The organism is Candidatus Rubrimentiphilum sp. (assembly GCA_035710515.1).
Classification (GTDB): Bacteria; Vulcanimicrobiota; Vulcanimicrobiia; order Vulcanimicrobiales; family Vulcanimicrobiaceae; genus Rubrimentiphilum.
In genome coordinates this window covers 229,024-286,694 of record DASTDE010000004.1, presented here as the reverse complement: position 1 = coordinate 286,694, position 57,671 = coordinate 229,024, and the positions used below count along the sequence as shown (strand labels likewise).

Below are 57,671 nucleotides of genomic sequence, written 5' to 3'. Positions count from 1 at the left end.
GCGGAATGCGAAGGCGTTCCTGCGCGTGCAGAAAGAGTTCGGCAGTTTCGACGCCTACGTATGGGCGTTCGTCGACGGCAAGCCGATCCAAAACCACCGGCCGCGCGCCTCACAGGTACCCGCGCGCACGGAACGTTCGGATGTGCTCAGCAACGATCTGCGGCGGCGCGGCTTCACGTTCGTCGGCTCGACGATCTGCTACGCTTTCATGCAGGCCGTCGGTATGGTCAACGATCATTGGACGAAATGCTTCCGGTATTCGGCATGCCGTTGAACGCCGCCGGCACGCCGGCGAAGTCGTATGACGAAGCCAAACGCCGCATCGAGGCGTATCAGGCGCTCGACGACGCGAGCATCATTCCCGATGCGTATACGAAATTTTACGACTGCGGGCAGCGAACGAAGCTCGCGGTCGTGCTGCTTCACGGTTTGACCAATCATCCGGGACAGTACGTGCAATTTGCGCCGCTCGTCCGCGACCTGGGCGCGAATGTGTTCGTGCCGCGCCTTCCGGAGCAAGGCGACCGCGACCGCATGACCACGCGTCTGGCGAAACTCACCGCCGAAATGCTGCTCGCCGCGGCCACCGAAGCCGTCGACATCGCCTGCGGTTTGGGCGAACGCGTCTGCGTGCTGGGGATCTCCACAAGCGGACTGCTGTGCGCATTCTTTGCGCAGCATCGCGCGGATGTGGCCCATTCTATCGTCGTGAGCCCCGTCTTCGCGCTGCTCAATCTCGCCTACTGGGAGAGCCGCATCGTGGCGGGCGGCATGCGCACGTTGCCGAATTTCTTCGTCTGGTGGGATCCGCGCAACAAACTGAAAGAGTTGCCGCTCACGGGTTACCCGCGCTTTTCGACGCATGCGTTGGGCCAGTGTCTGCGCATCGGCGACGACGTCTATGCGGCATCGCGGCGTTCGCCGGTCGCCTCGCGGGTGACGGTCGTCACGAACATGCGCGATCCGGCGGTCAACAACCGGGTCACCGCAGCGGTCGTCGAGGCATGGCGCAAGCGCGATCCAAAAGCGATCGCTGACTATCAGTTCACGGACTTGCCGGTGAACCACGACATCATCGATCCGCAGAACGCCGTACCGCGAACGGACATCGTCTATCCCGTCCTGCTGCAGCACGTGCGCGGCACGATGGAGGTTCCGTGACCCCAATCCGGTACTCTCGCTCCATGTTTTCGAAGACCGTTATGCTTTTGGCGGCGCTCGCAATTGCGGGCTGTTCAGCCCAGACGAACACCAGCTCAATCGTCATCGCCGGTTCGACCGCGTTGTTGCCGCTGGTCAAACAGGCCGCGGTTGACTATCAAAACGCCCGGCCGGACGTGAAAATCAGCGTCGCGGGCGGCGGCTCGCGCGTCGGCATCACGCAGGTGACGCAGCGAGCGGTCGATATCGGCGATTCGGATATTGCCGCGCCCGATCAGCCGAGTCTGGTCGATCATCAGGTCGCCGTCGTTACGTTCGGGATCGTCGTGAATCCGCAGACCGGAGTGAAGAATCTCACCAGCGCGCAGATTCGCGCGATCTTCAGCGGCAAGATGACGAATTGGCGTCAGGCCGGCGGCCGCGACGCCGCGATCACGATCATCAACCGGCCGCGCAGTTCGGGAACGCGGGCAGTCCTTGTGCAAAAAGTTCTTGGGGGCCGGGAGCCGTCGGAGAGCGGCATGACGCAAGATTCGTCGGGCACGGTCGCGACGATGGTTGCGCAAACGCCGGGCGCTATCTCCTACGTTGGAACGGCTTATGTTACGCCGGGCAGGCAGATAGCCGTGTCAATTGACGGGGTCGCACCCACCGACGCAAACGTCGAGAGCAACAAGTACCCGTACTGGTCGTACGAGCACATGTTCACGAACGGACAGCCGGGCGCGAAGGTGGCTGGATTCATCGATTACGTGAAGAACGACCGCGCGCTCTTGCGGCGGCTAAAGTTCATCCCGGTCGGGGACGTGTCATCCTGAGCCTAGCGTTTCGCCTTTAGCGAAACGCCATGTCATCCTGAGCCTGTCGAAGGACGAAGGGCGGCCGAGCTTGCCGAGGCCCGCACGCTATCGAGCTAAGGCGAAACGCCTAATACAAGCGATGCGTTGTTGAGCGCGGCTTTATAGTGCGCGGCTTGTCCGAGGAAACCGCTGAACTCCGGTGAGTCGGCTTGGATCCACTCGTCGGGATAGAGCTCGAAGACTTGGATGTTGTTGTCGAGCGCGTACGGCAAGAGATCCGCGATATCGAATGTCGCGTCGTTGTGGTTGCTCGTTGCGGTGATCGGCTGCATGTTCAGCGGAACGACGCCCGCGTACGCATGGTACGCCTGGCACCAGTGCAGGTCGATGATGTTGGCGGCCGGATTGCACGGCGCCGGCGGCGATACGGGCTTCAGGCCGAGGTTTTCAAACGAGAAGCCGATGTGTTTGGACGCAGCGACCGCTGCGACCGCGTTTGACATGTCGTAAACGTCCACGGTCGTGGTTCCCGGCTTATTTGGTCCGCCCGAAAGGTTGGGCAGTGAAACGATCAGCTGTTTGTCGGTTGACTGCGCGGCCATCGTATTGACGATGTTGATTTCGTGCTGCTTCCAAACCGGATACGTCATGCCTTGCGCAGACCACAGCGCCTGACATGCCCCGCCGTCGTTGTAACCCGGAGGCGGCAGCGCTTCCGCGCCGCCGGCAGTAGCGAAACGCATGTAGCCGACGCTCGGCGCGAGCGCCGAGTTGTTAAAACTGTACTCGTGGATAACCGCGGCGATGAACGCTTCCCAATCGCTCTCGAAAATTTGGTTGAAAAACACCGGAATGGTCGGCTGGCCGGCGCATGTGACGGTCGGCGCTCCATCGCCTCCGGCGCTTACCGGATCGGTCACCCACGACGGCGTGATATTGTTGACCGGGCCTTCAGTTGAATCGGAAAAGAGTAGATTGACCGTCAAGCCTTTGTCCGTATACGGCTTAGCTTCGTCGGCCACGAACTGCCATTGAAAATTCCCCTTCGTCGGCTCCAAGTCGGCCCACGAAATCACCAAGCTCGCCCCGCACAGCGTGTGGTCGATCCCGATGACGTCATTGGCGAGCGGCGTGAGATATTTTGGAAACGCGTTCGGATTCCAGACGTACATGCCGTGCGGCGCGCCGGGTACCGCGACGAAGGGATCGTTACCTTTACATGACGGCGCGGATGCTGTCGTAATCGCCGGTGGCGGCGCAGCGGCCAGAGTACCGTCGACCTGAACGTTGACCGTTTGCTCCGGTGAGCGGCCATCGGTCACGACGACCCGCGAACATCCGAGCGTTGCGGTCGGCAACAATCCATCGAATGAAACCGTCGCCGACGGTCCGGGGACGGTGTTGGTGGGCGCGCCTGCCGGCGTGGTGACCATTTTGAGCGGACCGTTGAACGAGTTCGCGCACGTATGTATGAGCGCGGGTTTATCGGCAATCGCGAAGCTCGTAGCGCCGGTCTCTTGCATCGTAATCGTTTGAATCGTTTGACAGTGTTTGGGCAGTGTGCTCCCGGCACACGCAAATTGGAGCTTGCCCGATTGCGTGACCGTGAACTTGTTCAGCGCTCCGATCTCAACCGTTATCGGAACGGTGACGCTGTTATTGGCGGTGTCGGTAATAATCGCGTTGCACGCGAACGACACGTTGCCTTGTCCGAACGCGACGACGAGAAACGTCCCGCTGCCGCCGGTGATTTGCTTCGGGCTGACCTGAAGGCCGCTTCCCGATGCGGGACAGCCGCTCGTCGTAGCCGTCATCGTTCCGGTGAATCCGCTGGCGACAAGCGAGATGCTCTGCGTGAGTTTCGTGATCTTGCTCGCACTGGGGTTGACGCCCGGCGAGACCGTCATGGTAATCGCTTCGGATCGAACGCCGACCGATTGCACCGTCATCACTTGATACGTCACGTCCACCGCCGCCGACTCTCCGGTTGACGAGCGCACGGTGATCGTGCACGTCGCCGGCGGTGTTCCGGCGCCAAACACGGCGAACATGAGCGGCGAGCCCGCCACGTCAACCTGCGCCTGGCCGTCGCCCGCGACGAAGATGCCGCCGCCTGAGTTCTGGCAGCTCGGGTCCGCGCTCGGCGTGTATGAAACACCGGGAACGTCGTTTTGTGCCGTGAACGACGAGACCGGCGCGTCGTTCGTAAGCTCCACGGGAGAGGGTGAGAGCTCCAGTGCTGCAGCACCGCTGCCCGGGTTGAGGACATGCGGCAAGCTCGAAGAGCACGCCGTTAGAAAGCCCAGCGACAAGAATAAAGACGCCACCGATGTACGCATGCTGCCCTTCCCGAAGCATCGCCAGCCGCTAGGCGGCTGTCAGCTTAGTATGCCAGAGGAACGCGCGGCCGTATACGGAGATTCTTAGAGTTTGCTTAAGGTAAGCTCGGCAACGGGAGTGACGGCCTGGTTGCCAGGTCCGGGTACTCTTCGTGAAAGTTCTCCGCGGCCGAGAGCACCAGCCGGATGGCAAAATCCATCTGCGGATCTTTTCCTTCGCGATAGTGGTGCGGAGCGATATCGACGTCGTAGTCGGGATCGGTTCCGTAGTTTTCGACGCGCCAGCCGACATCTTTGAACCAAAAAGAAAACTCGGGCTGCGTCGTGATCGTGCCGTCAACCAGCCGGTGATACGGATTGATCCCGACGACGCCGCCCCACGTGCGCTTGCCGACCAGCGGTCCGAGTTTGTAGAGCTTGAAACAGTGGCTGAAGATGTCGCCGTCAGAACCGGCAAACTGATTGGTAAGCGCCACCATCGGGCCGCCGACTGATTCGGGCGGATACGGAAACGGCTTCTGACTGTAGCGCGCGATATCGTATCCCACGCGCTTGCGCGCGAGTTTCTCGAGTAGCAGCGGCGACACGTGACCACCGCGGTTGTACCGGACGTCTACGATCAGCCCGCCGCGATCGAACTCGGAGAGATACCCGCGGTGAAACTCGGCGAACCCCCACGGACCCATGTCGGGAATGTGCACGTAGCCCACTTTCCCGCCGGTGGCTTCGTGCACGTAGCGGCGCTGCGCGTCGACCCACGCGCGATAGCGCAGGCTTTGCTCGCTGCCGAGCGCCTTAACCGTGATGCGGCGCTCGCGTCCGCCCGAATTCACGACCACGCTGACTTCGCGGCCGGCCGCGTTCACGAGCGCTTGATTCGGTCCGAACTCGCGCGAGAGCGTCTTGCCGCCGATGGCGACGAGCATGTCGCCCGCGCGCACGCCCAATCCCGGCTCCGCCAGAGGCGAGTCGCCGTCGCGATTCCATGAATCTCCGCGAAAGATCTCGGCGATGCGCCAACCGGCGGCCGATTCGTCGTAGGCGTAATCCGCGCCCAAAAAGCCGCGCCGGTATTGCGGCGGTTCGCGCAGATCGCCGCCGTATTCGTACGCGTGCGACGTTCCCAGTTCGCCGTGCATCTCCCAGATGAGATCGGACAACTCGTTGCGCGTGCGAATGCGCGGCAGCAACGCTTCGTAGCGATCGCGTACGCGATCCCAGTCGATGTCCGCCATGTCTTCCAGCCAATAGTGCTCGGTTTGCAGGCGCCAGGCTTCCCGGTACATCTGCTTCCACTCGTCGCGCGGTTCGATCTCGACGCTGATGCGATCGAGATCGATCCAGCCGCTCTTGCGGCCGGGATCGGCCGGCGGTTTCGGATCGTCGTGTTCTTCCGGGAGCTCGGCGAGCGCGTCGATGGCGCGCAGGCGCTCGTGCGACCGGTACAACAGCGTGTGGCAGTCGGCTGCCAGTGCGATTTCGTTCACTTCGGTTGCGACCACCGCGCTGCGCTGTAGTTCGAAGTCGTAGGCGAGCAGCGTCCCGGTCGTGTCCTCTTCGTCCCAGGATCGCGCCTGCGGCTTGATGCCGCGCACGTCGAACTTCGTGAAAAGCACGCGATTGCGCACGGCCACGATCTCGCCGTATTCGCCTTCGTCCACCGGGAAAGCTAAGATGCGGCCTTGGATTCCTTCGAAGTCGATCTCGATGCGCGGCGGGCCCGGATCTTTCTTCTTGTCTTGCGCGTCGCGATCGTGATCGTGGTCGCGATGCACCGGTTTGGGTTTGGGCGTGAACGGATTCGGCACGTCCTCGCGCAAGGTCGCAAGAAACGGCCGCTGCGCTTGCGGAAAACTTAAGTCGAATTGCAGTGCGTCGTACACGGGATCGAAGTCCCGCGTCCCGATGAAGTAGAGATAGCGCCCTTGTGGGTCCCAAGCCGGACTCTGATCGACGCGGAGCTGCGGCGTGACGTCGTGGATCTCGCCCGACTTGAGTTTGACGATACGAACGACGGAGACGCCGTCGCCCACCGGCCACCACACGTATGCCAAGTAGCGTCCGTCGGGCGAAAACGCCAGGTCGGTAATGCGGAAGCCCACGCTCTTGTCGAGCACTTGCGGCGTACCGTTCCGCGGATCGACGACCACAAGTTCGTAGCGGTGATTGGCAAATGCGATCAGGTCTTTGACCGGCGAACAGACCAGCTCGGTGACCCGGCCGATGTCGCTTGTCGTTACCAGCACCGGTTCTTTCGAACCGTCGCTTTGATGTATCGCCAGCTGTTCGTAGCCGTTGACGTCGGTGGTTGTAACGAAACGCGATCCGTCGTGCATCCAGGCGATGGCGCGATAGCGCACGGTGCTGCCGGTTCCGTGGTGTACGGGCGCCTCTTCCCAAAACGGCATCGTGTACGGCTGGCCGCGGACGATGGCCGCGACCGTCGTTCCGTCGGGCGAAGGCGCGAACTCGTCGAGCGTGTGCGAGCCGGGTAAGAATTTGCGCACGGTTTGCGCAGCTGCCGAGACGGCGCTGACGTTCAGCTCGCGCGATTCGTCCGCGCTCAGATCGTAGCAGTGCAGCGAACCGCCGGCCGTATAGACGATGCGCGATCCGTCGGTTGAAGGAAAGCGCACGTAATAGTCGCTGTGATTCGTGTGCCGCCGCAGGCCGCTGCCGTCAAGCGCGCATGAGTAGAGATTGCCGATGCCTTCATGGTCGGCGGCAAAAAAGATGCGGTTGCCGATCCACATCGGCCAAACCGGGTTGCCGTCGGGAAGCTGCAGGCGGTCAAATTCGCCTTCGCCCTCGGCGTCGATCCATATTTCACCCGACGTTCCGCCGTGATAGCGTTTCCAGCGCGCGGGATCGTCCGCGTTGCGCCCGATTGCCAAACGTTTGCCCGGGCCGGGAGCGATCGCGCGCATGTGTCCGAGTCCGAGCGCGCGTGGAACGCCGCCGGCCGGTGAGATCGCGAACCCGCGCGTGTCGCGCTCGTACCAAGCGCTCGGATTCGAAATGAAAAGAATCTCGGATCCGTCTGCGGTCCAGCCGCTGACGGTCGCAATCGTTCCGCCCAGGAAAGTGAGCCGCCGCGGTTTTCCGCCCGCCGCCGGCACGACGTAGACTTCGGCGTTGCCCTCGTCGGTGGCGACGAACGCGATCAGCGAGCCGTCGGGCGAGAAGCGCGGGGTGCTGCAGGTTCCGGGCGTGGCCGTGAGGCGCACGGCGTCTCCGCCGGACAGCGGCGCAACCCAGACGTCGTCCTCGCAGACGAAGGCCACGCGGTCCCCGGAAACGGCCGCGAAGCGGTAGTAGCCAAGCTTCATGAGGGCGGTATGGTTGGCGTCCGGAGCGCGCGGTCCCCGCGGCCGCCCTTGCCGCGATGTTAACTTTGTGATACAAAGTAACGGTGCACGTTGCAATTATCATGGACGGCAACCGGCGCTGGGCCAAGAGTCGTGGGTTGCCCGTGGCCGAGGGGTACCGGCGCGGCGTCGGCTCGTTGCGGGCGGCGGTGCGCGGCGCGATCGCCGCGGGCGTAGACGTTTTGACGGTCTTCGGATTCTCAACCGAAAACTGGCAGCGCGATCCCTCCGAAGTGAGCGTCTTGATGCAGCTCTGTGCGATCTTCGCGCGCACCGAGTTGGCTGAATTGCGGCGGCAGGACGTGTCGGTGGGCGTGGTCGGCGATCTCGCGCAGTTTGCTCCGCCGGCTCGCGGCGCCATACGCGAGCTCGTGCGCGAAACCGCGCACAACAGCGGTTTGCGATTGAACCTCGCGTTGAATTACAGCGGCCGCGCCGAGATACTGCGCGCCGTCCGGCAAATCGCAGCCAAGATCGAGACCGGCAATTTGCGCGCGAGCGAGGTTGATGAATCGGCGCTGCGCGGCAATCTGTACGCGCCGCAGCTGCCGGATCCCGATCTTCTTATACGCACCGGCGGAGATTTTCGCGTTTCAAACTTTTTGCTGTACCAACTTGCCTACACCGAACTGCTGATGCTGCCGGTCATGTGGCCCGACTTTACCGAAAATGACTTCGCGGATGCGATCAGCGTTTATGCCGAACGCTGCCGGCGCTTTGGTTCATGACGATGCCCGGCGCTCCCGGAAGAATCGTCCGGCCGTTTGCCTCGATCAACAGCTGATTTAGCGCTCCATACAATAAGCTCGCGTTGTAGATCTGAACCATCGGCGAGACCAGCGTGGGCGTGGGGCTGAGGTGTTCGAACGGCGAGATAATCGTGCCGTCCGTCGTGAACGGCGTCGCCGAAAAACCCGCTAAACTGCGAAAGAGCAGCTCGGCGCCAAGTGCGTTTGCCCAGCCGAACTCCGCGCGCGTAAAAACCCAATACGCGTTTGCGTCGAAACTTTCGTGAATCAGCCCGTCGCGACTGTCCGTTTCGGCCAGCGTCGTGATGCTGGCCGACGTTTCTCGCGACGACGTCGCCGTTAAAGCGCGCGCGATAATTCCAAGCGGCCAGACGTAGCCCGCCGGCGTGTGCTCGCTGCCCAGCCCGGAAGCGTAGGTTCCGCGATAGTACCACGGGTTGGCGGAGGAGAGCGCAAGACCGCGCGTGTTCAAATAGACCGGATCCGTCGCCGACGACCAGCCGAGATACGGCAGCGACGTGAGATTCGGAAGGTTCGCATCGTCGGCCAGCAGTTGATTGCCGAGTCCGTCGGTTTCATACGCATAGACCCAACCGCCCAGCTCGGGACGCCAGACACGTCCGTAGAGTTGGATGCCGCGCTCGATCTCGCCGGCCATCGAGCGCGCTTCGTTGGCCAGGTTGTGGTCGCCGTAGCCGTCGATGGCCAGCGCTGCGACGGCTTGCAGGGCGATTGCGACTATCGCTTCTTGCGGAATATTAAAATGATAGCGGACTTCGTCGTCGGACGGACGATACGCGGTCCAGACCATCCCCGTGTCGCGATTGAACGGCTCGTCTTGCAGGTGCAGGTGATAGCGGCTGCAAGTCGCGTGCAGCTGCTCGCAGCGCCACGTGTCGACGCTAGTGCGCAACGCGTGATGGAACGCTTGCGTGAAGAGCGCGCGCGTCGAGCTTTGGCGGCGGAAGATCCACGCCAGCAGCACCGGCCAAGCCGGCGAGTCGGCCTCCCACTTGCGCTCCCAAATATGGTAATCGGCTGTGAACGCATTGGCGTACGGATCGGTGGCGATGTTTCGCGCGTTGCGTTCGATAACGCCTAAGAATCGTACGGACAAGATCGGATACGCCGAAATGAAGCGGACGTAGGGAATTGTTTGCGCGGAAGAATCGCGCAGCCACATCGCCGGAATGTCGCCGGTTTGGACATACGTCGTGCCGTCGCGCTCGCTGAAGAAATCCGAAAAAAGCGTGTGGAAGAGCGAGGCGGGGGCGATGGTTCGGGAGCGGTTGCCCGTCAGCGGAACGATCAGGCTTTGCGCGCGCGCGGGCGTGCTCTGCAGGGCAAGGACAACCGCCAAGGCTGCCGCAATCCTTCTGATACTTTGAGTTCCGGCGATCACTCGACCCTTTTGCGGCAATTTCGCGCCCATTCCCCGCGCGCGCTGGCTCGCGCGATCAGCCGCGCCGAGTCGGGACGCGGCGCGGAGCTGATTCGCCATCTCTTTCCGCAGACCGGACGCGCAATGACGATCGGGCTCACCGGACCGCCCGGCGTCGGCAAGTCAACCCTCGGCAACGCATTGGTTCGCAAGGCACGCTCGCTCGGAAAAAGCGTCGGCGTCATTTCCGTCGATCCGAGCTCGCCGTTTTCGCACGGAGCGCTGTTAGGCGATCGCATTCGATTGACTGAACACTTCACCGACAGTTCGGTTTTCATCCGGTCGATGGCGAGCCGCGGACACTTGGGCGGACTTGCCGGCGCGACGGCCGATGCGGTGCTGCTGATGGACGCTTTCGGGATGGACGTGATCGTGATCGAGACCGTCGGCGTCGGCCAGTCGGAGATCGAGATCGCAGAGCTCGCGCAGACGACGATCGTTGCGCTCCAGCCGGGCAGTGGCGATAGCATTCAAGTACTTAAAGCGGGAATACTCGAAATCGCCGACATTTTCGTGGTGAACAAAAAGGATCACCCGATGGCGAATCAACTCAAGCACGAGATTCGTTCGATGATGGAGATGCTCGACTTCAGCGGGTGGGTTCCGGAGTTGATAATGACGCAGGCGACCAGCGGAGAGGGCGTCGACGAGCTCTGGGCCGGAATCGAGCGCCACGTTGCGTACCTGCGCAGCTCGGGCGAGCTCGCCGAGAAGCAGCGCGAGGCGTTCACGCACCAAGTGCGGCAGCTGGCCCTCGGACAGCTGCAGCGGAAGCTCGAACGGCAGCTGAGCAGCGATCTGGCGGCCGGAGTCGATCCTTATGCCGCTGCCGAAAGGGTACTGCATGCATTTGGCATGGCCTCGGAGGTTTCCGACGAGCCGGGTCGCGTTCCGCACGTGCGCGCCTCGGTGAAAGGTCTTTAAGCTATGACCGCATGGCTGTTGAGCGTCGTTATTGCAGCTGCCACGCCGTCGCCGCTGCCGCCCACCATTCTCCACGAGCGCGTGAGCCCGGTCTGTTCGACGCTGCACCAGCTGGTGATTCCGCTCGCCCAAATGAACATCAAGAACCGCGCGCTGACCGACCAGATCAAGAGCAATTACTTAGAGATTCAAAAGTACCGGAACACGAAATTAGGTGACGGAGTTTTCTTGCGGTTAGCGCAGAGCGACATGATTGCGACGAATATGCTGGCCAACATCGCCGACATGGAAACGCAACTCGTAAAATCGTACCGCGCGTATCCGCAGGGAAAAAACGCGAAAGTCGACGCCTTGCGCCAGCGGGTTCAGAACGTCGTCGACATCGAGCGCCTGATCGCCAACAACTACTCGGCCGCTTATGGAGCGGCGGTCGACAACGACGGCGTCACCGGCATTGAGAACAGTTTGAATAAAATGGTTGGCGCGCCGAATCTTAATCCGCAGGCCAGCCCAACACCATTCCCCACGGATTTGACGCCGCCGTCACTGCCGGAGATTCCGAACGACGCGCAGCCGAAGCCCGCGTCGGTCGCCGACAACGATCCGAAACTCGCGAGCTCCGCGCCTGCCAATCTGAGAATGCGCACCTTAAAATGGTCCGCGCTGTGGGAACTCAAAGATTTGCTTCACCACGAAGGGCCCGCGCTCGAAGCGCAAGCGCTGATCGCCGCGCATGATTGCGACGGAGTATGAGTACGCTTCCGATAGTGCTTGCCGTGGTCATCGCGGCCACGCCGACGCCCGCGCCGCTGCCGGTCTTTCAGCCGCCGCCGACCATCATTCACGAGAAGGTCAGCCCGGTATGCAGCACGCTGCACAACGTCGTCCTGCCGCTCGCGCGCATGCAAGCGCAATACCGAACGCTCACGGCACAGATTCAAGATGACGAACGGCAACTCGCAAAATATTCGAAAACGAAACTGCAGGACGGCGTCCAGCTCTACGCGTCGAAAATCGATCAGGCCAGCACCAATCTCATCGCCGCCATCAATCAAGTAGAGATCCTGCTGCAGCAATCGTACGCGGCCTATCCCGTCGGCAAAGTGCCGAAGGTGGACGCCATGCGGCAGCGCGTGCAGAACGTCATCGATCTCGAACGCGCGACGGCGGATCGCTACAACGAGATATACGGCACGATCGTGGACAACTACGGAACGGACGTCTTGCAAACCGTGAACAGCGCTTTTGGCTCCGGCAACGCCGGCGGCAGCAGTCAGAGTCAACTCGGGCCTCCATCCGGATACGACACGATGCCAACGGCCCCGACACCCGCGCCGGCGCCGCAGTTCTACACGCCGCTGCCGGCCGTGGCCGACTACGATCCGAAGCTCGTCAGCACGCCGCCCGCGCCGATCAGCGCGGCCGCGCTAAAATTCTACCGGTTGAGCCAATTGAATGCCGCGCTCCGCAACCAGGGAAGGCCCCTCATCCAGCAGGCGCTTATCGCCGCCCGGGATTGTGACGGCTCCTGAGGAAGCCCAAAACAGTGGCTAAAATGATCGACCGCTCGAACGGGTCGGGCGCGCAGACTCCGGATGACGAGTTCGCCCAACAGAAAGAACGCTGGCAGGCCGCTTCCGCCAAAGGCAGGGGCCGGTCCGGCCCTGGTTCGGGCGCAGTCGACCGGACGATCTCGGATCTTCCTTTAAAGGCCGTCTACGGTCCGGACGACGTCGATCTCGATCTCGCCCGCGATCTCAGCTGGCCGTCGGGATATCCGTACACGCGCGGCATCCATCCCAACATGTATCGCGATCGTCTTTGGACGATGCGCCAGTTTGCGGGATTCGGCAACGCCAAGCAGACCAACGAGCGCTATCACTTTTTGCTGTCGCACGGTCAGCACGGGCTTTCCGTTGCGTTCGACATGCCCACGCTCATGGGATTCGACTCCGACGCGCCGCAAGCGTTGGGCGAGGTGGGCAAGTGCGGCGTCGCGATCGATTCGCTCGCCGATATGGACGTGCTCTTCGACGGCATCGACATGGGCGACATCACGACCTCGATGACGATCAACGGGCCGGCGTGCATCGCGCTCGCGCTCTATATTGCAGCGGCCGAAAAGAAGGGCATCCCGCGCGCCAAACTCGGCGGCACCGTGCAGGCCGACATCCTCAAAGAATACATCGCGCAAAAGGAATGGATCTTTCCGCCCCGTCCGCATATGAGACTGATCGTAGACATGATCCGCTTCTGCCGCGACGAGATGCCGCGCTGGAACACGATCTCGATCAGCGGCTATCACATCCGCGAAGCGGGTTCCACGGCCGCGCAAGAACTCGCCTTCACGCTGGCCGACGGTTTCGCATATGTGGAAGCGTGCATGGCGGCGGGAATGGATGTCGATTCGTTTGCGCCGCGTCTCTCGTTTTTCTTCAATTCGCACATCGACTTCTTCGAAGAAATCTGTAAGTTTCGCGCGGCCCGCCGGATTTGGGCCCGCCACATGCGCGAGCGCTACGGCGCCAAGGATCCGCGCTCGCTGCAGCTGCGTTTCCATACGCAGACCGCCGGCTGCAGCGCGACCGCGCAGCAGCCCGAGAACAACATCGTGCGTGTGGCGTTCGAAGCGATGGCCGCGGTGCTGGGCGGAACGCAGTCGCTGCACACCAATTCGATGGACGAAGTGCTCGCGCTGCCGTCCGAGAAGGCCGCCGAGATCGCGCTGCGCACGCAACAAGTTCTGGCCTACGAAACCAACGTCGGCAACGTCGCCGATCCGCTGGGCGGCTCGTACTTCATCGAAGCGCTCACCTCCGAACTGGAGCGCCAGGCGGAAGACTACTTTAAGCGCATCGAAGAATACGGCGGCGTGGTGGAAGCGATCGAGGCCGGCTTCTTTCAACGGGAGATCGCCGACGCCAGTTACCGCTACCAGCGTTCGCTTGAAACCAAGGATCGTATCGTGGTGGGCGTCAACGCGTTCGAAAAACCTGAAGAGAAGTACGATTTCGAATTGCTCCGGATCGGCCAAGAGATGGAACGCGAACAAGCGCGCTCGGTCGCGCAAGTGCGCCAAGATCGCGATCAGGCCGCGGCTCAAGCCGCACTCGAGCGGCTCAAGCAAGCCTGCGCGGATCCATCCGACAACGTGATGCCGCACCTGATCGCCTGCGTGAACGCGTATCTGACCGAAGGCGAGATCGTGCAAGCGATGGCCGGCGTGTACGGCCGCTACACCGAGAAAGTCGCGTTCTAGCATGGCTACACTCACTGAAGAGCAAAAGCTTGTTGAAGCTGAAACGCTTAAACAGGTGATGGCGAAACTCGAAGAAGCTTTGCGCTTGAGTTTGGAGCTCGAACGCACCGGGGAGCCGGCCGAGCGTGGCTAGACCGCTGCGCATCGTGATCGCCAAAGCCGGACTCGACGGTCACGATCGCGGCGCGAAAGTGATCGCGCGCGCGCTACGCGACGCCGGCATGGAAGTGATCTACACCGGACTCTTTCAAGCGCCCGAGCAGATCGTACAGACCGCAATTCAGGAAGACGCCGACGGCATCGGCCTCTCGATCCTCAGCGGCGCCCACATGACGCTGTTCCCGCTGATCGTCGAGCAGCTCAAGGCGCAAGGCGCGCAAGACATCGTCTTTTTCGGCGGCGGCACGATTCCGCCCGAAGACGCCGCGGAGCTGAAGCGGCTTGGCGTCAGAGAGATATTCACGCCCGGCGCCCCGCTCGCCGACATCATTTCGTTCGTCGAGCGCGAGTGCGGCAGCCGCCGCGAACTCGTCGGGTGACCTCTGACCGTTAGAACGCGTATCGCGCCATCGCCCACCGGCGATCCGCACGTGGGGACTGCGTACGTCGCGCTGATCAACTATTGCTTCGCAAAAAAGAACGGCGGCAAGTTCGTCTTGCGCGTCGAGGATACGGATCGCGCGCGCAGCACGCGCGAATCGGAGCGCGCGATTCTCGATTCGTTGCACTGGCTGGGGTTGAGCTGGGACGAGGGTCCCGACGTCGGCGGCCCGCACGGGCCATACCGGCAGAGCGAACGCTCGGAGATCTATCGCGAATACGTGCAGAAGCTGCTCGACGCCGGCAATGCGTTCAAGTGTTTCTGCACGCCGCAGCGGCTGGAAGATATGCGCGCCGCGCAGCGCGCCTCGAAGCTGCCTTCACGTTACGATGGCCTCTGCACGAGTCTCAACAAGGACGATGTTGCGAAGAAAGAAGCGCAAGGAATTCCATACGTCGTGCGTCTGAGCGTGCCGGCCGAAGGCGTCTGCGTCGTGAACGACCTCAAGCGCGGCGCGATCGAGATCGATTGGTCCAGCGTCGACATGCAAGTGCTCATGAAGTCCGACGGCATGCCGACCTACCATCTCGCCAACGTCGTCGACGACCATTTGATGGAGATTACGCACGTGTTTCGCGGCGAAGAGTGGCTGTCGTCCGCGCCCAAGCACTTGCTGCTGTACAAGTATTTCGGATGGGAGCCGCCGCAACTTTTGCACCTGCCGCTCTTACGCAATCCCGACAAGAGCAAACTGAGCAAACGCAAGAATCCGACGAGCATCTTATTCTACAAAGCGATGGGCTATCTGCCCGACGCACTGCTGAACTTCTTGGGACTGCTCTGCGTCTTGCCGCCGCCTGGCGACGAGATAATGGATCTGGCGATGATGACGGATCGCTTTGCGGTCGAACATATTTCGTTGGGCGGTCCCGTCTTCGATGTGCCGAAGCTCGATTGGTTGAACGGGCGGTACATTCGCGAGCGCTGCGATCTCGACGCATTCCTAGCAAAAACCACGGAATGGGGGTTTGATGCCGCCAGGCTTCGGCGCATTGCGGCCTTGGCACAGCCGCGCATCGAACGACTGAGCGATCTCGGGCCGCTGTTGGCGTTTTTCTTCTCGGGCCGGCTCGACGTCGCCGCGGAACAACTCAGAACGGGCAAATTGGACGACACGACGCTGCGCAAAGCGCTGCAGCTGGCAACGTGGGGGTTCGACGCGCTGCGCAGCTGGGAGACCGGCGAAATCGAAGCCGTTCTCAAAGGCGTCGCGGCTACCGTTGACGTGAAGCTCCGCGACGCCACGCGGCCATTCTATGTTGCGATTACGGGAAGCACCACGTCCGTGCCGTTGTATGATGCAGTCGAGCTGTTGGGCCGCGATATCGTGCGCGAACGGTTACGGCACGCGCTCGAAGTGCTGGGCGGCGTCTCCGCGGCCGAACTCAAAGAGTGGAAGAGACTCGAGCCGCCCGGCGCCGAAGACGAGCCGACCGCATGAGCATTCGAGCAATCGTGCTGGCCGCGGGCAAGGGCACGCGCATGAAGAGCTCCACCGCAAAAGTGCTGCACGAACTGTGCGGCCGTCCGATGCTTTGGTACGTCATACGTGCGCTTCGCAAGGCCGGCGTTGAGGATATCCTCGTCGTTACGAATCCCGAGTTGCAACTTCGCATCGGTGAATTCGGCGTTGCCGGCGTGCTGCAAGAAGAGCAGCTCGGAACCGGTCATGCGGTGCGCATCGCGCTGGATGCTCTGCGCGCGGACGGGTCGGGACGCATGCTGGTCGCGTATGCCGACATGCCGCTGGTGCCGGAGGATTTGTTTGCCGGCGTGCTGGGCGCGCTGGACGGCTCGAACGCGTTGGCGCTGGTCACGGCGCGGGTGTCTTTACCGTCGAACTTCGGCCGCATCGTGCGCAAGAACGGCGGCGTAGAGCGCATCGTCGAGGCACGCGATGCGAACGTGGACGAGCTCGCGATCGACGAAGTGAATGCCGGGATCTATGCCTTCGAGGAGCCTGCCCTGCGAGAGTCCGTGGCGCGTTTGCGCAACGACAACGCGCAAAAGGAATATTACCTGACGGACACCGTTGCGGATTTCGTGCGCGCCGGGAAGCGCGTTACGCCGGTCGTGGCGGCGGATCCGCTGCACGTGCTTGGGATTAACGACCGCGCCGAACTCGCGCAGGCGCGCAGAGAGATGAACGAACGGATTTGCACGCAGCACATGCGCGACGGGGTCACCATCATCGACCCGGGCAGCACGTACTTGGAGCCGGAGCTGCTGATCGGCCCCGATACAGTTATCTATCCGAACACCACCGTCAGCCGCCTGAGCGAGATCGGCGAGCGCTGCGTGATCGGCCCCAACTCACGCCTGTCGAACGTGCGGCTTGGCGATGAAGTCACGGTGCGCGAGAGCACGATGTTTGATTCCAGTGCCGGAGACCGCGCGAGCATTGGCCCGTTCGCACACATCCGCAACGAAGCGCAACTCGGTGAAGACGTGCGCATCGGGAACTTCGTCGAGGTCAAGGGTTCGCGGCTGGCGCGCGGCGTCAAAGCCAGTCACCTCACCTACATCGGCGATTCGGAGATCGGCGAAAACACCAATATCGGCGCCGGCACGATCACGTGTAACTACGACGGCAAGCGCAAGAACAAGACGGTTATCGGGCGCGACGTGATGATCGGTTCGAACACCTCGCTGATCGCGCCGGTCACGATCGGCGACGGAGCGCTGACCGGCGCAGGTTCGGTCGTTACAAAGGACGTCGCTCCGGGCGATCGCGTTGCCGGCAATCCGGCCAAACCGCTTACCAAAAAATAGCAGGAGGTTCACATGTCGATGAGAGCGCTTGCGGTATTTGTTACATCGTTTCTTTTCATCGCGCTGCCGGCGGGGGCAAGTGCGGCCACGGTGACCGTTACGGTCAAGCTTCCCAGCGGCGCGCCCGCCAAGCACGCATTCGTTAGGATGTATACAATGGGAGCGAGCTATTCCATCGTCAGTTTGGAGACGCACACGACCGATGCATCCGGCCGCGCGGTTTTCAAAGTGCGTCCGGGCGCGTGTTTGAAAGCCGAGTACGGCAACGACGGGAGCGGCCGCCCGACGAACATCGGCAGCGCTTGCCCCAAGCCTTTTGGAAAGACGTTGACCATTACGTTAGGATCCTAAAACTAAGAGGGACGCCGTTCTCCAGACGGCGTCCCTCTTTTGCAGCCCCCTATGGGGATCGTTACTGGCCGATTTGGCTATTCATCACGGCGATGTCGAAGCTGCCGAGACCCGTCGTGTAGTCATAGCCCGGCGCGGCTGCGTAGAGTCCGTTCGAGCCGCTTAGCACGTCGTGGAATCCGCCGTAGGGCGCCGTCGGCGGCGGACCTGTGAGCGTAGCTCCTGCGGTGTGCGTTTGGAAGTTCCGGTACAGTGCGACCGCGGCGAAGCCGAGCCGGTTACCGTGCGCGGATTGCAACCGCGCCCAGACTCCGGCCGCAAGCGGCGACGCCAGACTCGTGCCGCCCGTTACGCACGGCGTGCACGCACCGTTGGCGGCTTGCCCGCCCCACGTTTCGGCACCGGTTTCAAGTGACGCATCCATCGCGACGTCCGGCAATCCGCGGAACAGGAGTGTTCCCGCACTGTTGACGGTCTGCGTCTGCTGCTCCCAGTATGGCGGGTATTCGAATTGGCTTAGGCCTCCGCCGCCGGCTTCCCACGAATTCTCTCCCTGGTAGCTGCCGTCGGCTTTGCTGAACAGATCCGTTCCGCCGACTGCGACGACGTAGGGCGACGATGCGGGATACTCGGTGAAGGGTGCGCCGCCGGGCGCGCCGTTCGTGTCGACGAAGTTGTTGCAGTATCCGCCGTTGTCACCGGTGGAAACGAACATCGTCATTCCCTCGGCTGCGCCTTGCGCGAGAACCTCATCGTCGAGGATCATCGATCCGTCGAGGTACGGGAAGAACTCGCAGCCGCCAAAGGATGAGTTGCCGATCTTCGTCTTATGCTGCGTGACCCACGCGTTGTACTCGTTGGCGACGTCGGAGTTCGTGAGCGAGGTCGTGTCGTAGATGTAGAGCGCTTTTACGTTCTGCGCGATCCCGCTGGAATAGACCGTGTCGAGCGTCCACTCACCGTCACCCGCGGTGTCCGGGCTGGCAAGCCCGACTTGTACCACGTTCACCGGGACTTGCGGCAATCCGAACTTCTGCTCGTTCAAGCGAAGGTCCGAGATCGACTGATTCACGTCACCCTCGGCCATAATTGCGATAGGTGTATTGTTTGCCGCCGGTACGCCGGCAGCGTCGTAGACTTTCTGGAACGTCGCCGGATCGTAAAAGCGCAGGCACTGTTGCGAAGGCGAGGAGACGCCGAAGACTTGGCACGACGTCACCTGCGGCGTCGGTTTGAACGCCTGCATGTCGTTGAGTCCGAGAACCGCTACGACGATTCCCGAAAGCGATTGCGGCACGAATGCCGGCGCCACGTTGGCAATAAACGAAGTTCCGCCGCCGGAGAAGGAGTGGATCGAAGTATTGAATGCGGTCTGCGCCTGCCCGATCGAACCGGTGGCGCTGACGATCAGATTGTTCGGCGCAACGGAAATATTGCTGAAGCCTTGGCTTTGGAGATAGGCCGTCACCGCGGAAACGTCGCTTGAGGTCGGCGCGTACGTCGCCATAAAGGCTCCGTCGTCGAGTTCTTGGCCGCTCGCGATGACTTGTTGCAGCTGCTGCATGTTGTGCAGTTGAAGTCCCACGCGCACCGTGATCGCTTGCGTCGCGCTTGCCACGCCGAGGTCGCTCGCGTTCGCGATGGGCAGAGCTTGTGTGTTCGTATTCGACCAGCCGGACGGGGCCGCGGCCAGCGACGCGGTCTTAGTCGAACCGGTTCCGGACTGCGACATGTTGCCGAGCGGCGGCATCGTAGAGTTGCCGTGTCCCCCGCACGCCGTCAATAACGCGGCGGCGACAGCGAGGGCTGCAAATTTCTTCATGGGGTCTCCTCCTTGCCGTTAAGCGTACAGATTGCAAGGAGGCGCCAATATACCGAAAACCGGGTAGAGCCGGGCGCAGACCGGGCCGCTATGCTCGGAGCATGATGATATCAGTACCGGGCGAGTGGGACTCGTATAGACTGGACGAACTGCACCGCAGGCTCGAACCTGCCTATACGTCGGATCGCATCGTCATCAACCTTTCGGGCGCTCGGCACGTTACGGACACGCTGCTGGCGGCTCTCCTCGAGCTGCGCCATTACCGCGAAGACCACAAAGTCGAACCCGCCGTCATTCTGGTGAACTCGGCGTTCGTTCGAAAACTGTTGTCGCTAGCGGGCTTCGATCAGCTGTTCAGAGTCTACGATTCGGTGGAGCTACTGACGCCTGCGGCTTGAATGCTCGATGGGATTGTCCGCGACCGCGAGTATGTTTAGCGGTCGCAGCCAACCCCATCTTCGCAAAGCGCATCTGCGCTGCAAAGAATTTGCGCTGCAACGGATCTGCGCTCTGAACAACTGATCTGCGCTGGGGACAGGTGTTAGAAACCGGTGGTGCCGTTCGGTGAGCCCAGGCCAGTCGGCAGATCGTAGCCTGCCGGCGGAATGTCGTGAAACGCCGATCGGTGCGCGTATGAATACGCGGGCCCGGCGGGATTGCCCGACAGCGCGTACGCCGCCGCGATGAGCGGTGCGCCGATGCTCGTGCCTCCGGCTACCAGCCAGCCGCCCGCGAGCGAATCATACATCGAGACGCCGGTCTGCGGATCGGCGACCGCGGCGACGTCAACTGTCGCGCGCGTTTTGCAAGCGGTTTTCGGTTGCCACGACGGGCGCGCGACGTATGCGCTGCAGCCCTGTCCGCCGTACGTCCACGCCGATTCGCTCCACGATCCGGCGCTTCCCGAAAGCGTCGTGCCGCCGACTGACGTGACGTACTGCGAAGCCGCCGGATAAAACGGCGCAGCTTGGTCGCCGGCGCTTACCGTAATCGCTGAACCCGGGTGATTGTAGTGAACGTCCTCTTGCGTTTCGCCGGACCACTCGTACGCGTAATAGCTGTTGCTAATCGCTTTCGCGCCAAGTCTCGCAGCGCTGTCTACGCCGGCGCCGAGATCGTCGATCAGCGCTGAGTTGGCTTCCACGAGAACGATCGAGCAGTTCGGACAGACGGCGGAAACGGTGTCGAGATCCAGTGAGATCTCTTCGCCCCACGCCACGTCGGCAGCCGGATACGATCCGCTTTGTCCCTGCTGGTTGACCTTACGGAAGCAGCCGTTGTCGGTGGTGCACGGCGGCAAGCCGTACGCCGCGCGAAAGATCGCGAGATCGGCTTCGGCCGCGGGATCGTCGTAAGCATCGACGATGGCGACGGTACCGCCCGCGCTTTGAACCGGCAAGCCGTAAGCGTTCTGCAGATCGCCGGGATGCAGGCCGGGCAACAAGTTCGACGGAGTCGTGACGTCGGAGACCGGCGGAATGTTGATGTTGATCGCAATCGTGCAGGCGCCTTGCCCTTGAACCGTTACAGGGGAGCACGCGAGCAATGCACCCGGCAGTCCGGTCGCCCCGTTGCCGCCTGGCAGCCCCGTCGCGCCGTTGCCGCCCGGCAATCCGGTCGCCCCGTTACCGCCCGGCAGTCCGGTCGCGCCGTTCCCCGCGGGGGCCATGGTGACGTCCGCGCTGTGGATTGGCGACGTGGAGCTAGGCGGAATGAGGCTGTGCGAGCTTCCGCAAGCCGCCAAGAGTGCTGCCAATCCGATAAAATAAAGCGAACGAGTAGGCAAGCTAAGGCTCCGTCCCGGCGCTGGTTTCTACCCAGCCGCGGCTGGTTGCTAACGCGACGGCCTCCCGCCGCCCGCTACACCCCAGTTTTCGGCAGATCGAGCGGATGTGCGTATCGACCGTCTGCGGGCTTCTGCCGGTCTTCGCCGCCACGTCCTTACTGCTGGCTCCCTGCGCCAGCAGTGCAAGTATCTGACGCTCGGATGCGGTGAGCGACGTGTATCGCTCGCTGGATTCGCGTCCGAGTGGCAAGGCGGCCAGCATGCGCGCGATCCCGCCGAAACCGGCGGCGCCCAAGCGTTCCAACGCCGATTGCCATTCGGTGCTTTCGGCTTGGCCGAGCTGCACGCGTTCGGCCACGTGAACTGCGTGCGCGAACGCGCGCAGCTGATGCATGTGCGCGGCGCAGGCTCGCTCGGCCGCAACGGAGTGCCGGTGCGCCGCGCCGGAGCGACCGCGCAGCAGTTCGGCCAGCGCTAAAAAAAGCCGCGCGCGAATTACCTGAACGCTGGTAGCGGCCTTCTCGTCGAGCGCTTCGGAAGCGGCGAACATCGCGGCGTTGCCGTCATCCTCCATTCCGGCCGCAAACGCATAGAGCGCAACTTGCGCGGCCGCAAGTGCGCGCCGCTCCTCGTCGCGCTGCTCGCGTGGCGAATCCTTCAGCAGCGCGAACGCCGCGGCAAAATCTCCGGACCACGTGCTTCGCAGCGCGCGCGCCGGCATGAGCATCTCGGTGCTGGCCAGCGGAAGCGCGGCGTGAGTTTGCTCGAGCTCGCCTTCGATCTGCGCGAGCGCGTCTTCCTCACCGCGCTCAACGTGGAGATCGTAAGATGCGATCAATCCGTACAGACGGGTCTGTTCGCTGCCGCCCTTGCGTGCAAATTCGATCAGCCGGTCCAAGATCGCCAGCAGCCCGGCTGAGTCGGGCGTTTCGTTATATGAAATCGCAAAGAGGACGCTGCACGCGCGGGCAGCGACGTCGTACAGATTCTTGGCGACCGCAATCTCGATCGAAAGCTCGGCGTATTTGCGCGCGCGCGCCGTGTCGCTGAATTGATAGATGTAAGCCGCCTGCTGATTGAGCCGCGCGCGCGTCTCGTCCGCCGTTTCGGAGTTCAGCAGCTTCAGGGCGCGCTCGATCGTGCGCGCCGCGTTGTCGATGGCTCCCGTTCCCGCATAGGCAGTTGCCAGCGTGCCCAAGATAGGCAGCTGCAACGCCGCCGGAAGGTTCGCATCGCGCGCGTACGGTTCCAACAGCGCGACGCAGTCGCGGCCGTTGCGGACCAACTCCACCGCATAGCGATGCACCAAGTTCAGCCGGAGCGTGACGTCGTTAGAACGCTCGATCGCCGCGATGAAGTCCGGTTCGGCGGCTTCGAAATGACCGCGCGCGGCTTCGAGCATGGCGCGGACTCCCAAGAGCATGGCCTGCCCGCGCAATTCATCGTCGGTCAACGCGCCGAGCGCGGCCCGCAGCGTTTCGCCTTCGCCCCGTTCGAAGAGTCCGATCCCGGCACGCTCTACGATGCGTCCGATCGCGCCGGCGTCGCGGGCGCGCGCGTAGAGCCGGAGCGCCGCGGCGTCGTCGCCTTGCGCTTCCATGATCGCGGCGCCGCGGCGAATCGCCGCGTGCCATTCATGGTGCCCGCGGCGCAGCAGTTCGCTTTCAAGAAATTCGCGGAAGAGATCGTGGTAGCGGTAGTCGCCTTGCGACGTCTGCACGAGGAACGTCACGTCGCGGCGCAGGTCGGCGAGAAACTCGGGCGTCGCGCCGAGCTTGTCGACGATCGCGGCGTCGAAGGACGAGAACACGCTGCTGGCCAGCAAGAAGGCGCGCTGCAGCGGGGACAGACTTCCAAAGACTTGCTCGGCGAGATAGCGATAGACCAGATCGCGCGTGCCGCTCGTTGCCGAGGGCAGGTCGCCGGCCCGAGTGCGCGTGCGTAGCGCAATGCTCAACGCGACGGGCCAGCCGTCGGTAAACTTGCGAAGGGCTTCGACTTCTTGCGGTTCGATCGGCGCTGCCGAATCGCCGGCTGCCGCTAACGCCTCGTCGGGCGTGAAACGCAAGTCGTCTTCGCCGACCGCAAAGTCCATGCGTCCATACGCAATCCAGCTCGCCATCGGCAAACCGACGTCCGTGCGCGCGGCGATGATCCACGAGATCGGGCCGCTGGTGCGTTCGACGACGTCGGCGAGGAACGCGACCGATGCGAGGTCGGCCGCCGCGTAATGCAGATCGTCGATGACGATCGTTCCGGAAACCGCCTTCAGATGTACGACAAACCAGTCCGAGAGTTCGCGCACGGGTTGAGAGGTTGCCATAATGCGTTCGGCCAGGGCCGGAAAGGTCGCGCTCGCGCTCGGCGCAACCGGCGCAATCGACTCGCTTAAACGGCGCACGAACTCGAGCAACGTCGCGTCCTCGCGACGCAGGTCGAGACGAAGCACGTCGAGTTGCGCACTCGCGATAAAATCGCGCAGCGCCACGCTTTTGCCAAAGCCGGCGGGAGCAACGATGAGCGTCACAGGAAAACGAGCGGCTTGCGTCAGGCGCTCGTTCACGCGAGCGCGCATCAGCCGTGTCGTAGGCACAGCGGCGTCGTTCGACACGGGCACCTGTTCACCATATGCAATTGCCCTGGGTGCGGGTGCACGCGCGTTGCTGCGAGGCTGCCCGGTCGGAGCGGGCGCTGCTCGAAGCAGCCGGTGTGATTACGGCGGCGTCCCTCGAATCGGCGCAAACGCTGCTGAGTGTGCTGGCCGCGGCGTTGTCATCGCTCGAACCGGCGGTCGATGCGATGCTGGTGTTCCGGCCTGATGCCGAAGAATTGCGCTGCGTTTTTTCAGCCGGCGGGCGCGCTGAATACTACGGGGGCCTGCGTTTGCGGATCGACGGCGATACGCTGCCGGCGCAGGCTGCCCGGCGCGGACATCGTGTTGCGCTGGTCCCCGGCGCCGATGCGGTCATTCCGACGGACCGCGCCGGACTTGCCGTTCCGATGTATGCGGGCCGCTCGCTGCTGGCGATCGTCTATGCGTCGGCAAGGCGCGCGGTTGCGGACGCCGATCTGCTGGCAAGAACGATCGCCCATGCCGCGGTGCCGTACGCGCTGGCAATTGAGCGCGAAGCCGATCGCGCGAGTGCAACATACGACGGCTTGACGGGCCTTCATACCGCGCGCGCTTTCCGGAGTGTCCTGCAAGAGGATCTTCGCGGCGCAGCGTGTGCATCGCACACCAGCTTGGCGCTTTGGTTCGTCGACACCGATGGCTTCAAGGGGATAAACGATACGTACGGGCATGCGGCAGGCGACGCGATCCTGCAGCGGCTGGCGGAGCTGCTGCGCGATCACTTAATTCCCGGCGTTGACGTCGGCGCGCGCAACGGCGGCGACGAGTTTTGCGCGATCCTTCGCAACGCGCATAAGACCGACGCGATCGCGCGCGCGCAGCAGTTCTGCGACGCCGTGCGCGGCTGTGATTTCGGCGTCGCTCTGCCGATCACGGCGAGCATCGGCGTGGCCGCCTATCCATACGACGCGGTCTCCGCGAACGAACTGCTCGAGATTGCGGATGCGGCGATGTATCACAGCAAACGCTCAGGAAGGGACCGCGTCGCGTTTCCGGACGGACGCGGCAGCTTCGCCGTGCACCGCTAAAAGCAAACGGACTACGGGGCGCGAACCCCCGGGCATGGCATGCAAGCTCGTTTGGATTACGCCCGACGCGGAACGTTTGATGGGCTATTGCGCGCGCGTGAGCAACCCGGCGAACCAAGACAATCCCAACGTCGCGGGCCTGTTGCGCTACTGCATCAAGAACGGCCACTGGTCCGTCTTCGAGATGGCCGACCTGTGCATCGAGATCCAAACCACGCGCAGCATCAGCGCGCAGATCATCCGGCATCGATCGATGCATTTTCAAGAGTTCAGTCTTCGCTATGCCGAGCTGCAGAAGATCGAGCGCGTGCATCCGCGGCGCCAGGATCCGCAGAATCGTCAATCCTCGCACGACGATCTGCCGCCGGAAACGCTGGCTTGGTTCGAACGCGCGCAGGACGAGCATTTTGGCGAAGCCTACCGACTGTATGAAGAAGCGCTCGCCAAGGGCATCGCCAAAGAGTCCGCGCGTTTTCTTTTGCCGCTCGCCTCGGCGACCACGATATATATGAAGGGCACCGTGCGCGACTGGATCCATTACATCAACCTGCGCACGGATCCGTCCACCCAGTTGGAGCATCGCGAGATTGCCGAAGAATGCCGCCGCATCTTCGTGGATCAGTTACCGATCGTCGCTCAAGCGCTCGGATGGGAAGCCGCGGTCGTGCGCGCGTGATCCAACTGCTCGTTGTCGCGACGCGTCCGAACGCGCTGGACCGGGTCGTTAACGCGATTCCGGCGCATGCGCTGCTGACGCAATCACCCTACGCTCTCGTCGATCCGGCCCGTGCCGCGGCGGCGCAGCATTTCGAACAGTTCACCGTGCCGGTGTGGCTTTTTACCGTCGTCGTGCAGATCGCCGTGTTGGCGTGGTTCTGGAATTCGGGGCGTTCGGCGCGCCTTCGCGACCGGCTGCGCGCGTCGGCCGGTTCGGAGTTTTGGGTGCGTTTCTGGTTCGGCGCCATCTTAGCACTGATCGATCGGGGCGCCGCGTTCATACCGCAGTTCTTGCAATACCGCATGACGTGGATCATGGGCCTGAGCGACGTGCTGACGCGCTACTGGTTTGCGAGCTGGATCGTCACGACCGTTATCGCGATGATCGTTGCCGGTTTACTGGCGGCGCTCGTGCTCGGGTTGGTCGATCGTACGCATCAATGGTACGCATATACGGTCGCGGCCATCATCGGCGTCACGCTGCTGATGACATACATTCAACCCTTTGCCATCGCGCCGCTCTTCTCGACGTTCAGACCGTTGACGGCCGTGGGCGCGCTGCAGAGCGATATCGCATCGCTGCGCGCGCGCGCAGACAACACGCAGGTTCCGATTGTCGTGGAGTCTGTCGCACGGCGCACCCACGCGGGAAGCGCGTACGTTTCCGGCTGGGGCGGCTCGCAGCGCGTCGTCGTGTCGGACACGCTGGTGGCGGGTGAAAGCGAGCCGGAGCTGCGGTTTGTGATCGCGCGGCTCTTCGGCTGGGTCGTTGCAAATAGCGCGCTGCACCTGGCGCTGATTCTAGGCGCGATGCTGGTGCTTGGCGCGGCGCTGGCGATTTTTCTGGCGGACCGGATTGGATTCCGGCGCGACGACGATCCGGTGTCGCGCCTTGCGCTGGTGGGCGCGCTGCTCGGCTGCGTCTACCTCGTGGCGCTGCCGTTTTACAACAGCTACGAACGGAGTTTGGATACCGCCGCGGACGCGTATGCAATTACGCTGACGGGCGATCGCGTCAGCGCGATCCGCGGAGCCGTGCGCGGCGCGGACCAAGCGCTGCAGCCCATCTGCCCGACGCTTCTAGGATACTGGTACTTTGCAACGCACCCGCCGTCAGGTGTGCGCATTCCGGGATTGCAGGGCCGGCCTTCGGCCTGCCGCTAAGCCGGCGGCTCCTGCTCCCACGTATTGGCGAACTGCATCGCCGCTTCAATTCCCTTTTCGAACCAGCACATGACGCCGTCGGTCGCAGCCGCGACGATTTCGGGCACGTGCCGCTGCTGTTCGGCCGTGAACGGCGTCAGCACGTGATCGATGCTTTCATATTCGGGACGGCCGAGGCCGATGCGCAAGCGCGCGAAGTCTTCGCCCATCGTTGCGATAATCGAACGCATACCGTTGTGGCCGCCGTGACCGCCGGACGCGCGCAGCCGCAGCTTGCCGAACGGAATGTCCATGTCGTCGTAGACGACCAGCATCGCTTCGGAGGGCACGCGATACCACGAAGCGATCAGCCTCACCGGTACGCCGCTGTTGTTCATGAACGTTTGCGGTTCTACCAAGACGAGGCCGCGCGCCGAATCGTATGCTTGGCGCGCGCCGTCTTTGACTTTCCAGCGATCGATGCCGAGCCGGCGCGCGAATTCGTCGACCACCATGAAGCCGACGTTGTGGCGCGTCGCTGCGTACTCTTTGCCCGGGTTGCCGAGTCCGGCGACGAGTTTTACTCCGGAGCTCCTTCGGGCGCCGGCGCTTCTTCGGTGGGCTTACCGATAACTTCGGGCTCGGCTTGTTCGGCCACCGCGCCTTCGGCGGCTTCTTCGAGCAGCCGTTCCGTCTTCGAGGGCTCGACGGAGACGACGGTCGTGTCGGCCGGCGTGATCATCTTGAAGCCTTCGGGCAGACGAATCTCTTCGGCCGTGACGTGCTGATGGATGCCCAGCTCAGCCACGTCGATCTCGATCCGGTCCGGCAACTTGTTGGCGGGGCCTTCGACTTCGAGCTCGTGCAGCACGACGTCCATGACGCCGCCGAAGTCACGCACGCCGATGGGCGTACCGACCGTCACGACGGGCAGGCTCGTCTGCACGGTCTCATCGGCCGAGACGCGCTGGAGGTCGACGTGCACGATCCGGCGCGAGACCGGATCGACTTGCACCTCGCGCAGGAGCGCCGTATCGACGCGCTTGCCGTCCATCGTCAGCGTGATCAGCGACGTGCGGGCGCCTTTATGAAGTATTTCATCGAGCCCGCGCCGCGCGAACGCGATCGCTTGCGGATCCGAGCCGTGTCCGTATAAGATGCCCGGAATCTTCCCGTCTTTGCGAATGGCGCGGGCGTGCGTGGTGCCGACGCCGTCACGGCGTTCGATCGTAAGGTTCAGCTCTTGTGCCATTATGGTACCGCTACCGGCTCCGGCGGACGAAGTTCATTCATTTTTTTTTCCTCGTCTTCGGTAAATAATTCCGAAACGGAGCGATTGGTGGTAATGCGGTTGATCGCGTCGGCAAATGTCTGCGCGATCGATAACTGCGCGAACTTTGGATGCTCGAGAATGTCCGCGAACGGGATGGTATCGGTCACAATTACTTTCTCTATCGGCGAGGCTTCCAGCACCGCTATCGCGTCGCCGGCAAATATTCCGTGCGTGGCCAGCGTGTGGACCTTGGTGGCGCCGCGCGCCAGGATCGCTTCCGCCGCCTTGGCCAACGTTCCGCCGGTCGAGATCATGTCGTCGACCACCAGAGCGATCTTGCCGTCCACGTCGCCGACGATGTCGGTGACCTCCGAGACGTCCGGCTCGGGCCGCCGCTTGAAGACGATGGCAAGCGAAGTACGCAATCGCTTGGCGAAAAGTTCCGCGCGGTGCACGCCGCCCGCGTCCGGGGAGACCACGACGACGCGGTTGTCGCAGAGATCTTCCTTCTTTAAATAGTTGCACAGCGTGGCAATCGCTTCGAGATTGTCCACCGGGCCGTCGAAGAAGCCTTGAATCTGCGCCGCGTGCAGGTCCATCGTGACCATACGCTTGGCGCCGGCCGTCTTGAGCATGTTGGCGACGACCTTGGCGGAGATCGGCTCCCGCCCGCTCGACTTCTTGTCTTGCTTGGCGTAGCCGTAGTAGGGAACGACCGCGGTGATGCGCGCCGCCGAGGCGCGTTTGAGCGCGTCGATCATCAGCAGCAGCTCCATCAGGGCGTCGTTCACGCCGTTGCCGTTGGGCGCTTTGCAGATCGACTGGATGACGAAAACTTCAGAGCCGCGCACGTTCTCGCCGATTTGCACGCGCGTCTCTTCATTTTTGAATTTCGAAACCGTGGCCTTGCCGACGTGCAGCTTTAACCGGCGGGCGATATCTTCGGCCAGCTTTTGATTCGAATTTCCGCTAAAGAGAAGCGGGCTTTGGCTCAAACGGTCTCTCCCATGGAAGAGTCTTGATTGTCGAAGGGGCGCGCGCAACCCTGGCGAGTCCGGCATCGGTCCTTAAGCGGCGTGGGCAAATTCAAACTGGTCGCACCCTTCAGCCTTGCGGGCGACCAGCCGGCGGCGACTGAGGCCTTGGGCGCGAGCGTTCGCGCCGGCGATCGCACGCAGACGCTGCTCGGCGTGACCGGCAGCGGCAAGACGATGGCGATGGCGCGGACGATCGAGATCGCGCAGAAGCCGACGTTGGTGCTCTGCCACAATAAAACGCTGGCCGCGCAGCTATGCGCGGAGTTCCGGGAGTTCTTTCCCGAAAACGCGGTCGAGTTTTTCGTCTCGTACTTCGATTATTATCAGCCCGAAGCGTACATCGCGCACACCGACACGTACATTGAAAAGGACAGCTCGGTCAACGACGAGATCGAGCGCCTGCGCCATTCGGCCACGCAGTCGCTGCTGACGCGGCCCGATACGCTCATCGTCGCCTCGGTTTCGTGCATCTACGGCTTGGGATCGCCTTCGGACTACATGGAGCTCTCCCAGAAGATCGCCGTCGGCGACGAGTTCGACCGCGACGCGCTACTGCGTAAGCTGGTCGACATGCAGTACCGCCGCAACGACCTGAACCTCGTGCGCGGCACCTTCCGCGTCCGCGGCGACACGCTCGAGTTCATTGGCGTGGATGAGGAGTTGGTGCATCGCCTCGAGTTCTTCGGCGATCAGGTCGAAGCGATCAACGTGGTCAACCTGCTCACCGGCGAGTACGTTGAGAGCAAGGATTCGCTGACGATCTTTCCGGCCAAGCATTTCATTACGCCGGACGAAAAATTGCGCCGTGCGATCGTTTCGATCGAAGACGAGCTGGCCGAGCGCCTGAAATATTTTAAAGAGAACGGAAAGCTGCTCGAAGCGCAGCGTTTGGAGATGCGCACGCGGTACGATCTCGACATGCTGCGTGAGGTCGGCTACTGCAACGGGATCGAAAATTATTCGCGGCCGCTCTCCGGCCGCGAGCCGGGATCGACGCCGACCTGTCTACTCGATTTTTTTCCGAAAGACTGGCTGCTCTTTGTAGACGAATCGCACGTCACGCTGCCGCAAGTGCACGGCATGCACGGCGGCGACCGTTCGCGCAAAGAGTCGCTCGTGGAACACGGCTTTCGATTGCCGAGCGCGCTCGACAACCGTCCGCTCACCTATGAAGAGTTCGATCAGCACATCAATCAGGTGATCTACGTTTCGGCGACGCCCGGAACGTACGAGCGGGGACGCAGCTCGCAGGTCGTCGAGATGATTATCAGACCGACGGGCTTGGTGGATCCGGAAGTCGAGGTTCGCCCGACGCGCAATCAGGTGGACGACCTGATGGAAGAGATCCGGCTGCGGGTGGAACGCAAAGAGCGCGTGCTGGTCACGACGCTCACCAAGAAGATGGCCGAAGACTTGACCGACTTCTTGCTGGAGATGGGTTTCAAGGTGCGCTACTTGCACAGCGAGGTGGACACGCTCGAGCGCGTAGCGATTCTGCGCGACCTCCGCTTGGGCGCCTTCGACGTGCTTGTCGGCATCAATCTGCTGCGCGAAGGACTCGATCTGCCGGAGGTTTCGATGGTCGGCATCCTGGACGCCGACAAAGAAGGCTACTTGCGCAGCGGAACCTCGCTCATCCAGACGATCGGGCGCGCCGCCCGCCACGTTGAGGGCAAGGTCATCATGTACGCCGATGCGGTCACCGAGTCGATGGCGCGGGCCATCGGCGAGACGCAGCGGCGGCGCGAACGGCAGGTCGCGCATAACCTCGCGCACGGCATCGAACCGAAGTCCGTACGCAAAGAGATCCGCGACATTCTTTCGATGGCCGGCGCGACCGAGGAGACCCAGCTCGAACTGCGGCGGGAAAAACTGCCGCGCGACGTAGCCATTCGTGTGGCCGCCGATCTGGACAAGAAGATGCGCGAATTCGCGGCGAATCTGGAATTCGAAAAGGCCGCGGCGCTGCGCGACGAGCTTATCGAGTTGCGCCGGCAAATCGGCGGAAACGAGTCCATGCTCTTTCAAGGAAAGGCTCCGAAGATTTTCGAGCACGCGCTCAAAGAACTCGTGTGAGGCCGCGCTGCGCCTAAGACTGGTAGAAGGTAAGCGAGGACCCGAAATCACCGAGCTGCGCGCACTGCTGCCGCCGCAGCCGCAGGCAACTTCCATCTCGTACCGCACGCGAACCGGCGCGCTGCTGCGTGTGGACGGCGTTGCCGCCGGCGCTTACGATCGCGAGCACCACGACGTGCTGCTTCCGCCCTCGGATCGCGCGCGCGAGCTGACGCTCGAGGTCGAACTCGAGGCGCTGCCGACCAACGGTTTGCCCTCGGGCCCGGGACTAATTTGGTGGTTTCTCAACGCGAGCTCGCACCAACGTCCACAACGCTTTGTTGATTGTCATCCTGAGGTATCGAAGGACCCCGAGGTAACGAGGGGCGCTGAAGACGCACTCCCCGTCATCGGTCACTCGCATCTCGATGTCGCGTGGTTGTGGACGTACGAAGCGACGCGGCGTAAAGCCGAGCGGACGTTCGCAATCGCGTGCGATCTGCTCGATCGCGACCCGGCGTTTGTTTTTACCCAGAGCCAGCCGCAGCTCTATCGTTTCGTCGAGGAAAGCGATCCCGGACTCTTTGCTCGCGTACGAACGGAGGTTGGAACGGGCCGGTTCGATCCGGACATCGCCGCGCTGTGGGTCGAAAGCGACTGCAATCTTCCCTCCGGCGAATCGCTGCTGCGGCAGATGCTGTTCGCGAACGAATATTGCAAGGAACGTTTTGCGACTACGCCGTCGATTGCGTGGCTGCCGGACACGTTCGGTTTCGCCAACACGCTGCCGCAACTGCTCGCGCACGCCGGCATCCCCTATTTTGCGACCACGAAGCTGCAGTGGAACGACACGACGCGTTTTCCGTATCCGCAGTTCCTATGGAAAGGACCCGACGGCAGTGCGGTGATCGGCGCGCTGATCCAGTCGTATGACGGCGGGCCGTATCCATGGCGCATCGGCACGGCCCGCGAACGGCACGAACCGCTGATCGTCGGTTACGGCGACGGCGGGGGCGGCGTCACTGCGAAGATGTTGCAACAGGTACCGGAGTTCGGCCGATGGATTCGCCCACGCGATTGGTTCGCCGAGCTGGAAGCGAAGCGCAGCGATCTTCCAGCGCATGAAGATGAACTCTACCTCGAATACCATCGCGGCGTCTACACGACGCATCACGACGTAAAATTCCAGAACGCACTCTTGGAGCGTGCGATCTCCGAAGCCGAAGAGCTGGTGGTCTGGTGCGACGCGGTACATGCGCCCGCGGCCGCGACGCAGCAATTCGGGCAACGTTTGCACGCGGCGTGGGAGATCGTACTGCGCAATCAGTTTCACGACGTCTTGCCCGGCACATCGATCGCGCCGGTCTATGCGGACGTTGCCGGCGAGTACATTCAGGCGCAAGAACTTGTGGCGGGCGTCATCGGCTCCGCCGAGTCGATCTTGCCGCGCGCGCCAAGCACGTGGCCGGCGGAACCGTGCGAGCCGGTGGAAAGCTGCGGCGACTATCTTTTCGACAACGGCTTGCTGCAGGCGCGCGTGCGAAAGGACGGCGCCGTCACCGAACTCAAACTCGCCGGCCGCCGAAACGTCTGCGTTGAAGCTAACGTGCTCGCGACGTACGTCGACCGGCCGCGCCAATGGGAAGCCTGGAACATCGATGACGGCTATCAAACCACGATGCGCATCCATCGCGCCGGCGGCGTGCGCGTCGAAGGCGGTGGGCTGTCCATAGACTACGAGATCGGAATGTCGCCGGCCACCATGCGCGTTGAACTGCGCCCGAACGAGCCGTATCTGCGCGTGATTCTCGCGCTTGACTGGCGCGAGCGGCGCACGCTGCTCCGACTAGAGAACCGCTTCGCGCTCGAGACAGAGACCGTAACGTACGGCTCGCCGCACGGCTCGATCGTCCGCACCGCGCTGCGAAACACGCCGCAGGAACGCGCGAAGTTCGAAGTTCCGGGCCAGCGCTTTGCGCTGGCGGAGGACGCAAACGGTGACGGCGTCGCGATGTTTGCGCTGGACACGTACGGCTGGAGCGCGCTGGCGAGCGAGAAGCAGATCGCCCTTGGCCACTCGCTGCTGCGCGGCACGACATGGCCCGATCCCGGCGCCGATCTCGGCGAGCATTTCATTTCATACGCTTTCGCGCCGGTCGCGGACGCTACGATCGGCCGGCTCGAGCGAACGTGGTCGCAGTTCGCGCACGAACAGCGCGTGCGGCTATTTACGTGCGAGGACGAAAGCGTGCTGGTAGTGGCATGCAAGCCGGCGGAGGATGGCGACGGCGCCGTCGTGCGGGTTCGCGAATGTGACGGTTCGGCGCGAACGGTTCGGCTGCGCTGCGGCGCACGCATGACGGCGGTGCACTCGGTCGACGGCCTCGAGCGCGCCATCGGCATGCCGGTCGCGATCGATGGCGAGCACTTGGCATTCGATCTGACGCCCTATCAATTGCGTTCGTTCCGCGTAAAATTCCGCAATGCGTGAGCTGCGGGCCGTGCTCTTCGATCTTGACGACACGCTGCACGACGATACGCTCGCGTTCACGAGCGCGGCCGATGAGGTTGCGCACGAAATCGCGGCGGAGCACGGCGTCGATGCGCTGGCCCTCAAAGATGCGTATATCGCCGAAGCCGAAGGATTTTGGAAGAAGCTCACCGCCGAGCAAGTTCATGAGTTGCTGGTTAGCAAGTTGAGCTCGCTGCGCTCCCGGCTTTGGGGATCAGCGCTGCGTTCGGTCGGACTCGACGATCCTGTGCTCGCCGAGCGCAGCGCGACGAATTACAACCGCTACCGCGCGAAATACTTCGCGCTCTTTCCGGGCGCGCTCGATCTGCTCAAGCAACTCAGGGCGGCCGGAATCAAACTCGGTCTGGTTACCAACGGCGTCTCGGAGACGCACCGTGAGAAGATCGCCCTTCTTGAAGTCAGCGACTACTTCGATGCGATTTTCTTGGCGGACGAAGTCGGCATGGTGAAGCCTGATCCCCGGCTCTTTGCGCATGCCTGTGAAAAACTCGGGGTGGAGCCGGCTGCGGCCGCGATGGTGGGGGACCGCTACGAGCGCGATATCGCCGGCGCCATCGAGGCTGGACTCTACACCGTCTGGATGAATCTGCGGGGCGAACCGGTCCCCGAGGGCGCCTCCCCGCCCGACGCCATGGTGGGAACCATCGGCGAGGTGGGCGCCGTGCTGTGCCCTCCAGAGGAGCCAGGCGCCCGGTAGCGCAAAATCTTCGAACAACTCGGCAAGCATCGAAAGGCGCTACAACATGTCTTTACAAGCACCGACCGATACCCCATACGGACTCAAACCCAATGTCGCGGCGGGACTCGCCTATCTTTTCGGAATCCTCGGCGGAATCGTCATTCTGCTGGGCGGCGGAACGAATAAGATGGTGAAGTTTGCCGCGGCGCAATCAATTACGATGTGGGGACTCTACATCGTGCTGATCGTGGCTTTGAACTTCCTCGGCTACATGGCCGGGTTCATCGGCATGCTGGTCTGGCTGATCGAAATCGTTTGGTTCGTTCTCTGGCTGTGGACGTTCATCTCCGGCTTCCAGGGCAAAGAGGTTGAGGTTCCTGTGATCGCCGGTATTACGCGAAGCCTGTTCAAGAGCGCGGCGTAGTGCAGTCGTCCAGCGATTTAGGCAACACGTTCGGGCGCTCGTGGGAGCTGCTCTCGAGCAACTGGATCATGCTCGTCCCGGGGATAGTCATCGGCATCGTGGCCGCTATCATCGTGTTCTTTGTGGTAGGGGCCGGGCTCGTCAGCGGCGTCGGCCTGAGTGCGGCCGGCGCGAGCAGCGCCGGGATTGGGGCTGCCTTGATGGCCGGCCTGATCGTCGGAATCATCGTCCTGATCTCCATCATCCTGACCATCGCCTACACGACCGGCATGGCGGGGGCTGCGTGGCGGACCGGGCGTGCCACTCTGGCCGACGGCGCCGAGGCATTCCGTAAGGACGGCGCCGCGATTCTCGTGGCGGTCGTGCTGCTGGTGCTGCTGGCGGCAGTCGCAGCTTTTGCGTCGATCTTCACGTTCGGCTTGGCGCTGATCGCGTTCGTTATCTTCTTTATGTATACGTTCGCGAGCGTCATCGTCGGCGGAAAGTCAGGCAGCGAAGCGTTGGGGGATTCCGCGCGAATCGCCACGCGAAACTTTGTCACGACGCTGCTGCTGCTGGTCCTTATTTGCGTCGTCTACTTTTTCGCGGGATGGATCGGCTCCGTTCTCGGCAACATCCGGCTCTTGGGCGGCATCGTTTCGATGCTGATTAACCAGATAGTGGCGGTGTACGTCTCCCTGGTGATCGTCGGCGAGTACATCAAGCTCTCCAAACCGCCCGCCGCCGTAGCAGCCCCGCCGAGCGCCGGCCCGCCCGCAACCTACTAAACAGAGGGCCGCAACGTATACTCCGGGTGGCGTGTTGAAGTAACGAACATGCCACCCGGTCTCGACTCCATCGTTATCAAGGGCGCGCGCGAGCATAACCTCAAGAATATCGACCTCGCCCTTCCACGAAACCGCCTGATCGTCATCACCGGCCTCTCGGGGTCCGGCAAATCGTCGCTTGCCTTCGATACGATCTACGCGGAAGGCCAGCGCCGCTACGTCGAGTCGCTCTCCTCGTACGCGCGCCAGTTCCTCGGCCAGATGGAGAAGCCGGACGTCGACTACATCGAGGGCCTCTCGCCCGCGATCTCCATCGACCAAAAATCCACGTCGCGCAATCCGCGTTCGACCGTCGGCACGGTTACCGAAGTCTACGACTATCTTCGCCTGCTCTTCGCGCGCATCGGCGTGCCGCACTGTTACAGTTGCGGCCGCGAAATCAGTACGCAGACGAGCGAGCAGATCGTCGATTCGATCATGGAACTGCCGGAAGGGTCGAAGATCCAGCTGCTTGCGCCGCTGGTGCGCGGGCGCAAGGGCGAGTACGCAAAACTCTTTGAGGAAGTTGCCAAGGAGGGCTTCTCGCGCGTGCGCATCGACGGCGAGACGCGCGAGCTGCGTGAGAAGATCGTCCTCGACAAGAAACGCAAGCACACGATCGAGGTGGTCGTCGACCGCTTGGTCATGAAGCCGGACATCCGCAAACGCTTGACGGACTCGGTGGAGACGACGCTGCGGCTTTCCACCGGCATCGTCACGGCTGTTGTGGACACTGCGGGTTCCAAGTCACGCGAGCTGACGTATAGCGAGGCGTTCGCGTGCGTCTACTGCGGCCTCTCGTTCGAAGAACTCGCCCCACGCCTGTTTTCTTTCAACTCGCCGTACGGCGCGTGCCCGGGCTGCACGGGATTGGGCGAAAAGATCGAGATCGATCCGTGGAAGGTCATTCCCGATCGGAGCAAGTCGATCGAAGGCGGGGCAATCGTGCCGTGGAGCCGCTCGCTGGGCAGCGGCCGTTTCCCGTCGATGAATCCGTATTACTTGCAGCAGCTCGAACGCGTGCTGCGCCGCTACCGCGTCAAGATGACGACCCCTATCGAGAAGATGCCGGACGACGTCGTCGACGTGATCTTGTACGGAACGGATCACGAGCAAAACTTCGCTTACGAATCGAAGGCCGGAAAAGTTTGGGAGTACCGCGCAACTTTCGAGGGCGTGGTCAACAACCTGGAGCGCCGGCACAGCGAGACCTCGAGCGACTATGTAAAGGAAGACATCGAGAAGTACATGTCGGCTTCGGTCTGCCCGCAGTGCAAAGGCGCGCGGTTAAAACCCGAAGCGCTGGCGGTGACCATCGGCGGAACGAACATCGACAAGCTCACCCGGCTTTCGATCGAACAGTGCGAGAAGTTCTTCGCCGAATTCAAACCCAACGCGCGGCAGGAGCAGATTGCGCATCAAGTGCTCAAAGAGATTCGCGCGCGACTCGGGTTTCTCACGAACGTCGGCTTGACATATTTAACCCTGGGGCGGTCGGCGACGACGCTGTCGGGCGGCGAGTCGCAGCGAATCCGCCTGGCGACGCAGATCGGCAGCTCGCTGGTCGGCGTCCTGTATATCCTGGACGAGCCGTCGATCGGCTTGCACCAGCGCGACAACGATCGTTTGCTGGCAACCTTGAAGACGCTGCGCGATCTCGGCAACACGCTGATCATCGTCGAACACGACGAAGACACGATTCGCAACGCGGACGTGGTGGTCGACATCGGGCCGGGTGCGGGCGCCGAAGGCGGCCACATCTTGAGCGCGGGCACCCTTGAGGACGTGATCGCCAATCCCGCTTCCGAAACGGGCGCCTACATTTCCGGCCGCAAGTTCATTCCGATTCCCAAAGAGCGGCGTGAGCCGCGCAGCTGGCTGCAAGTGCGCAAAGCGACGGCGAACAATCTGCAAGGCATCGACGTGGAACTTCCGGTCGGCGTCTTCTCGTGCATCACCGGGGTGAGCGGCAGCGGCAAGTCCACGCTCGTCAACGACGTTCTGGTAAAAGCGCTCAACCAGCATCTGCACCACCAGCCGCCGGGCGGTACGTACGGCAGCGTTCGCGGCGCAGAATCACTCGACAAACTGGTCGTGATCGATCAGTCGCCGATCGGCCGTACCCCGCGCAGCAATCCGGCAACGTATACGGGCGCATTCGATGCGATCCGCGAGCTCTTTTCGCTGGTGCCGGACGCCAAGATGCGCGGCTACACACCCGGACGTTTTTCGTTCAACGTGCGCGGCGGCCGCTGCGAAGCGTGCGAGGGCGACGGCATCATCAAGATCGAGATGCATTTTTTGCCCGACGTTTACGTGCCGTGCGAAGTCTGCAAGGGCAAGCGCTACAACGCGCAGACGCTCGAGGTGAAGTACAAGAGCAAAACGATCAGTGACGTGCTCGAGATGCGGGTGGACGAAGCCTCGGAGTTCTTCTCCGCGATTCCGCGCATCCACAACAAGCTGCGCACGATCTGCGACGTGGGACTCGGGTACATCAAAATGGGCCAGCCTGCGACCACGCTGTCGGGCGGTGAAGCGCAACGCGTGAAACTCGCAACCGAACTTTCGCGGCGCTCGACGGGGCGCACGTTCTACGTCCTCGACGAGCCGACGACCGGGCTGCACTTCGCCGATATCCACATGTTGCTCGACGTGCTGCAGCGCTTGGTGCACACCGGAAACACCGTGCTGGTGATCGAGCACAATCTCGACGTCATAAAAACCGCGGACTACATCATCGATCTCGGTCCGGAAGGCGGCGATCGCGGCGGGACGGTCGTGGCCGTCGGAACGCCGGAACAAGTGGCCAAGAACAAGCGGTCGTACACCGGGCAGTATCTGCTGCCGGTGCTGAAGGATCAGCGCGCGGTCGGGCACCGCCGCCCGGATGCGGGTTCGGTCGAGGCCCTCGAACGCGAAAACTTGCGCGTTCTCGAAGATTTGGCCAAGGGTGAACGAGTGGCCGTCGAAGCCTGAGGAGGCTCATGACTGTGGCGCAATTTTCGATTGCTATGCTGGTCTGCGCGAACCTCGAACGGTCGCGCGATTTCTATCGCGACGTCTTGGGATTGAAACTCAAGACGGACTACATGCCCGAATGGGTGGACTTCGATCTTGGCGGCGGCGCCACGCTGGGGTTGCATCCGAAGACGGAACTGCTTGCCGTGCGTCCCGGCTCGCTGCAGTTAGGGTTTGCGGTTGAAAATGTTGACGCATTTGTAGCCGGATGCGCCGCCAAAGGCGTTCCGATCTTTCAGGATCCCTACGACGAGCCGTTCGGGCGGCTCGCCATCATCGGTGATCCCGACGGCTATCCCGTTCAGGTCATGAGTCCGCCGCGCGCCCGCCGCGCATGACGGCAAGACGGCCTAGCGATCGCGCGCTGGAGCTGCGCGCGCAAATCGACGAAGCCAACCATCGGTACTACATTCTCGACGATCCGCAACTCTCCGACGCCGACTACGACGCGCTGCTGCGCGAGCTGATCGATCTCGAGGATCGCTATCCCGAGATCCGCACGCCGGAGTCGCCGACGCAGCGGGTCGGGGCCGTACCGTCAGAACGGTTCGCGCCTTACGAGCATCACGTGCCGATGCTGAGTTTGGCTAACGCCATGAACGAGCAGGAGTTGCGCGCGTTCGACGAACGCGTGCGCAAATTAGCGCAAGGGCCGCAAGCGTACGTCGTCGAGCTGAAGATCGACGGGCTGGCGACGTCGCTGCGCTACCGCAACGGAACGCTGGAGCGCGGCGGCACGCGCGGGGACGGACGCGTGGGCGAAGACGTGACGCCGAATTTGCGTACGATTTCATCCATACCGCTGCGCCTGCGCGCGGCAGAGCGAGCTCGGGACGAAGTCGAGGTGCGCGGTGAGGTCTATTTGCGCAAGAGCGATTTCGAGGCGCTCAATCGCGCGCGCGAAAGCGCCGGGCTGCCTGTTTTTGCCAATCCGCGCAATGCCGCATCGGGAGGCGTGCGGCAGTTGGATCCCCGCCTAACCGCGGAGCGTAAACTGTCATTTTTTGCGTATAGTGTCATGGCGGGCTCCCCCAGTGTCATGGTGAGCTTGTCGAACCACGGCCGAGCAGCGAACGAAGTGAGCGTTGACGAGGCCAGCGCGTTACGGACCCAGTGGGAAGCGCTCGAGTATCTAAAACGGCTGGGGCTGAAGGTCAATCCGAACGTTGCGCGCTGCGAGTCGATTGACGATGTCGTCGCATATTGCGAGCACTGGGAGACGCAGCGCGACACGCTCGATTATGAAATAGACGGCGTCGTCGTAAAAGTGGACGATCTCGCCACGCAAGAGCGGCTCGGGGCCGCGGGACGCGATCCGCGCTGGGCGATCGCCTACAAGTTCAAGCCGCGTGAAGCCCGCACGAAGCTCCTCGACATCGCGATTACCGTCGGGCGGACCGGAACGCTGAATCCGAACGCGGTGCTGGAGCCGGTGGCGATTGGCGGCGTGACGGTGCGCAACGCGACGCTGCACAACGCCGAATACATTCGCAGCAACGACATCCGCGTCGGCGACACAGTCTTGGTAACGCGTGCCGGCGACGTCATCCCGCGCGTGGTCGGTCCGATTCTGAGCGAACGCAAAGGCAACCCGCGCCGGTTTGTTATGCCGGACCGCTGTCCGGTCTGCGGTTCGGAGGCCGACCATCCTGAAGGTGAAGCGATGTCGCGCTGCACCAATGCGGCGTGCCCCGCTCAGGTTCTGGAACGCGTGCGGCATTTCTGTTCGCGCGGCGCAATGGACGTCGAGGGAATCGGCGACGTGATGGCTCAGCAGCTCACCGAACTCGAGCTGGTCGAAGACATCGCCGACATCTACGCGCTGGATGCCAAGAAACTCGCCGACGTGCCGCGAACGGGCGAAAAAACCATCGCGAATCTGCTGCGAAACATCGAAAGCTCGAAGTCCCGTGGGTTAGCCCGCGTACTTACCGGCCTGGGCATCCGGTTCGTCGGAACGCAGACGGCACAGATTCTCGCGGACGATTTTGGTTCGATCGATGCGATCGCTGAAGCGAGCAAGGAAGACTTGCAGCGCAGCGAGGGCATCGGACCTGAAGTCGCAAGCAGCGTGCATCTCTTTTTTCAGCAGCGCGCCAATCGCGCCATGATCGAGCGCTTGCGCAAGTGCGGCGTGTCCATGACCGCGCCCAAACGCGCGCGCGCCGCCGACGGCAAACTCGCCGGCAAGACGTTCGTGCTCACCGGAACACTGCCAAATCTGACGCGCGATGAAGCGGCCGCGCTGATCGCGCAAGCCGGCGGCAAAGTCACCGGTTCGGTCAGCAAGAAAACGGACTACGTCGTGGCCGGGAGCGAGCCTGGAAGCAAATACGACAAAGCGCAAAGCCTCGGCATCACGATTCTCGACGAAAACAGCTTGCGCAAACTATTGTCATCCTGAGGTATCGAAGGACCCCGAGGCATCGAGGGGACGCTCTAGTGCGGGCTTCGTCTACGCTCGCTTTGCTCGCTGCTCAGCCGTGGTTCGACTGATGCGCTTGCGCGCATCGCTCACCATGACACTAGAAGATACGCAGCAGCGGTGACGCAGGCGGTTCGTGCGGAATCGCGGCACCGAGCGCGTCAGCAACGTCGCGCGCGATAACGCCGACTGGGTGCCACCTGTGGGCGAGCTTGCCGGCAAGTCCATGCCAATAGGCTGCGGTGCGTGCGGCATCGACCGGCGCGAGCCCCTGCGAGAGCAGCGTGGCGATCATTCCGGTGAGCACGTCGCCGGTGCCGGCGGTCGCCAACGCGGGCGTGCCCGTCGTGTTGACGTGCATCATCTTGCCGTCGTAGATCAGCGTCGATTCGCCTTTTAACAGCGTCGTAATCCCGGTGCGTTCGACGAACTCGCGCAAACGTGCGATGCGTTCGCCCGGCAGTATCGTGCCTTTGCCGGACAGCCGCGCAAACTCGCCCTCATGCGGGGTGAGCACGATAGGTTTGTCGCGCAAAAGTTCTAGATTCTTCGCAAAATGAAAGAGCGCGCTTGCATCCGCTACCATCGGAAGCTCGCAGCGCTGCACCAAGCCGCGCACGATCTCGCCGGTCCGGTCGTCCAATCCTAACCCGGGACCGATTCCTATCGACGAGCAGCGCTTCGCGACGTCGAGCAGGTCGTCAACTACCTCGGCCGCGCTCCCGTCGCCGATCGTCACCACGACTTGTTCGATTAAATGCGATCGAAGGGCAGTTGCCGCGCTTTGCGGCGTAGCGACCGTGACGTATCCCGCTCCGGCGCGAGCGGCGCCGAGCGCGCACAGTACCGCGGCGCCCGGAAACTGTTCGGATCCGGCTACGATCAGCGGCGCGCCCGCCTTTCGTTTGTCCGCGTCGGCGGCGCGGTGCGGCAAGAGCGCGACGAACTCCGTGTCGTTCAGCGCTTCGTATTGAGCGGTTTGCGAATCGAGCGCCGCTTGGGGCAACCCAATCTCGCCAAGGAAGAGCGCTCCGGCGTACGAGCGAGCCGGCTCCAGCAGCAATCCAATTTTTAGCGCGCCGAGCGTCACCGTGTACCTGGCGCGAATCGCCGGTTCGCCGGCGGCGCCCGATTCCGCGTCCGTTCCGCTCGGAATATCGATCGAGAGCACGGAGATGCCGCTTTCGTTTATCGCGGTTATCACCGGCACGTAATGCGCGGGGATAGGCAACCGTGAACCGGTGCCGAGCAGACCGTCGATGACCAGCACGCAGCCCTTCAAGGCTTTCCGCGCCTCGGTCAAGTCGCGCGGAAATGCTTTCACGCTGACGCCGCGATCGCGCGCCCGGCGTTCGGCCGCGCGCCGTGCCGCGGAAGGCGCCTCGCTTTTTTCCGCATAGATGGTGCGCGCGCAGTTCTTCGGGAGCGTAGCGAGCGCCGCGAATGCGTCGCCGCCGTTATTGCCTTTGCCCGCGAACGCCACGATGCGCCCTTCCCCCACAAAGCCAAAGGCACGTTCGGCGACGCGTTTGCCTGCGGCGCGCATCAGTGCGTCTTCGCTGACTTCCGAAAACGCCGCGCGGTCAATCTCGCGCATCTGCTGCGGGGTGAAGACGCGCATCAGCGTCCCTCGAGAATAACGGTGGCGGCCGCGATGGAGTCGGTGTGAGTGATCGACAGGTGAATTGCCGTGACCCCGCGCTGTTCGAGTAGCGCGCCGGCGGAGCCGAAGAGCCGGATGGCAGGCTTGCCGCTGCGCTCGTGCGTTACGCCGACGCTGCGCCAGGGGATCGCGTGGCCGAACGCCTTACGGGTGGCTTCTTTTGCTGCGTAAAATCCGGCTAAGCGCTGAGCGGGTTCGCGCTTGCGCAGTGCGTACGCCATCTCTTCGTCCGTGTAAATCTTTCTGGCGAACCACGCGAGCTCGTCTTCATTGAAGCGGTAGCGCGCAACCTCGGCGAGGTCCGTGCCGATGCCCACGATCATGGCGGGCGTTTTCGCGGGGGCGTCGAAATAAACCGCCCCAGTGATGGAGATGCAATTGCGTATCGTTCCCGTCAATGGGATCGAGCCCGCCTTTCTCTCTCGTCTGGGACTCTGTTTGGCGGAGCGTTTTCTCTATGACGTCGTCGTCGAACGGCCGCTCGCGCTCTCACGCAGCTGCCTGAACAGCACACGGCGGCAGCTCTTTCTGCCGACCCTGACCACGAAGATCTTGCGCGAGTACGGCAGTGGCGGCGGTCTGCTGCTGGGAATCACCGATTTCGATCTCTACAAGACCTCGCAGCGCTTCGTCTTCGGCGACGCCGACGAGCAGCGCCGGGTCGCGGCCGTTTCCATCCATCGCTTGCGCAACGAATTCTATGGCGAAGACGCGGATGAGAACATGCTCTTCCAGCGCACGCTCAAAGAATGCGTTCACGAACTCGGGCACTCGTTGGGATTGAAGCATTGCTACAACGCGCGCTGCGCGATGCACTATTCTAACTCAATCTTCGAAACCGACAATAAGATGCCGCACTTTTGCGAGGTTTGCGAGAAGCGAAGCCGCGCGCGGAGCTAGTCGCGCAGGACGCGCGCCTGCGCCATCGTCACGCAGCGCCGCGAGCCGGCCGCATCTACCAGGAGTTCGCCGGTCTTTCCTAACGCCAGCGCGGTAGCGTCAAAGGGCGCGGGCGCGCCGTCCAACAGCAGCCGGTAGCGCGCGCCGGGAATCAGCGCGGCTTTTTCCCACTCACGCGCGATCGATTGCGGCGACTGCAAGCTTCCGTACGACTCGCCGGCACGACGCAGAATCGCTTGCAACAGTTCGTTGCGCTCGAGCTCGCGCACGTCGGAAAGAAACGCCGGGGGCGGGTCGATGCCGGCGATATCGTTCGAATCTTCGGGGCGGCGCACGTTTATGCCGACGCCGCATGCGGCCCAGGCCTCATCACCGGCGACGCGCGACACGCACAGGATGCCGGCCAGCTTCGCGCCGTTCAGGAGCACGTCGTTCGGCCACTGGAGCTGCGCACGCACGCCGAAGTTCGCCAGCGCTTCGTAAACGGCGAGTCCGATCCAGAACGGCACGATCCACAGATCGCCCGACGGAACGGGCTCCGGCAATGCGGTCGTAAACAGCAGTGCGCTCCCCGGCGGCGCGATCCAACTCCGGCCCTTGCGCCCGGCGCCCTTCGTCTGAAAATCCGCAACCAGCGTCAGTCCGCGCGCCTCGCCCTCGCCCAGCAATTTGGCGATATCGTCGTTGGTGCTGCCGGTCGATTCGACGTAGCGGATTTTCTCGAAGCGGGTCACAGGGGGCGCGGTTCGCCCTTCGACTGCGCGCTCCGCTGGACGCGGAGCGCTCGCTCTGGGGTGCCCTTCGACAAGCTCAGGATGACATCCCGACAAGCTCACCATGACACATGAGAGGCGCCCAGCGCCCATTGGCCGTACTCCCGCCATCCTATGGCTATTCAGCGAACGCTTATTCTTTGCAAACCCGACGCGGTGTCGCGCGGTGTTTCGGGCGAAATTATCTCGCGGCTGGAACGCCGCGGTTATGTGATCGTCGCCATGAAGCTGATGCAGCTCGACGGCGAGCGCGCGCGCAAGCACTATGCGGAGCACGACGGCAAACCGTTCTTTAACGGACTGGTGCAGTTCATAACGAGCGGTCCATTGATCGCGATGTGCGTGGAAGGCGAAGGCGCAATTGCCGGCTGCCGCCAGCTCATGGGCGCTACCGATCCGCTGGCCGCGGCGCCCGGTTCGATTCGCGCCGATCTCGCGCAGACGATCGGGCGTAATCTCGTGCATGGCAGCGATTCGCACGAGAGCGCCGAGCGCGAGTTGAAGATTTTCTTCGATCCGGCCGACTTCGTTTCGCGCCGCCACGATCTGGAACGCTGGATTTTCGAAACCTAAAATGGGGCGCCAGCCGCAGGACGGGCCACCGCTGATCGAAGGTGTGCGCGCTCGCGAAATCTTGGACTCGCGCGGCAATCCGACGGTCGCCGTCACGGTGACCACAAGTTTTGGCGCGGTCGAAGAAGCGATGGTTCCTTCGGGCGCCTCCACCGGCGCGCATGAAGCCGTCGAACTGCGCGACGGCGACCCCAAGCGGTACGGCGGCAAGGGCGTTCTCAAAGCGGTTGCCGCCGTCAACACGATCATCGGGCCGGCGCTCGAGGGAATGGATGCGACCAAACAGCGCGAGATCGACGAAAAACTGATCGCGCTGGACGGGACGCCGAATAAAAACAAGCTCGGCGCCAACGCGATGCTCGGCGTATCGCTGGCGGTAGTGCGCGCAGCCGCTGCAAGCGTTGCCGTACCGCTATATCGCTATCTCGGCGGGCCGTCGGCGACGCTCCTACCGGTGCCGCTCATGAACGTCATCAACGGCGGGAAACACGCCGAGGGCGGATTGCAGATCCAGGAATGCATGATCGTTCCGCTCGGCGCGCCGTCGTTGCATGAAGCCGTTCGTTACGGCTCAGAAGTCTTTCACGCGCTCGGCAAGATCTTGCACGAACAGGGCCAGCCGACGACGGTCGGCGACGAAGGCGGCTATGCGCCGCATCTCGACACGCCGGCACAGGCGCTCGATCTGCTCGTGAAAGCGATTGAGGCTGCCGGTTACAAGCCCGGCTCCGACGTGGCAATCGCGCTCGATCCCGCGTCGACCGAGTTCTTCGCGGACGGAAAGTACTATCCGATCGATACGAAGCGCGCGTTCACCGCCGCGCAGATGGTGGACTTTTACCGCGAGCTGATCGACACGTATCCGATAGTCTCGATTGAAGACGGCTTAGCCGAAGACGACTGGAACGGGTGGACGCAGCTGACGCAAGCCCTGGGATCGCGATGCCAGATCGTCGGGGACGATGTCTTCGTGACGAACACGGAGCGTCTGGAACGCGGCATCCGCGAACGCGCTGCGAATTCCATCCTTATAAAGGTAAACCAAATCGGGACGCTGAGCGAAACGCTCGAAGCCGTGGAGATGGCGCACAAGGCCGGGTTTACGTGCGTGATCTCGCACCGCTCCGGTGAAACAGAAGACTCGGTTATCGCGGATATCGCGGTTGCGACGTCGGCAGGGCAGATAAAAACCGGATCGCTCTCACGCAGCGATCGCATTGCGAAGTACAATCGATTGATGGCGATCGAAGAAGAACTCGGCGCGGCTGCGCGCTACGCCGGTTCGAGCGTTTTCAAAACTTTGCACCGCTAGCGTTCAAGCGGCTAGCCGCCGTCGTTCTCAGCCAATGTCGTAAAGCGCCTGATTGCTGCGTGGATTAAATCTTGCTTATAGTGCCTATGGGCTATGCGTTTTGGGAACAATAAAGGCGCTTCACTCGAGTCACAACATCGAAAGCGAGCAGCCCTATGCGCAGCATATCCAGCCGAGCCCAGGCGGGTCTGGTTCTCTCGTTCATCTTTTCATGCGCTCTTTGCATCCCCGCACGCGCGGATTTACTTAACACGATTTCAGGCACTGTCGGCGGCGTTGTTTCGGGAACGCTCGGCGGCGCTGTTTCAGGTACGCTGGGAGGAGCGCGCGGCGGCGGTGTGCTGCCGAGCGGACCGGCCGGCACCGTCAGCGGAGTTAGCCCCGGCACGATGAGCAGCTCGCCTTCCCGTCCGGAAGGCCCCGGTTCGTCGCCCTCGCTCAGATCTTCGGTTGCGTCCGCTATCGGAGTGATGGCTCATCAACAGTTCGTCGCGCAAGTTCTTTCGGTTACGCCAACATCGGCGCGCGTTCGTTTGCGCGACGGATCCACGCGCACGCTCGCGCTGACTCGCGGCCTTGCGGCTGCGCTGCGCGCGTACGTTGGAAAAACGGTGATGCTGCGTTCGGTCGACGGCACCCATCTTACCGGCATCGTCGGTCAGAATGACGCGGTCCGCGGAACAGTTATCGCGATCGATGACAACAACGTGACGATGGTTTCGCCAAACGGCGAGACGTTCGTCATCTCACTGGCTGCGAATCAAAGGCCGCGTTTCGGCGTCGGCGCACGCGTCGTTGCGGTATCGCATGATTTCGGCAGAACGGTGCAGCTGTCGCCGATATCAGCCTTGGCTGACGCGTATTTAGGAAAAGTCTCCGGCGCAAGCGGAAACACGGTCACGCTGCGCATGGGCAATCAACTACAAAGCTTTGCAGCCGATTCAGCGATGGTGCGTCTGGCGGCAGCTCACGCAGGCCAGACCGTCGCGGTTGATTCGCCCGACGGCCTCAACGTAAAATCGTTACTCTCCGGTGCCACACTGCTGCATTTGGCGGCCGTTGCGCGCGGAACCGCGGTTGCCACCAACGGGATCAGCGCCGCCGTAACGGCGGTTGGAAACGGCAGACTGACCGCACAGCTTCCCAACGGCGATCTCCAAACGCTTTCAGGAAATGTTGGGTCGCTGCACGCGTCGTCGAGCGTGCCGATTGTCATTACACCGCTCGATCGCGCGCACTTCCGGGTTCAATCGGGAACGCACGCGGCGACGCTCGCCGACGCAAATGTATGCGCGACGGCCAACTCGAGCTGCAAGAGCAGCATGCAGGGCCACGTCGTAACGGTGGGGCCCGAATCGCTGTCGGTTCGCATGGGAAATGGCGACGTTTCGACCCTGTTCGGTAAGATTGCAAGTCTTGGGCTGACGCGGGGCAGTCCGATAACGGTAACACCGTTGGACAAGACGCTGGCCCGCGTTACGTCGGGCTCGCGCGTCGCGAACGTCGTACGCGCCAGCGCTTGCAGCACGATCAATTCAGGATGCACCGGGAATGTTACGACGGCGCCTGCGACCGCGGTGAACGCGAGCGCCGGCGACAGCACACCCCGGAATAATCTTGCGCACCAGAACAGAACGGTGGCGGGCAACCACATGTCGGTAGCGGCGGGTAAGAAGATCGATCCCGGCGCGGCGGCATGCGTGCAGATCAATGCGGGCTCTTGCGCGTCTCCGTCAGGAGGTGCCGGAACGGGTACGCTCCCGGTGGCGCGCGCAAGAGTGAACGGGTCCGTTGGGAACAACGCGCCCGCAAGCAACCTTGCGAACGTGAACCGGTCGGCGGGTCGCAATAACGCAATCGCCGTCGCCGGCGCGAATCGCAGCGCGGCCGTTGGCTGCGCCTCCGTCAACTCTGGATCGTGCGCATCTTCCGGGAGTCCCAACACGGTCCCCGTGCCGGCAACTAAAGTCAGCGCCGGCATCGGCAACGGTACGCCGCCGAACAATCTGGCGAACACGCAAAGAACGGCGGCGGGCAATAATGCGCTTGCAACGGCCGGCGCGAATCAAAACGCGGCTGCGGGATGCGTTTCGATTAACGCGGGACCTTGCGTAACCTCGTCAGGCAGCACCCTGCAGTCGGGAAGAGTCAGCGCCGCTGTCGGAAACGGCACGCCGGCTAACAATCTGGCGAATGCGAATAGAAGCGTGGCCGGCAACGGCGTGGTGGCGACGGCGGGCGCGAATCGCAACGCGGCCGCGGGTTGCGTCGCGATCAACGCCGGAGCGTGCGGCTCGGCGACCCCGCTCAATACGACGGTCCCTGCAACGAAGGCCGGTATCGCCATAGGCAACGGAACACCGCCCAACAACTTGGCGAATACGCAGCGGTCGGCGGCGGGCAATGATGCGCTCGCGACTGCCGGCGCGAATCAGAGCTCGGCCGCGGGTTGCGTTTCAGTCAATGCCGGACCGTGCGTGACTTCTTCGGGAAGCATGACGCAGTCGGGCAAAGTCACCGCGTCCGTTGGAAACGGACCTTCGAACAACCTCGCCAGCCAAAGCCGATCCGCGGCCGGCAACGACGCGGCCGTGAATGCAGGCGGGAATCGCAATGGAGGCGGCGGTTGCGTGTCGATCAACGCCGGAGCTTGCCAAGCAGCATCGTCGGTAATCGGCGGTAACGCCGGCAACGGCAACGGCGGCAATGGCACCGGCGGTCCCGGAAGTGGCCGCGGCCACGGTGGTCCCGGCATCTCCGATCAGACCGGCGGCTCCGTCGTCGTGGTGAATGGCGCCGCCCTGACCGCACCCAATGGAAACAATGGAACGGCCACGGCTGCATACACCGGACTCGTGGCGGCGTGCGGCAATGATGGACGCGTTATTGTGTCTGTCGCAGACATCGCTTCGGCCAAGCGCATCGCCGGCGCGAAGCTGCATTTGATCGGCAGCGGCCGGTCCGACTGGGCGGTCACCCGTTCCGGAGCCGTCATATTTGCCCACGTACCCGCGGGCACATACCGGCTGCAAGCCACACGCGTTGGATACAAACCGATCCTGTCGCCTGCGTTCCAGGTGCAGTGTGCGGTTGCAACCACGCTAAAGGTGCGGATGGCGCGCACATCCTCGAAATCACCGGCGCGATCGGGTCGATGACCTAAATCGCGAAAGCGAAGAGGCCGGCTTTTTGCCGGCCTCTTTTTTAATCCGTGAAGTCTTGCACGAACAGCATTTCGCCGTCCGGCTCTTGCACCGCCGCGATACCGACTTTTGAAAAGTGTCGCTGCATGATGTTTGCCCGATGTTCGGGGCTTTGCAGAAGAGCTTGGTAAGCCGTTGGTTCGTCAGGGCTCATGGCGAGATTTTCGCCGGCCCAACTGAACGAGATCCGGTAGCTCTTCATACGATCGAAAGGCGACTGACCATTGAGGGATGCGTGCGCGAAATAGTTGTGCAGGGCCATGTCGCTGGCATGCTGGCGCGCCACCTGCGTCAGCCGGCTGTCCAATTTCAGCATCGGTAGGCCGGCGCGAGCGCGCGTCGCGTTGAGGTCGGCAAGCATGCGCTGCTCGGCCGATACGGATATCGGCACACTCTGCAGAGCTAGGCCAAGCACAATGGTATGAAGCATCGTATAGAGTTATTCGGCAAGGCCGGCCCCGACTTTGCATGGTTGCTTTTGGCAGGCGGGCCGCACCTAGCATGGGAACGAGCGAGCGGGCGCTTTTGTTCGGGGGGCCCGTAGCTCAGCGGTAGAGCGGCCGGCTCATAACTGGTTGCGCGGAGGTTCGAATCCTCCCGGGCCCAAACGAAGGCCGCGTCCGTGGCGCCATCGTCTATCGGTTAGGACATCGCCCTTTCAAGGCGGAAAGACGGGTTCGATTCCCGTTGGCGCTACCAACCTGGGCTCGATTTTACGGGCCCTTATTTTCTGATAGTGATGTAGACGTGCGTTTGACCACCCGAGTCACCCCGGCGATCGACCACGCGAAAAATCATGAGGCATTCTCCTGCCGTTTTTCCGGTGACAACAAGCGTCAGCGCGACGCTCTCAGGCGAATGTTTCGGAATCGCGCGGTCAATCGTGATGTAGTGTTTGGTCTCTGGTTCGAAAAACGACGTACTGCAGTGATCAACAGTCTCGATTTTCCGCCAATCGCCTTTTGCTTCAGCGTGAATGTTGCGCGTTTCGCCGACCTTTAGGCGAAGCTGCATCGGAACAACCTTGACAGCGTACTCTTCCTGTGCGGATGCGGGCACGAACGGTACTGCGCCAATGGCCAAGACAGCCATTGTCATAGCGAGTGTTTCCAAATTGAAATTAGGGCGTCTATCGAAGCGCAATTGTTAGCCTCTTAGGAACCCGTTCTGATGCATCGAAGTGCCGCTTGATTTTGCAACTCCGGCACTTATCGCCCCAAAACGTAAAGTCTGCGGAGTAGCCCTCCACTACAAAGAACTCAAAATGGCGAAGAGTTTGGCTACTGACTCTGTCGCTGACAGGGCCACGGCCGATTGAAAGAGTCGCGAAGACTTCTTCCAAGTGTTGAGCACCCGTAATATAAACCGTGACTGTGTAGTGGTCGCCTTGTCTGGTTGCGGCCTGCGTGGCAGGACTCGTTAGCAACATCAGGGCGAGGAATGCAATAAGGGCCTTTTTCATAAATCAGCCTCCTTACGGGCGCCGAAGCGCCGCATTTCGGTGCTTGGAGAAGAGCTATCCGAACCCTCTCTATTCGGTAGCCGGGAAGAGCCCGATTTCTCGATTTTACGGGCTTTTTTTTGCGTTCTGGGAGAAGCACCGGCGATTCCCGAAACCCAGTTACCAAGATGAGGCTCCTTATGACGATGCTCGTTCGAGACGAAGCCGACATTCTCGACGAGAACATTCGTTTTCATCTTGCCAACGGCGTCGACTACATTCTCATTTTGGACAACCTGTCGACTGACGCGACGGCGGAGATTGCCAACCGGTACGTGCGCTCCGGGCACGCTCATTACGAGTTCCAGCCCAATGACATTTACGCGCAGAGCCGGTGGGTCACCGCAATGGCTCGCCGTGCCTATACCGAGTTCGGCGCGGATTGGGTCATAAACAGCGACGCCGATGAATTCTGGCTACCCCGCCACGGTTCGCTCAAGGATGTGCTCTCCGACGTTCCGGCGGGCATCGATGTTGTGACCGCTGAGCGCAGCAATTTCGTCCCACGACACGAGCACGGCGAACCGTTCTGGAAGCGAATGGACGTGCGCTGGGTTTCGTCGTGTAACGCGCTTGGCGACCCGCTGCCGCCGAAGGCGGCGCACCGCGGCCGGGACGATGTCGAGGTCGCTTTCGGGAATCATGCTGCGACGTTTGGCGGCGTGCAGCCGGAGAGTCATCAGGCCGAAATCGATATCTTGCACTTCCCGGTGCGCACGCGACGTCAGTACGAGAACAAAATTGTCAATGGCGCACAAGCGCTCGCAAACAATCACGAACTTCCGCCGGAGATTGGCCGCACGTGGCGTCAGCTCTATGAATGCTGCAAAAACGGCGACTTTCAACGCGTATGGGAGCGCGAATGCTTGTCGGAATCGGATGTCGCCGCAGGCTTAGCACTTGGGACGCTCGTGCGGGACGAGCGTCTGATGCGGGCATTAGATACCGCCGTTGCCCACAAGTGAGCGCAGTGGAAATTGACGCCGTGGTTGCCAAGGGCGCAGCGTTTCTTCGAAAGCGCCTGAGATCGGGCGTGTACGGATTATCGGTCGTCGGTCGAGACACCGCTCGGGCCTCAGACAACAGCGGTCACATTTTTGCGGCGGCCTTTATTGCCGAAGCAATGACGGGCCTGTTGGATGAGATCGACCGCAGCCTTATTTTGGTCAGGATTCTTTCCGAAGAAAATGAGGGACTCTGGGGATACTCGCCTCCGGAGCGCTGCCACCGCGAACAATCCCTTATGCTCCATGTCGATTCCGATGATTCCGCCTACGCCTTGCGCACGTTGCAGCGCCTCGGGATCAATCGGCCGCCAACGCGCTTGTTGAGTTTTTATCGCAAACCGGAGCGGATGTTCGTGACCTTCGATTCGCCGGCTCCGCCCTCGTTGACTACAGACGTTTCGGTCGCGCACAACTTACTGGCACACCCCGAGGTCAACGCAAACATATTCCTTGCGCTTCAGGGAACACACCTTGAAGAGTTCGTTAACTACGACGTGTTGCTGCAATCACAGCACGAGAACGGTTTTTGGCCGTCGTACTTCTACCCGAGCCCGCTGTTCGGAACGCAGCTTGCGCTCGACGTCTTTCATGCGAAGGCCGAGTTCGCGGGTCCGGTTGCACGTGCGCTTTCGTTCATCGTGCAGACACAAAACGCCGATGGCTCGTGGGGCACGCAGAGCGATCCGTACGAGGCCGCGCTGGCGGTTGCCGCGTTGGCTGGGCGCCCCGAGCACAAAACCGCGATGGATGCAGGCGTCGACTATTTGCTGTCTTCCATGGCCCCCGATGGCTCGTGGGCGTCGCAAGCGTGCGTGTGGGAATTTCAGGCCGGCGAAGGCGACGTGTGGCGCGCCTTTGACGTGCACCGCGTTTATGTTACGGCGCGTTGTTTAACTGCGTTGCGTCGATCCACCGGTGCGCTTTCGGTAGTCTCGTAATGCTCGAACGCGGCATCGTAACGCTTAGCGATGCGGCCTATTTCCCCGGTCTTCTCGCGCTTCATCGCTCGATTCAACAAATGCAGCCGTATCCGGTCATGTGCTACGACATCGGCCTTACGACTGAACAGTTGACTCACGCCGCCGGGCTGGACAACCTCCATGTGCTCGACCTGCCCGACGATCCGCTCATCGAAGAGCTGCAGATCGCAACTGCCGGCGCAACGCCGCTAAAAAAACCGACAAAGCGTATTTGGCCGTTGTGGATCTGTCCGCTCCTGATTCGCGCGGCCCCATGCAACGACGTCTTCTGGCTCGATTGCGACATGCTCGTCTTGCGCTCGCTCGGCGAGTTATTCGCAAAACTTGACGGCGGGCCGGTCTTTACGCCGGAGAACAAGGCACCGCATCTCACCGCAAATTCGCCGGAGCTGTACGATCTTATGCCGATCGCACGGTCGTTCGACCGCAACGCGCCAACGGTGAATGGCGGCGTATCGGGCTGGCGCCGCGGCCGTGACGACGCCGCGCTGGCCGCGTACATCGCGCCCATTGCAGCCGGAGCGCGCGACGCGCGAATCCTCGCGGCACTTCGGTGGCACGATCAGGGCGCGCTGATTTGGGCGATTCAGTCGCTCGGCCTCGAAGACCGGGTGCTTGGCGATGCGCGTTGGAACCTCTGCGTCGATCACGTCAACGGCGCACCAGACCTTTTGCAATGGGACGACCAACTTGCAGCAAGACTGCGCGAAGCGCTCCCCGACGTCGGCATCGTGCATTGGAACGGGCGCCCCGTTCCCTGGAACGCCTAAGCTACTTCGCGCCGAAAAGCACGCGCATGCGGTGCCACTCGATGCGCATGTGCGGCATGAAGAGCCCAATATAGAGCGGCACGAAGACCAGGTAGCGCACGTCGACGCGTGCTGCATCGAACGCAAACACAAGCGGTCCCCACGCCTTGTAAAGACTCTCCTCGAGCATTGGAATATATGGCTGACCCTGCCTGCGAAAGGCCATGACCTCGAACCTTCCGGCCGCCGTTTTGTATCCTTCATAGAGTGCATATGCTGCAAGGAAGAGCCACGCAATGATCCCAGGCGAGCACAAAAAGACGGTACCTGCAAATGAGACAGCCTCCAGCGGTACGAGCAGCGCAACGATTCCGCGCTCAAGCCGAGGCGCGCCAATATCCGAAACGACGGTACGCAGCCCGGCTGCGCGATCTTGATCGGCTGTGTGAAGCTGATGCGAAAGGATACCGCGCACGCCCGCGGACAGCGCCCACGCGACGGCAAATGCGACAAGCGCAGGCGTGACGGAACGAATCCCGAGATGCTGCGCCACGATGAGCGCCAGTACGGCGGGATAGACGTGGGCGGCCAGCGCGTCGGATGCGACACCCAACCATTTCCGCTCTTTCACGCGAACCGGCGGCACAGAATACGCTAGCGGCAGACACAGCTCGAGAACGGTGAGCGCCATCGCCTGCACTCCGCCCCCGATCGCAGCACATGCGAGCGATAGCGACGCCGACACTACTGCGACCAGCCACATCCGCGGCCTGCCGAGTCGAGCAGCCGCGTTGCCACGCCCGATCAGGGCATCTTCTTCGACGTCGAAAAGCTCGTTGATCGCGTAGCCGTAGTTCGCCGCGCCGCTCACAGCCAGAACCACGGTCAGGAACAGCACACCGACCGCGATGTCGAGTGGCTTTCCATCCGCGAGCAAGAGCACGAGCATGAAAGACAGGGGTATTTTGTTGTACCACCACGCTCGCTGCCGCACAAACAGCCATGACATTGGGCGAATTATTGCCTGACGCTAACCTTCGTGAGGTGAAAAAAATCAAGAACGCGCGCAAGCCCACGCTGGATCTTGGGGTAGATGCGCAGTTCGTCGATTTGCGATTGGCGCAACGCCAACTCGGCATCACGCGCTGCAGTTCCCGCCTCGGCTTCGGCGAGGTAGGCGCGCACCTGGTCGATTTGCGATTGGCGCAACGCCAACTCGGCATCACGCGCTGCATTCCTCGCCTCCGCTTCGGCGAAGTAGGTTCGCATCTCGTCGATTTGCGATTGACGCGAAGCCAACCCGGCATCACGCGATGCAATCCACCCGCTGTAAAGACACCACTCGCTGAGGAACGCTTCCCTAAGGCTCTTCGCCGATGGCCGCTTGGCTTGGGGTAATCCTCCAGGAAGATCTGCTTCGCGTTCGAGGCTGCTGTAAACGCTTTCGATTTGCGGCAAGACATATCGCAGAAGTGCCGGCCGTAGTGAACCGGGCTCAATTACCTGCAGAAGCTCGGGATCAAATGGCGATGAAGCGTGAAGATTCAGATGAAGACCGGATCTTTGCGCAACCATGGCGAGGAACCGATCCGGGTTTCGAGCCACTTCGGACACATTTGCGATTACACAGCGACTGCGATTTGCTCGGGCAAATTGCAAAATTATTTTGTTATGTTTGAGGTACGCCTGGGCCGCGAGCTCCGGTGAAAGCCGGATAGATTCATCTTTGCGGCGGAAAACGGAATCAACAACTTCGCTCGGCTCGCGGTAGACGAACACGTAGCATGCCTCGGGCGCCAGGTTCGCCCAAAAGTCAAGAAAAATCGTCGTGCGCGGATCCTTCCAGCCCCAACCGGAGTTGCGCGCGTTAGCTGCAAGGATGTCGCGGGCCTCCGCGACGGCGTCTGCAGGTAAGGTCAGCGCACCGGATGCCGCCAAGCCCGAATCATCATGACCGGTAAGGCGAAGCCAGCGCCTGTGGAATTCTACGAAATCCAAATTCTCGAAGTGGCCGCGCTCATTTCCCCTCGAGGCGGCCATAAGCCGAGTGCCCACATCGAGGCCGGCTTCGCGCAGAAGCGACGAAACGAATGAGGTTCCGGATCGATGCATTCCCGTAACAATGAGCGGCGGTCGAGTCGACCGGGAGTCACGTTTCAATTCGTGTTCGCATTCGGATTTCAGGAATGCCAGTCCCGCCGCAAAACCGGCTTGTCGACGGACCTAACGAATGTTTAATGTTTGCCGGCGATGACGGGAGTCTATCTTAGGGACTGCGCGTGATCGAGAAGCTGTAGGTCGCTGGATTCGGATTAGTGCGTGTGATCGTCATGGTGATCGTATTGTCGCCTTGCATGATGAGCGTGGCCGTACCCGAGGTGTTGCCCGTCACGTCTCCCGAGTCGTAGTGATAAACACCGCGGCCTTGCCAGTTGCAGGAGGCGGTGCCGTACTGCGAAGGGTCGACACGGCAGCCGAAGGTGCCGGTCTCGTTGAGGTTCTGTACCGTGCGTTCGTAGGTGATAAAGAAGACGCCGGACATGTCGGTCGGTCCGATGGTGAACGTTGTATCGGTGCCCACCCACCGGCCCTGCCAGACCGCCGCCTTGTACAGATAGACCGTGTACACTGCGTTACCATTGTCGAAGAGCTCGGCAGGTACGTTCTGTAAGGCCCCGCGGTAGCCGTTCGCGAGCACCTGGACGCGAAGCGCATCCGTATAGCCGTTGAGCCTCGCGAAATAAAGCTCGCCCTGCGCAGCAGTTGTACCGGTAGTGAGCGTTTGGCCCGCCGTGCCGATCAGATTCACGACGGCGCCGCTGACGGGCTGATCTGTGTCGTGATCCAAGACCGATATCGTGAGCGTTTTCTCTGTATTGCCGTTTGGTGCGTGGTACGCAGGCCCAGGCTGCAGCTCGATCAGGAGATAGTCGCTGACCCCGGTCGTGTTTCCGGCGCCCCGGCCGATAACGGCCGTATTGGAGTTAGGCTTCCACATTGCCCCGTCGGGAGGCGTGGCTGTGAAGGCGCGCAGATCTCCGATCACACCGTTATGCGTCATCGTCGCTCGTCCGCCGGATCCCGTTACCGCCGTATTTCCGCTCGCGTCGCTAACCGTCGCTCCCGCTATCGGGACGCGCGAGCCGTCGGGCGCGACACCAAAGACGTCGATCACGATCGACCGCTGTTCCGAGAATCGGCCGCCGCGTCTGCGATGTAACGTGATCGCCTGCTGGTAGGAGTGCTGGTCCGGCGAGATGACCACTTCCGTCAAGGCGTTGTCGAATTGGCTTCCACCGTTGACGCGCAGGCGCCATGTGCCCGTGAAGAGATTTCCGGCGAGCGTCGCAACGCCGCTCGCGTCGGTTACGGCGGTGATGCGCCCGGTCGTGTTGGGATCGAATGCGGGCAGGGAGTAATACATCGTGACGGCGCGTTCGGGGATGGGCGCCCCGGTTTCATCGGTGACGGTAACGGTGACCGTCGCACTCACGTACGGGTACGTTTGCGTCTGCGCCAGCAAAACGCCAAGGAGCAAGCCTGTTATCATGGCATTCCGGTCTCCGCCGTTAAGCGGTTATCCGGCCTGCGGCGATCGTCCTCGCGTGCGGCGTTTTTGCCCGGTGGTCCTCAGTAACCGCTAATCGACCGATTCGATTCCCGTAGGCGCCACCAGCTTTGGCCCCTCGCGCAGCTGCTTGAGCGTAGCCGCCGTTTGCCGGATGCCAAGTGCTATCGCCTCGGCTTCGTGAACTTCCGACTCCGCTGCCAGGCGAGCTTCGCGGCATTTCGCGATAGCGGCGTCCGCTTCATGAATCTTCGCCGCGCCCGCCTCTAATTGCGCTGCGGCATCGCGAGCGCCGG

The 57,671-nt window shown here is 62.2% G+C and carries 49 protein-coding genes, 2 tRNA genes and 1 pseudogene (2 of these 52 only partly in view); 34 read left to right on the top strand and 18 right to left on the bottom strand.

Annotated elements, in window-relative coordinates; all coding sequences use genetic code 11:
* The 3 genes in view from VFO29_10450 to VFO29_10440 are tightly spaced (at most 41 nt apart) and all read left to right on the top strand, a layout consistent with a single transcriptional unit that may run on beyond the window.
* On the top strand, window positions 1–274 hold the 3' portion of the coding sequence (locus VFO29_10450; GenBank protein ID HET9393920.1) for a DNA-3-methyladenine glycosylase I. Its footprint begins 296 nt before the window's first position; the window shows 274 of its 570 coding nt (coding positions 297–570); its start codon lies off the left edge, out of view; it ends in the stop codon at window positions 272–274.
* Complete coding sequence (locus VFO29_10445; protein ID HET9393919.1) at window positions 247–1,161, top strand: alpha/beta fold hydrolase; 915 nt, start codon at window positions 247–249, stop codon at window positions 1,159–1,161. The genes VFO29_10450 and VFO29_10445 overlap by 28 nt, the downstream gene beginning before the upstream one ends.
* Before the next feature lie 41 nt (window positions 1,162–1,202).
* Window positions 1,203–1,979: a phosphate ABC transporter substrate-binding protein gene (locus tag VFO29_10440; GenBank protein ID HET9393918.1), complete on the top strand. Its 777-nt coding sequence runs from the start codon at window positions 1,203–1,205 to the stop codon at window positions 1,977–1,979.
* Window positions 1,980–2,074: 95 nt separating this feature from the next.
* Here VFO29_10440 and VFO29_10435 read toward each other — a convergent pair whose 3' ends face one another.
* Entirely contained in the window at window positions 2,075–4,300 is a 2,226-nt protein-coding gene (locus VFO29_10435) for a hypothetical protein (protein HET9393917.1), read from the bottom strand.
* Between the two features lie 95 nt (window positions 4,301–4,395).
* Complete coding sequence (locus VFO29_10430) at window positions 4,396–7,629, bottom strand: S41 family peptidase (GenBank protein HET9393916.1); 3,234 nt, start codon at window positions 7,627–7,629, stop codon at window positions 4,396–4,398.
* 83 nt (window positions 7,630–7,712) lie between these two features.
* Here VFO29_10430 and uppS point away from each other — a divergent pair, with 83 nt between their 5' ends.
* A complete protein-coding gene (uppS, locus tag VFO29_10425) occupies window positions 7,713–8,396 on the top strand; it encodes a polyprenyl diphosphate synthase (GenBank protein HET9393915.1) in 684 nt (227 codons plus the stop codon).
* Here uppS and VFO29_10420 read toward each other — a convergent pair.
* The gene (locus VFO29_10420; GenBank protein ID HET9393914.1) at window positions 8,356–9,777 is read right to left on the bottom strand and encodes a glycoside hydrolase family 125 protein; all 1,422 of its coding nucleotides are present in this window, start codon (window positions 9,775–9,777) and stop codon (window positions 8,356–8,358) included. The genes uppS and VFO29_10420 overlap by 41 nt on opposite strands.
* 51 nt (window positions 9,778–9,828) lie before the next feature.
* On the opposite strand from VFO29_10420, the gene meaB reads away from it, so the two are divergent.
* From meaB to VFO29_10375, 9 genes are read left to right on the top strand one after another with little or no spacing between them, the layout of a single operon-like run.
* Window positions 9,829–10,782 carry a methylmalonyl Co-A mutase-associated GTPase MeaB gene (meaB, locus tag VFO29_10415; GenBank protein HET9393913.1) on the top strand — a complete coding sequence of 318 codons (954 nt, stop codon included), beginning with the start codon at window positions 9,829–9,831 and terminating at the stop codon, window positions 10,780–10,782.
* A 3-nt stretch (window positions 10,783–10,785) separates the two neighbouring features.
* Window positions 10,786–11,535 carry a hypothetical protein gene (locus VFO29_10410; protein ID HET9393912.1) on the top strand — a complete coding sequence of 250 codons (750 nt, stop codon included), beginning with the start codon at window positions 10,786–10,788 and terminating at the stop codon, window positions 11,533–11,535.
* Window positions 11,532–12,314: a hypothetical protein gene (locus VFO29_10405; GenBank protein HET9393911.1), complete on the top strand. Its 783-nt coding sequence runs from the start codon at window positions 11,532–11,534 to the stop codon at window positions 12,312–12,314. Before VFO29_10410 ends, VFO29_10405 begins: the two co-directional genes overlap by 4 nt.
* 23 nt (window positions 12,315–12,337) lie before the next feature.
* Complete coding sequence (locus tag VFO29_10400; GenBank protein ID HET9393910.1) at window positions 12,338–14,041, top strand: methylmalonyl-CoA mutase family protein; 1,704 nt, start codon at window positions 12,338–12,340, stop codon at window positions 14,039–14,041.
* A gap of 1 nt (window position 14,042) precedes the next feature.
* Window positions 14,043–14,174, top strand: a complete 132-nt coding sequence (locus tag VFO29_10395) for a hypothetical protein (GenBank protein ID HET9393909.1) — start codon at window positions 14,043–14,045, stop codon at window positions 14,172–14,174.
* A complete protein-coding gene (locus VFO29_10390; GenBank protein ID HET9393908.1) occupies window positions 14,167–14,580 on the top strand; it encodes a cobalamin B12-binding domain-containing protein in 414 nt (137 codons plus the stop codon). The genes VFO29_10395 and VFO29_10390 overlap by 8 nt, the downstream gene beginning before the upstream one ends.
* Window positions 14,581–14,583: 3 nt before the next feature.
* Window positions 14,584–16,083 carry a glutamate--tRNA ligase gene (gene gltX / locus VFO29_10385; protein HET9393907.1) on the top strand — a complete coding sequence of 500 codons (1,500 nt, stop codon included), beginning with the start codon at window positions 14,584–14,586 and terminating at the stop codon, window positions 16,081–16,083.
* Window positions 16,080–17,414 (top strand): bifunctional UDP-N-acetylglucosamine diphosphorylase/glucosamine-1-phosphate N-acetyltransferase GlmU, encoded by a 1,335-nt coding sequence (gene glmU / locus VFO29_10380; protein HET9393906.1) that lies wholly within the window; start codon window positions 16,080–16,082, stop codon window positions 17,412–17,414. The genes gltX and glmU overlap by 4 nt, the downstream gene beginning before the upstream one ends.
* Window positions 17,415–17,426: 12 nt before the next feature.
* On the top strand, window positions 17,427–17,765 hold the full coding sequence (locus tag VFO29_10375; GenBank protein ID HET9393905.1) for a hypothetical protein: 339 nt from the start codon (window positions 17,427–17,429) through the stop codon (window positions 17,763–17,765).
* A 61-nt stretch (window positions 17,766–17,826) separates the two neighbouring features.
* Here VFO29_10375 and VFO29_10370 read toward each other — a convergent pair whose 3' ends face one another.
* Window positions 17,827–19,587: a S53 family peptidase gene (locus tag VFO29_10370; protein ID HET9393904.1), complete on the bottom strand. Its 1,761-nt coding sequence runs from the start codon at window positions 19,585–19,587 to the stop codon at window positions 17,827–17,829.
* Window positions 19,588–19,688: 101 nt separating this feature from the next.
* On the opposite strand from VFO29_10370, the gene VFO29_10365 reads away from it, so the two are divergent.
* Window positions 19,689–19,985: an STAS domain-containing protein gene (locus VFO29_10365; GenBank protein HET9393903.1), complete on the top strand. Its 297-nt coding sequence runs from the start codon at window positions 19,689–19,691 to the stop codon at window positions 19,983–19,985.
* 143 nt (window positions 19,986–20,128) lie between these two features.
* Here VFO29_10365 and VFO29_10360 read toward each other — a convergent pair whose 3' ends face one another.
* Entirely contained in the window at window positions 20,129–21,256 is a 1,128-nt protein-coding gene (locus VFO29_10360) for a hypothetical protein (protein ID HET9393902.1), read from the bottom strand.
* Between the two features lie 118 nt (window positions 21,257–21,374).
* A complete protein-coding gene (locus VFO29_10355; GenBank protein ID HET9393901.1) occupies window positions 21,375–23,966 on the bottom strand; it encodes a LuxR C-terminal-related transcriptional regulator in 2,592 nt (863 codons plus the stop codon).
* Window positions 23,967–24,082: 116 nt separating this feature from the next.
* On the opposite strand from VFO29_10355, the gene VFO29_10350 reads away from it, so the two are divergent.
* Genes VFO29_10350 through VFO29_10340 form a run of 3 tightly spaced genes read left to right on the top strand, consistent with a single transcriptional unit; the run spans window position 24,083 to window position 26,914 of the window.
* Window positions 24,083–25,033 carry a GGDEF domain-containing protein gene (locus VFO29_10350; GenBank protein ID HET9393900.1) on the top strand — a complete coding sequence of 317 codons (951 nt, stop codon included), beginning with the start codon at window positions 24,083–24,085 and terminating at the stop codon, window positions 25,031–25,033.
* Window positions 25,034–25,067: 34 nt separating this feature from the next.
* On the top strand, window positions 25,068–25,709 hold the full coding sequence (gene thyX, locus VFO29_10345; GenBank protein HET9393899.1) for an FAD-dependent thymidylate synthase: 642 nt from the start codon (window positions 25,068–25,070) through the stop codon (window positions 25,707–25,709).
* Window positions 25,706–26,914 (top strand): M48 family metalloprotease, encoded by a 1,209-nt coding sequence (locus VFO29_10340; GenBank protein ID HET9393898.1) that lies wholly within the window; start codon window positions 25,706–25,708, stop codon window positions 26,912–26,914. Before thyX ends, VFO29_10340 begins: the two co-directional genes overlap by 4 nt.
* On the opposite strand, the pseudogene pth reads toward VFO29_10340, so the two are convergent.
* The 3 genes and pseudogenes from pth to VFO29_10325 all read right to left on the bottom strand — a co-directional run bounded on the left by pth (window position 26,911) and on the right by VFO29_10325 (window position 29,161).
* Window positions 26,911–27,462 (bottom strand): annotated as a pseudogene (gene pth, locus VFO29_10335) (aminoacyl-tRNA hydrolase). The gene VFO29_10340 and the pseudogene pth overlap by 4 nt on opposite strands.
* Window positions 27,463–27,473: 11 nt before the next feature.
* Entirely contained in the window at window positions 27,474–28,145 is a 672-nt protein-coding gene (locus VFO29_10330; GenBank protein HET9393897.1) for a 50S ribosomal protein L25, read from the bottom strand.
* The gene (locus VFO29_10325; GenBank protein ID HET9393896.1) at window positions 28,145–29,161 is read right to left on the bottom strand and encodes a ribose-phosphate pyrophosphokinase; all 1,017 of its coding nucleotides are present in this window, start codon (window positions 29,159–29,161) and stop codon (window positions 28,145–28,147) included. Before VFO29_10325 ends, VFO29_10330 begins: the two co-directional genes overlap by 1 nt.
* A gap of 81 nt (window positions 29,162–29,242) precedes the next feature.
* Here VFO29_10325 and uvrB point away from each other — a divergent pair, with 81 nt between their 5' ends.
* The 8 genes from uvrB (at window position 29,243) to ligA (ending at window position 41,125) form a co-directional block, all read left to right on the top strand.
* Window positions 29,243–31,279 carry an excinuclease ABC subunit UvrB gene (gene uvrB / locus VFO29_10320; protein HET9393895.1) on the top strand — a complete coding sequence of 679 codons (2,037 nt, stop codon included), beginning with the start codon at window positions 29,243–29,245 and terminating at the stop codon, window positions 31,277–31,279.
* A gap of 130 nt (window positions 31,280–31,409) precedes the next feature.
* Window positions 31,410–33,749, top strand: a complete 2,340-nt coding sequence (locus VFO29_10315; protein ID HET9393894.1) for a glycoside hydrolase family 38 C-terminal domain-containing protein — start codon at window positions 31,410–31,412, stop codon at window positions 33,747–33,749.
* Window positions 33,742–34,488, top strand: coding sequence for an HAD family hydrolase (locus VFO29_10310; GenBank protein ID HET9393893.1), 747 nt, complete (start codon window positions 33,742–33,744; stop codon window positions 34,486–34,488). Before VFO29_10315 ends, VFO29_10310 begins: the two co-directional genes overlap by 8 nt.
* Before the next feature lie 46 nt (window positions 34,489–34,534).
* Complete coding sequence (locus tag VFO29_10305) at window positions 34,535–34,894, top strand: hypothetical protein (GenBank protein ID HET9393892.1); 360 nt, start codon at window positions 34,535–34,537, stop codon at window positions 34,892–34,894.
* On the top strand, window positions 34,894–35,661 hold the full coding sequence (locus VFO29_10300) for a hypothetical protein (protein HET9393891.1): 768 nt from the start codon (window positions 34,894–34,896) through the stop codon (window positions 35,659–35,661). Before VFO29_10305 ends, VFO29_10300 begins: the two co-directional genes overlap by 1 nt.
* A gap of 48 nt (window positions 35,662–35,709) precedes the next feature.
* Window positions 35,710–38,679 carry an excinuclease ABC subunit UvrA gene (gene uvrA / locus VFO29_10295; protein ID HET9393890.1) on the top strand — a complete coding sequence of 990 codons (2,970 nt, stop codon included), beginning with the start codon at window positions 35,710–35,712 and terminating at the stop codon, window positions 38,677–38,679.
* A gap of 8 nt (window positions 38,680–38,687) precedes the next feature.
* The gene (locus VFO29_10290) at window positions 38,688–39,059 is read left to right on the top strand and encodes a VOC family protein (protein ID HET9393889.1); all 372 of its coding nucleotides are present in this window, start codon (window positions 38,688–38,690) and stop codon (window positions 39,057–39,059) included.
* Window positions 39,056–41,125, top strand: a complete 2,070-nt coding sequence (gene ligA, locus VFO29_10285) for an NAD-dependent DNA ligase LigA (GenBank protein ID HET9393888.1) — start codon at window positions 39,056–39,058, stop codon at window positions 41,123–41,125. Before VFO29_10290 ends, ligA begins: the two co-directional genes overlap by 4 nt.
* A gap of 121 nt (window positions 41,126–41,246) precedes the next feature.
* Here the strand turns inward: ligA and VFO29_10280 are convergent, their stop codons facing one another.
* Both VFO29_10280 and acpS read right to left on the bottom strand, forming a co-directional pair.
* The gene (locus VFO29_10280) at window positions 41,247–42,767 is read right to left on the bottom strand and encodes an NAD(P)H-hydrate dehydratase (protein HET9393887.1); all 1,521 of its coding nucleotides are present in this window, start codon (window positions 42,765–42,767) and stop codon (window positions 41,247–41,249) included.
* On the bottom strand, window positions 42,767–43,132 hold the full coding sequence (gene acpS, locus VFO29_10275) for a holo-ACP synthase (GenBank protein HET9393886.1): 366 nt from the start codon (window positions 43,130–43,132) through the stop codon (window positions 42,767–42,769). Before acpS ends, VFO29_10280 begins: the two co-directional genes overlap by 1 nt.
* A 43-nt stretch (window positions 43,133–43,175) precedes the next feature.
* Here acpS and VFO29_10270 point away from each other — a divergent pair, with 43 nt between their 5' ends.
* Entirely contained in the window at window positions 43,176–43,709 is a 534-nt protein-coding gene (locus VFO29_10270; protein ID HET9393885.1) for an archaemetzincin family Zn-dependent metalloprotease, read from the top strand.
* Here VFO29_10270 and VFO29_10265 read toward each other — a convergent pair.
* Window positions 43,706–44,443, bottom strand: coding sequence for a biotin--[acetyl-CoA-carboxylase] ligase (locus VFO29_10265; GenBank protein ID HET9393884.1), 738 nt, complete (start codon window positions 44,441–44,443; stop codon window positions 43,706–43,708). The two genes, VFO29_10270 and VFO29_10265, sit on opposite strands and share 4 nt — an antisense overlap.
* A gap of 153 nt (window positions 44,444–44,596) precedes the next feature.
* On the opposite strand from VFO29_10265, the gene ndk reads away from it, so the two are divergent.
* From ndk to VFO29_10250, 3 genes are all read left to right on the top strand, one after another.
* Window positions 44,597–45,055 carry a nucleoside-diphosphate kinase gene (ndk, locus tag VFO29_10260; protein HET9393883.1) on the top strand — a complete coding sequence of 153 codons (459 nt, stop codon included), beginning with the start codon at window positions 44,597–44,599 and terminating at the stop codon, window positions 45,053–45,055.
* A gap of 1 nt (window position 45,056) precedes the next feature.
* A complete protein-coding gene (gene eno, locus VFO29_10255) occupies window positions 45,057–46,367 on the top strand; it encodes a phosphopyruvate hydratase (protein HET9393882.1) in 1,311 nt (436 codons plus the stop codon).
* A 155-nt stretch (window positions 46,368–46,522) separates the two neighbouring features.
* On the top strand, window positions 46,523–49,525 hold the full coding sequence (locus tag VFO29_10250) for a carboxypeptidase-like regulatory domain-containing protein (GenBank protein HET9393881.1): 3,003 nt from the start codon (window positions 46,523–46,525) through the stop codon (window positions 49,523–49,525).
* 46 nt (window positions 49,526–49,571) lie between these two features.
* On the opposite strand, the gene VFO29_10245 is transcribed toward VFO29_10250, so the two are convergent.
* Window positions 49,572–50,000: a CAP domain-containing protein gene (locus VFO29_10245; protein ID HET9393880.1), complete on the bottom strand. Its 429-nt coding sequence runs from the start codon at window positions 49,998–50,000 to the stop codon at window positions 49,572–49,574.
* Between the two features lie 104 nt (window positions 50,001–50,104).
* On the opposite strand from VFO29_10245, the gene VFO29_10240 reads away from it, so the two are divergent.
* A tRNA-Ile gene (locus tag VFO29_10240) sits at window positions 50,105–50,176 on the top strand.
* A gap of 18 nt (window positions 50,177–50,194) precedes the next feature.
* Window positions 50,195–50,269, top strand: a tRNA-Glu gene (locus VFO29_10235).
* Window positions 50,270–50,293: 24 nt separating this feature from the next.
* Here VFO29_10235 and VFO29_10230 read toward each other — a convergent pair.
* Window positions 50,294–50,668 carry a hypothetical protein gene (locus tag VFO29_10230; GenBank protein HET9393879.1) on the bottom strand — a complete coding sequence of 125 codons (375 nt, stop codon included), beginning with the start codon at window positions 50,666–50,668 and terminating at the stop codon, window positions 50,294–50,296.
* 531 nt (window positions 50,669–51,199) lie between these two features.
* On the opposite strand from VFO29_10230, the gene VFO29_10225 reads away from it, so the two are divergent.
* Genes VFO29_10225 through VFO29_10215 form a run of 3 tightly spaced genes read left to right on the top strand, consistent with a single transcriptional unit; the run spans window position 51,200 to window position 53,828 of the window.
* Window positions 51,200–52,036, top strand: coding sequence for a glycosyltransferase family 2 protein (locus tag VFO29_10225; protein ID HET9393878.1), 837 nt, complete (start codon window positions 51,200–51,202; stop codon window positions 52,034–52,036).
* The gene (locus tag VFO29_10220; protein ID HET9393877.1) at window positions 52,033–53,016 is read left to right on the top strand and encodes a hypothetical protein; all 984 of its coding nucleotides are present in this window, start codon (window positions 52,033–52,035) and stop codon (window positions 53,014–53,016) included. The genes VFO29_10225 and VFO29_10220 overlap by 4 nt, the downstream gene beginning before the upstream one ends.
* A complete protein-coding gene (locus VFO29_10215) occupies window positions 53,016–53,828 on the top strand; it encodes a hypothetical protein (GenBank protein ID HET9393876.1) in 813 nt (270 codons plus the stop codon). The genes VFO29_10220 and VFO29_10215 overlap by 1 nt, the downstream gene beginning before the upstream one ends.
* Window position 53,829: 1 nt before the next feature.
* Here VFO29_10215 and VFO29_10210 read toward each other — a convergent pair whose 3' ends face one another.
* The 4 genes from VFO29_10210 to VFO29_10195 form a co-directional block, all read right to left on the bottom strand.
* Entirely contained in the window at window positions 53,830–54,816 is a 987-nt protein-coding gene (locus VFO29_10210; GenBank protein HET9393875.1) for a UbiA family prenyltransferase, read from the bottom strand.
* 8 nt (window positions 54,817–54,824) lie between these two features.
* Window positions 54,825–55,967, bottom strand: a complete 1,143-nt coding sequence (locus VFO29_10205; GenBank protein HET9393874.1) for a sulfotransferase — start codon at window positions 55,965–55,967, stop codon at window positions 54,825–54,827.
* Window positions 55,968–56,073: 106 nt separating this feature from the next.
* A complete protein-coding gene (locus VFO29_10200) occupies window positions 56,074–57,357 on the bottom strand; it encodes a hypothetical protein (protein ID HET9393873.1) in 1,284 nt (427 codons plus the stop codon).
* A gap of 90 nt (window positions 57,358–57,447) precedes the next feature.
* Window positions 57,448–57,671, bottom strand: partial view of a hypothetical protein gene (locus VFO29_10195; protein HET9393872.1) — the 3' end only. Its footprint extends 547 nt past the window's final position; the window shows 224 of its 771 coding nt (coding positions 548–771); the start codon falls outside the window, past its right edge; its stop codon occupies window positions 57,448–57,450.

Coding starts and splice junctions, on each gene's coding strand:
- VFO29_10440 (HET9393918.1), top strand. CDS start 1,203: ATGCTTTTGGCGGCGCTCGCAATTGCGGGCTGTTCAGCCCAGACGAAC.
- VFO29_10365 (HET9393903.1), top strand. CDS start 19,689: ATGATGATATCAGTACCGGGCGAGTGGGACTCGTATAGACTGGACGAA.
- acpS (HET9393886.1), bottom strand. CDS start 43,132: ATGATCGTGGGCATCGGCACGGACCTCGCCGAGGTTGCGCGCTACCGC.
- eno (HET9393882.1), top strand. CDS start 45,057: ATGGGGCGCCAGCCGCAGGACGGGCCACCGCTGATCGAAGGTGTGCGC.
- VFO29_10280 (HET9393887.1), bottom strand. CDS start 42,767: ATGCGCGTCTTCACCCCGCAGCAGATGCGCGAGATTGACCGCGCGGCG.
- VFO29_10310 (HET9393893.1), top strand. CDS start 33,742: ATGCGTGAGCTGCGGGCCGTGCTCTTCGATCTTGACGACACGCTGCAC.
- ndk (HET9393883.1), top strand. CDS start 44,597: ATGGCTATTCAGCGAACGCTTATTCTTTGCAAACCCGACGCGGTGTCG.
- uvrA (HET9393890.1), top strand. CDS start 35,710: ATGCCACCCGGTCTCGACTCCATCGTTATCAAGGGCGCGCGCGAGCAT.
- VFO29_10210 (HET9393875.1), bottom strand. CDS start 54,816: ATGTCATGGCTGTTTGTGCGGCAGCGAGCGTGGTGGTACAACAAAATA.
- VFO29_10360 (HET9393902.1), bottom strand. CDS start 21,256: ATGGCCCCCGCGGGGAACGGCGCGACCGGACTGCCGGGCGGTAACGGG.
- VFO29_10225 (HET9393878.1), top strand. CDS start 51,200: ATGAGGCTCCTTATGACGATGCTCGTTCGAGACGAAGCCGACATTCTC.
- VFO29_10330 (HET9393897.1), bottom strand. CDS start 28,145: ATGGCACAAGAGCTGAACCTTACGATCGAACGCCGTGACGGCGTCGGC.
- VFO29_10290 (HET9393889.1), top strand. CDS start 38,688: ATGACTGTGGCGCAATTTTCGATTGCTATGCTGGTCTGCGCGAACCTC.
- VFO29_10230 (HET9393879.1), bottom strand. CDS start 50,668: ATGACAATGGCTGTCTTGGCCATTGGCGCAGTACCGTTCGTGCCCGCA.
- glmU (HET9393906.1), top strand. CDS start 16,080: ATGAGCATTCGAGCAATCGTGCTGGCCGCGGGCAAGGGCACGCGCATG.
- VFO29_10305 (HET9393892.1), top strand. CDS start 34,535: ATGTCTTTACAAGCACCGACCGATACCCCATACGGACTCAAACCCAAT.
- VFO29_10395 (HET9393909.1), top strand. CDS start 14,043: ATGGCTACACTCACTGAAGAGCAAAAGCTTGTTGAAGCTGAAACGCTT.
- VFO29_10430 (HET9393916.1), bottom strand. CDS start 7,629: ATGAAGCTTGGCTACTACCGCTTCGCGGCCGTTTCCGGGGACCGCGTG.
- thyX (HET9393899.1), top strand. CDS start 25,068: ATGGCATGCAAGCTCGTTTGGATTACGCCCGACGCGGAACGTTTGATG.
- VFO29_10405 (HET9393911.1), top strand. CDS start 11,532: ATGAGTACGCTTCCGATAGTGCTTGCCGTGGTCATCGCGGCCACGCCG.
- VFO29_10400 (HET9393910.1), top strand. CDS start 12,338: ATGATCGACCGCTCGAACGGGTCGGGCGCGCAGACTCCGGATGACGAG.
- VFO29_10375 (HET9393905.1), top strand. CDS start 17,427: ATGTCGATGAGAGCGCTTGCGGTATTTGTTACATCGTTTCTTTTCATC.
- VFO29_10435 (HET9393917.1), bottom strand. CDS start 4,300: ATGCGTACATCGGTGGCGTCTTTATTCTTGTCGCTGGGCTTTCTAACG.
- ligA (HET9393888.1), top strand. CDS start 39,056: ATGACGGCAAGACGGCCTAGCGATCGCGCGCTGGAGCTGCGCGCGCAA.
- VFO29_10445 (HET9393919.1), top strand. CDS start 247: ATGCTTCCGGTATTCGGCATGCCGTTGAACGCCGCCGGCACGCCGGCG.
- VFO29_10370 (HET9393904.1), bottom strand. CDS start 19,587: ATGAAGAAATTTGCAGCCCTCGCTGTCGCCGCCGCGTTATTGACGGCG.
- VFO29_10250 (HET9393881.1), top strand. CDS start 46,523: ATGCGCAGCATATCCAGCCGAGCCCAGGCGGGTCTGGTTCTCTCGTTC.
- VFO29_10410 (HET9393912.1), top strand. CDS start 10,786: ATGACCGCATGGCTGTTGAGCGTCGTTATTGCAGCTGCCACGCCGTCG.
- VFO29_10200 (HET9393873.1), bottom strand. CDS start 57,357: ATGATAACAGGCTTGCTCCTTGGCGTTTTGCTGGCGCAGACGCAAACG.
- VFO29_10245 (HET9393880.1), bottom strand. CDS start 50,000: ATGCTTCATACCATTGTGCTTGGCCTAGCTCTGCAGAGTGTGCCGATA.
- VFO29_10215 (HET9393876.1), top strand. CDS start 53,016: ATGCTCGAACGCGGCATCGTAACGCTTAGCGATGCGGCCTATTTCCCC.
- VFO29_10270 (HET9393885.1), top strand. CDS start 43,176: ATGGAGATGCAATTGCGTATCGTTCCCGTCAATGGGATCGAGCCCGCC.